The organism is Cupriavidus sp. 05L310 (assembly GCF_056398185.1).
The window spans coordinates 1-52,346 of sequence record NZ_JBFTOX010000071.1 but is presented as its reverse complement, the minus strand read 5'-3'; the positions used below and the strand labels follow the sequence as shown (position 1 = coordinate 52,346).

At 66.1% G+C, this 52,346-nt stretch carries 51 protein-coding genes and 2 pseudogenes; 29 read left to right on the top strand and 24 right to left on the bottom strand.

What is annotated here, in order from left to right:
• Positions 1–557 precede the first annotated feature (557 nt).
• From AC1DS6_RS36560 to AC1DS6_RS36550, 3 genes are read left to right on the top strand one after another with little or no spacing between them, the layout of a single operon-like run.
• Entirely contained in the window at positions 558–2,012 is a 1,455-nt protein-coding gene (locus tag AC1DS6_RS36560; RefSeq protein ID WP_477104329.1) for a cytochrome ubiquinol oxidase subunit I, read from the top strand.
• Between the two features lie 5 nt (positions 2,013–2,017).
• A complete protein-coding gene (cydB, locus tag AC1DS6_RS36555) occupies positions 2,018–3,025 on the top strand; it encodes a cytochrome d ubiquinol oxidase subunit II (RefSeq protein WP_441635789.1) in 1,008 nt (335 codons plus the stop codon).
• On the top strand, positions 3,025–3,183 hold the full coding sequence (locus tag AC1DS6_RS36550; protein WP_276290887.1) for a DUF2474 family protein: 159 nt from the start codon (positions 3,025–3,027) through the stop codon (positions 3,181–3,183). The genes cydB and AC1DS6_RS36550 overlap by 1 nt, the downstream gene beginning before the upstream one ends.
• A gap of 20 nt (positions 3,184–3,203) precedes the next feature.
• Here the strand turns inward: AC1DS6_RS36550 and AC1DS6_RS36545 are convergent, their stop codons facing one another.
• Positions 3,204–3,968: an SDR family NAD(P)-dependent oxidoreductase gene (locus tag AC1DS6_RS36545; protein WP_477104328.1), complete on the bottom strand. Its 765-nt coding sequence runs from the start codon at positions 3,966–3,968 to the stop codon at positions 3,204–3,206.
• Between the two features lie 146 nt (positions 3,969–4,114).
• Between AC1DS6_RS36545 and AC1DS6_RS36540 the strand changes: the two genes are divergently transcribed.
• From AC1DS6_RS36540 to AC1DS6_RS36530, 3 genes and pseudogenes are all read left to right on the top strand, one after another.
• Entirely contained in the window at positions 4,115–4,711 is a 597-nt protein-coding gene (locus AC1DS6_RS36540; RefSeq protein WP_441635793.1) for a TetR/AcrR family transcriptional regulator, read from the top strand.
• 39 nt (positions 4,712–4,750) lie between these two features.
• Positions 4,751–6,070, top strand: coding sequence for an MFS transporter (locus AC1DS6_RS36535; protein ID WP_477104327.1), 1,320 nt, complete (start codon positions 4,751–4,753; stop codon positions 6,068–6,070).
• Positions 6,071–6,447: 377 nt separating this feature from the next.
• Positions 6,448–8,349, top strand: a pseudogene (locus AC1DS6_RS36530) (alkaline phosphatase family protein); the annotation flags it as partial.
• 582 nt (positions 8,350–8,931) lie between these two features.
• Here AC1DS6_RS36530 and AC1DS6_RS36525 read toward each other — a convergent pair.
• Positions 8,932–9,672: a hypothetical protein gene (locus AC1DS6_RS36525; RefSeq protein ID WP_441633611.1), complete on the bottom strand. Its 741-nt coding sequence runs from the start codon at positions 9,670–9,672 to the stop codon at positions 8,932–8,934.
• Positions 9,673–10,081: 409 nt separating this feature from the next.
• The gene (locus AC1DS6_RS36520) at positions 10,082–10,606 is read right to left on the bottom strand and encodes a hypothetical protein (RefSeq protein ID WP_477104326.1); all 525 of its coding nucleotides are present in this window, start codon (positions 10,604–10,606) and stop codon (positions 10,082–10,084) included.
• Positions 10,607–11,214: 608 nt separating this feature from the next.
• Between AC1DS6_RS36520 and AC1DS6_RS36515 the strand changes: the two genes are divergently transcribed.
• The 4 genes from AC1DS6_RS36515 to AC1DS6_RS36500 all read left to right on the top strand — a co-directional run bounded on the left by AC1DS6_RS36515 (position 11,215) and on the right by AC1DS6_RS36500 (position 14,869).
• Positions 11,215–12,981, top strand: coding sequence for an FAD-dependent oxidoreductase (locus AC1DS6_RS36515; RefSeq protein WP_441633607.1), 1,767 nt, complete (start codon positions 11,215–11,217; stop codon positions 12,979–12,981).
• 152 nt (positions 12,982–13,133) lie between these two features.
• Positions 13,134–13,421, top strand: a complete 288-nt coding sequence (locus AC1DS6_RS36510; RefSeq protein ID WP_035860742.1) for a hypothetical protein — start codon at positions 13,134–13,136, stop codon at positions 13,419–13,421.
• A gap of 268 nt (positions 13,422–13,689) precedes the next feature.
• Positions 13,690–14,376, top strand: coding sequence for an alpha/beta hydrolase (locus tag AC1DS6_RS36505; RefSeq protein ID WP_441633605.1), 687 nt, complete (start codon positions 13,690–13,692; stop codon positions 14,374–14,376).
• Between the two features lie 94 nt (positions 14,377–14,470).
• Entirely contained in the window at positions 14,471–14,869 is a 399-nt protein-coding gene (locus tag AC1DS6_RS36500) for a hypothetical protein (protein WP_045240523.1), read from the top strand.
• A 46-nt stretch (positions 14,870–14,915) separates the two neighbouring features.
• Here AC1DS6_RS36500 and mdtD read toward each other — a convergent pair whose 3' ends face one another.
• A complete protein-coding gene (mdtD, locus tag AC1DS6_RS36495) occupies positions 14,916–16,307 on the bottom strand; it encodes a multidrug transporter subunit MdtD (RefSeq protein ID WP_477104325.1) in 1,392 nt (463 codons plus the stop codon).
• 177 nt (positions 16,308–16,484) lie between these two features.
• On the opposite strand from mdtD, the gene AC1DS6_RS36490 reads away from it, so the two are divergent.
• A complete protein-coding gene (locus tag AC1DS6_RS36490; protein ID WP_441633601.1) occupies positions 16,485–17,345 on the top strand; it encodes a LysR family transcriptional regulator in 861 nt (286 codons plus the stop codon).
• A 29-nt stretch (positions 17,346–17,374) separates the two neighbouring features.
• Here AC1DS6_RS36490 and AC1DS6_RS36485 read toward each other — a convergent pair whose 3' ends face one another.
• Positions 17,375–18,034 carry a copper resistance protein CopQ gene (locus tag AC1DS6_RS36485; RefSeq protein WP_441633599.1) on the bottom strand — a complete coding sequence of 220 codons (660 nt, stop codon included), beginning with the start codon at positions 18,032–18,034 and terminating at the stop codon, positions 17,375–17,377.
• A 396-nt stretch (positions 18,035–18,430) separates the two neighbouring features.
• On the opposite strand from AC1DS6_RS36485, the gene AC1DS6_RS36480 reads away from it, so the two are divergent.
• The gene (locus tag AC1DS6_RS36480) at positions 18,431–19,150 is read left to right on the top strand and encodes a Crp/Fnr family transcriptional regulator (RefSeq protein WP_441633597.1); all 720 of its coding nucleotides are present in this window, start codon (positions 18,431–18,433) and stop codon (positions 19,148–19,150) included.
• Here the strand turns inward: AC1DS6_RS36480 and AC1DS6_RS36475 are convergent.
• On the bottom strand, positions 19,147–20,295 hold the full coding sequence (locus AC1DS6_RS36475; RefSeq protein ID WP_441633595.1) for an AGE family epimerase/isomerase: 1,149 nt from the start codon (positions 20,293–20,295) through the stop codon (positions 19,147–19,149). The two genes, AC1DS6_RS36480 and AC1DS6_RS36475, sit on opposite strands and share 4 nt — an antisense overlap.
• 516 nt (positions 20,296–20,811) lie before the next feature.
• Here AC1DS6_RS36475 and AC1DS6_RS36470 point away from each other — a divergent pair.
• The gene (locus AC1DS6_RS36470; protein ID WP_035860708.1) at positions 20,812–21,084 is read left to right on the top strand and encodes a hypothetical protein; all 273 of its coding nucleotides are present in this window, start codon (positions 20,812–20,814) and stop codon (positions 21,082–21,084) included.
• A 60-nt stretch (positions 21,085–21,144) separates the two neighbouring features.
• On the opposite strand, the gene AC1DS6_RS36465 is transcribed toward AC1DS6_RS36470, so the two are convergent.
• The 7 genes from AC1DS6_RS36465 to phnG form a co-directional block, all read right to left on the bottom strand.
• Positions 21,145–22,377 carry an alpha-D-ribose 1-methylphosphonate 5-triphosphate diphosphatase gene (locus AC1DS6_RS36465; protein WP_441633593.1) on the bottom strand — a complete coding sequence of 411 codons (1,233 nt, stop codon included), beginning with the start codon at positions 22,375–22,377 and terminating at the stop codon, positions 21,145–21,147.
• A 50-nt stretch (positions 22,378–22,427) separates the two neighbouring features.
• A complete protein-coding gene (gene phnL, locus AC1DS6_RS36460) occupies positions 22,428–23,222 on the bottom strand; it encodes a phosphonate C-P lyase system protein PhnL (protein ID WP_477104324.1) in 795 nt (264 codons plus the stop codon).
• A 2-nt stretch (positions 23,223–23,224) separates the two neighbouring features.
• Positions 23,225–24,013 carry a phosphonate C-P lyase system protein PhnK gene (gene phnK, locus AC1DS6_RS36455; protein WP_441633589.1) on the bottom strand — a complete coding sequence of 263 codons (789 nt, stop codon included), beginning with the start codon at positions 24,011–24,013 and terminating at the stop codon, positions 23,225–23,227.
• Positions 24,010–24,906: an alpha-D-ribose 1-methylphosphonate 5-phosphate C-P-lyase PhnJ gene (locus AC1DS6_RS36450; protein WP_477104323.1), complete on the bottom strand. Its 897-nt coding sequence runs from the start codon at positions 24,904–24,906 to the stop codon at positions 24,010–24,012. The genes phnK and AC1DS6_RS36450 overlap by 4 nt, the downstream gene beginning before the upstream one ends.
• A complete protein-coding gene (locus AC1DS6_RS36445) occupies positions 24,903–26,057 on the bottom strand; it encodes a carbon-phosphorus lyase complex subunit (RefSeq protein WP_477104322.1) in 1,155 nt (384 codons plus the stop codon). Before AC1DS6_RS36445 ends, AC1DS6_RS36450 begins: the two co-directional genes overlap by 4 nt.
• Before the next feature lies 1 nt (position 26,058).
• On the bottom strand, positions 26,059–26,637 hold the full coding sequence (gene phnH, locus AC1DS6_RS36440; RefSeq protein ID WP_441633622.1) for a phosphonate C-P lyase system protein PhnH: 579 nt from the start codon (positions 26,635–26,637) through the stop codon (positions 26,059–26,061).
• Between the two features lie 70 nt (positions 26,638–26,707).
• Positions 26,708–27,208, bottom strand: coding sequence for a phosphonate C-P lyase system protein PhnG (phnG, locus tag AC1DS6_RS36435; RefSeq protein ID WP_441633584.1), 501 nt, complete (start codon positions 27,206–27,208; stop codon positions 26,708–26,710).
• A 196-nt stretch (positions 27,209–27,404) separates the two neighbouring features.
• Between phnG and phnF the strand changes: the two genes are divergently transcribed.
• The 4 genes from phnF (at position 27,405) to phnN (ending at position 30,993) form a co-directional block, all read left to right on the top strand.
• Entirely contained in the window at positions 27,405–28,139 is a 735-nt protein-coding gene (gene phnF / locus AC1DS6_RS36430; RefSeq protein WP_441633620.1) for a phosphonate metabolism transcriptional regulator PhnF, read from the top strand.
• 233 nt (positions 28,140–28,372) lie between these two features.
• Entirely contained in the window at positions 28,373–29,569 is a 1,197-nt protein-coding gene (locus AC1DS6_RS36425) for an alpha-D-ribose 1-methylphosphonate 5-triphosphate diphosphatase (RefSeq protein WP_477104321.1), read from the top strand.
• A 36-nt stretch (positions 29,570–29,605) separates the two neighbouring features.
• A complete protein-coding gene (locus AC1DS6_RS36420; protein ID WP_477104320.1) occupies positions 29,606–30,340 on the top strand; it encodes a DUF1045 domain-containing protein in 735 nt (244 codons plus the stop codon).
• 35 nt (positions 30,341–30,375) lie between these two features.
• Positions 30,376–30,993: a phosphonate metabolism protein/1,5-bisphosphokinase (PRPP-forming) PhnN gene (phnN, locus tag AC1DS6_RS36415; protein WP_477104330.1), complete on the top strand. Its 618-nt coding sequence runs from the start codon at positions 30,376–30,378 to the stop codon at positions 30,991–30,993.
• A gap of 35 nt (positions 30,994–31,028) precedes the next feature.
• On the opposite strand, the gene AC1DS6_RS36410 is transcribed toward phnN, so the two are convergent.
• The 5 genes from AC1DS6_RS36410 to phnC form a co-directional block, all read right to left on the bottom strand.
• Positions 31,029–31,517 (bottom strand): GNAT family N-acetyltransferase, encoded by a 489-nt coding sequence (locus tag AC1DS6_RS36410; RefSeq protein ID WP_441633578.1) that lies wholly within the window; start codon positions 31,515–31,517, stop codon positions 31,029–31,031.
• 11 nt (positions 31,518–31,528) lie between these two features.
• The gene (locus AC1DS6_RS36405; protein WP_035860733.1) at positions 31,529–32,065 is read right to left on the bottom strand and encodes a phosphonate degradation HD-domain oxygenase; all 537 of its coding nucleotides are present in this window, start codon (positions 32,063–32,065) and stop codon (positions 31,529–31,531) included.
• 61 nt (positions 32,066–32,126) lie between these two features.
• On the bottom strand, positions 32,127–32,918 hold the full coding sequence (phnE, locus tag AC1DS6_RS36400) for a phosphonate ABC transporter, permease protein PhnE (RefSeq protein ID WP_035860758.1): 792 nt from the start codon (positions 32,916–32,918) through the stop codon (positions 32,127–32,129).
• 178 nt (positions 32,919–33,096) lie between these two features.
• Positions 33,097–34,089: a phosphonate ABC transporter substrate-binding protein gene (gene phnD, locus AC1DS6_RS36395; protein ID WP_441633574.1), complete on the bottom strand. Its 993-nt coding sequence runs from the start codon at positions 34,087–34,089 to the stop codon at positions 33,097–33,099.
• A gap of 83 nt (positions 34,090–34,172) precedes the next feature.
• Positions 34,173–35,012: a phosphonate ABC transporter ATP-binding protein gene (gene phnC, locus AC1DS6_RS36390; RefSeq protein WP_441633572.1), complete on the bottom strand. Its 840-nt coding sequence runs from the start codon at positions 35,010–35,012 to the stop codon at positions 34,173–34,175.
• Positions 35,013–35,346: 334 nt separating this feature from the next.
• Between phnC and AC1DS6_RS36385 the strand changes: the two genes are divergently transcribed.
• Positions 35,347–36,318: a hypothetical protein gene (locus tag AC1DS6_RS36385; RefSeq protein WP_441633570.1), complete on the top strand. Its 972-nt coding sequence runs from the start codon at positions 35,347–35,349 to the stop codon at positions 36,316–36,318.
• Between the two features lie 185 nt (positions 36,319–36,503).
• On the opposite strand, the gene AC1DS6_RS36380 is transcribed toward AC1DS6_RS36385, so the two are convergent.
• Complete coding sequence (locus tag AC1DS6_RS36380; protein WP_441633568.1) at positions 36,504–37,154, bottom strand: VTT domain-containing protein; 651 nt, start codon at positions 37,152–37,154, stop codon at positions 36,504–36,506.
• Positions 37,155–37,322: 168 nt separating this feature from the next.
• Here AC1DS6_RS36380 and AC1DS6_RS36375 point away from each other — a divergent pair, with 168 nt between their 5' ends.
• Positions 37,323–37,724, top strand: coding sequence for an OsmC family protein (locus AC1DS6_RS36375; protein WP_441633566.1), 402 nt, complete (start codon positions 37,323–37,325; stop codon positions 37,722–37,724).
• A gap of 40 nt (positions 37,725–37,764) precedes the next feature.
• On the opposite strand, the gene AC1DS6_RS36370 is transcribed toward AC1DS6_RS36375, so the two are convergent.
• Together AC1DS6_RS36370 and AC1DS6_RS36365 are read right to left on the bottom strand one after the other, a co-directional pair.
• The gene (locus AC1DS6_RS36370; RefSeq protein WP_441633564.1) at positions 37,765–38,997 is read right to left on the bottom strand and encodes a bifunctional alpha/beta hydrolase/OsmC family protein; all 1,233 of its coding nucleotides are present in this window, start codon (positions 38,995–38,997) and stop codon (positions 37,765–37,767) included.
• 203 nt (positions 38,998–39,200) lie between these two features.
• The gene (locus tag AC1DS6_RS36365; protein ID WP_035871513.1) at positions 39,201–40,118 is read right to left on the bottom strand and encodes a LysR family transcriptional regulator; all 918 of its coding nucleotides are present in this window, start codon (positions 40,116–40,118) and stop codon (positions 39,201–39,203) included.
• A 95-nt stretch (positions 40,119–40,213) separates the two neighbouring features.
• On the opposite strand from AC1DS6_RS36365, the gene AC1DS6_RS36360 reads away from it, so the two are divergent.
• The 4 genes from AC1DS6_RS36360 (at position 40,214) to AC1DS6_RS36345 (ending at position 46,785) form a co-directional block, all read left to right on the top strand.
• A complete protein-coding gene (locus AC1DS6_RS36360) occupies positions 40,214–43,645 on the top strand; it encodes a molybdopterin-dependent oxidoreductase (protein WP_477104319.1) in 3,432 nt (1,143 codons plus the stop codon).
• 47 nt (positions 43,646–43,692) lie between these two features.
• The gene (gene lhpI / locus AC1DS6_RS36355; protein ID WP_477104318.1) at positions 43,693–44,658 is read left to right on the top strand and encodes a bifunctional Delta(1)-pyrroline-2-carboxylate/Delta(1)-piperideine-2-carboxylate reductase; all 966 of its coding nucleotides are present in this window, start codon (positions 43,693–43,695) and stop codon (positions 44,656–44,658) included.
• A 10-nt stretch (positions 44,659–44,668) separates the two neighbouring features.
• Complete coding sequence (locus AC1DS6_RS36350) at positions 44,669–46,114, top strand: short-chain fatty acid transporter (protein ID WP_441633560.1); 1,446 nt, start codon at positions 44,669–44,671, stop codon at positions 46,112–46,114.
• Positions 46,115–46,380: 266 nt separating this feature from the next.
• Positions 46,381–46,785: an FKBP-type peptidyl-prolyl cis-trans isomerase gene (locus AC1DS6_RS36345; RefSeq protein ID WP_477104317.1), complete on the top strand. Its 405-nt coding sequence runs from the start codon at positions 46,381–46,383 to the stop codon at positions 46,783–46,785.
• Between the two features lie 296 nt (positions 46,786–47,081).
• Here the strand turns inward: AC1DS6_RS36345 and hfq are convergent, their stop codons facing one another.
• Positions 47,082–47,462 carry an RNA chaperone Hfq gene (hfq, locus tag AC1DS6_RS36340; protein WP_477104316.1) on the bottom strand — a complete coding sequence of 127 codons (381 nt, stop codon included), beginning with the start codon at positions 47,460–47,462 and terminating at the stop codon, positions 47,082–47,084.
• A 291-nt stretch (positions 47,463–47,753) separates the two neighbouring features.
• On the opposite strand from hfq, the gene AC1DS6_RS36335 reads away from it, so the two are divergent.
• The 4 genes from AC1DS6_RS36335 to AC1DS6_RS36320 all read left to right on the top strand — a co-directional run bounded on the left by AC1DS6_RS36335 (position 47,754) and on the right by AC1DS6_RS36320 (position 50,097).
• Entirely contained in the window at positions 47,754–48,020 is a 267-nt protein-coding gene (locus AC1DS6_RS36335) for a PepSY domain-containing protein (protein ID WP_276288488.1), read from the top strand.
• A 23-nt stretch (positions 48,021–48,043) separates the two neighbouring features.
• Complete coding sequence (locus AC1DS6_RS36330) at positions 48,044–48,580, top strand: cytochrome b/b6 domain-containing protein (RefSeq protein ID WP_477104315.1); 537 nt, start codon at positions 48,044–48,046, stop codon at positions 48,578–48,580.
• 314 nt (positions 48,581–48,894) lie between these two features.
• Positions 48,895–49,338 (top strand): GNAT family N-acetyltransferase, encoded by a 444-nt coding sequence (locus AC1DS6_RS36325; protein ID WP_477104314.1) that lies wholly within the window; start codon positions 48,895–48,897, stop codon positions 49,336–49,338.
• A 522-nt stretch (positions 49,339–49,860) separates the two neighbouring features.
• Complete coding sequence (locus AC1DS6_RS36320; protein ID WP_441634816.1) at positions 49,861–50,097, top strand: hypothetical protein; 237 nt, start codon at positions 49,861–49,863, stop codon at positions 50,095–50,097.
• 1 nt (position 50,098) lies between these two features.
• Here AC1DS6_RS36320 and AC1DS6_RS36315 read toward each other — a convergent pair whose 3' ends face one another.
• Positions 50,099–50,563 (bottom strand): tripartite tricarboxylate transporter substrate-binding protein, encoded by a 465-nt coding sequence (locus AC1DS6_RS36315; protein ID WP_477104313.1) that lies wholly within the window; start codon positions 50,561–50,563, stop codon positions 50,099–50,101.
• 218 nt (positions 50,564–50,781) lie between these two features.
• On the opposite strand from AC1DS6_RS36315, the pseudogene AC1DS6_RS36310 reads away from it, so the two are divergent.
• Both AC1DS6_RS36310 and AC1DS6_RS36305 read left to right on the top strand, forming a co-directional pair.
• Positions 50,782–50,997, top strand: a pseudogene (locus AC1DS6_RS36310) (DUF6538 domain-containing protein); the annotation flags it as partial.
• 234 nt (positions 50,998–51,231) lie between these two features.
• Entirely contained in the window at positions 51,232–52,269 is a 1,038-nt protein-coding gene (locus tag AC1DS6_RS36305) for a hypothetical protein (RefSeq protein ID WP_477104331.1), read from the top strand.
• Here AC1DS6_RS36305 and AC1DS6_RS36300 read toward each other — a convergent pair.
• On the bottom strand, positions 52,206–52,346 hold a 141-nt coding region (locus AC1DS6_RS36300), incomplete at its 5' end, for an IS4 family transposase (protein ID WP_477102771.1). The two genes, AC1DS6_RS36305 and AC1DS6_RS36300, sit on opposite strands and share 64 nt — an antisense overlap.

Genomic DNA, 52,346 nt, shown 5'->3' with positions numbered 1-52,346 from the left:
CCGACAGGATCGGATTGCTCGGGGCCCTGCAGGTGGTTCCGCTGATCTCGCTGGTCGCAGCCGCCGTGTTCTTCATCGCCAGGCCGCGCTACCTGCGCGACCTGCGGCTTGCCGAAGCGCGCAATGAGGCAGAGCGCGCCGGCGCCTGAGAACGGCACTCTCCCTGCCGCCGTTTTGCCGGCTATTCTGATACGGTCTTTTTGTCGCCGGTTGCTTCTGTTATGTTCCCCGCCCCGCCGGTAACATGATGTCCATGGCATGCGCCCGGCGCGAAACGCACAAAATGCGCAACACGCAGGATCGGGCACCGTGCCCAATCTCCCGGCAATGCTCATGGACATCCCCGCTTCAAACCTGCCCGCCCGGTCAGGCCCCGCCAAGGCCGCGGCACCCCGCCGCCAGCCGATCCATCCACCCAGCACGAAAAATGCGACTTCCAATACGCTCGCCGGGTGGTCTACTCTAGTGACTTGTGCTGCTGCTGCTGCGCGCCGCGGCAAGGCCGCTCCCAGACTGGCAAGCCAGGCCCGCCGGCACAGCTTCATGGAGGTCACGATATGTTCGGCTTGAGCGCGCTCGACCTGGCACGGATCCAGTTCGGCTTCACCATTTCCTTCCATATCATCTTTCCCGCCATCACCATCGGCATGGCGAGTTACCTGGCGGTGCTGGAAGGCTGCTGGCTGCGCACCCAAAATACGGTCTACCGCGACCTCTATCATTTCTGGTCCAAGATATTTGCCGTCAATTTCGGCATGGGCGTGGTGTCCGGGCTGGTCATGGCTTACCAGTTCGGCACCAACTGGAGCTTCTTCTCGGACTTCGCCGGCAGCGTGACCGGCCCCCTGCTCGCCTATGAGGTGCTGACCGCGTTCTTCCTGGAAGCGGGCTTCCTCGGCGTGATGCTGTTCGGCTGGAGCCGGGTCGGCCCCGGCCTGCATTTCTTCGCCACGCTGATGGTGGCGGTCGGCACGCTGATCTCGGCCACGTGGATCCTGGCCTCCAACAGCTGGATGCAAACTCCGCAGGGATTCGAGATCATCGACGGCCGCGTGGTCCCGGTGGACTGGCTGGCGGTGATCTTCAACCCGTCTTTCCCGTACCGGCTGGTGCACATGAGCGTGGCGGCATTCCTCGCGACCGCGCTGTTCGTGGGCGCCTCCGCCGCGTGGCACCTGCTGCGCCGGCGCGACAACCCGGCCATCCGCAAGATGCTTTCGATGGCGATGTGGATGCTGCTGATCGTGGCGCCAATCCAGGCCGTGATCGGCGACATGCACGGCATCAACACGCTCAAGCACCAGCCGGCCAAGATCGCCGCGCTCGAAGGCCACTGGGAAAACCGCGGCGACGAAGCGCTGCCGCTGATCCTGTTCGGCTGGCCCGACATGAAGCGCGAGGAAACCCGTTTCGCGGTGGAAGTCCCGCGCCTTGGCAGCCTGATCCTCACCCATACCTGGGATGGCCAGATCAAGGGACTGAAGGAGTTCGCGCCGGAGGACCGGCCCAACGCCACCATCATCTTCTGGTGCTTCCGCATCATGGTGGGGCTTGGCATGCTGATGATCCTGCTCGGGCTCTGGAGCCTGCTGCTGCGGCGTGGCGAAAAGCTCTTCCACTCCCGCGCCTTCCTGCGCATGGCGCTATGGATGGGCCCGGCGGGGCTGATCGCGCTGCTGGCGGGCTGGTTCACCACCGAAATCGGGCGCCAGCCCTGGGTGGTCTACGGCGTGATGCGCACCGCCGACGCGGTCTCGCCGCACGGCGTGCCGGAACTGGCGTTCTCGCTCGCGCTGTTCGTGGTGGCCTATTTCTTCGTGTTCGGCGTGGGCATCGCCTACATGATGCGGCTGGTGCGCAAGGGCCCGGTCATGCATGAAGGCGACCCGGAACCCGATGGCGGCCACGGCGTGGAAGGCACTCCGGCGCGCCCGCTGTCCGCCGTGGACGATCCGGGCGATGTGCCGGACGCCGTGGCCTCCGCTAACCGTCTGGCCGATCGCAGGAGCTGATCATCATGGGCATCGACCTTTCTCTTATCTGGATCCTCATCATCTTTTTTGGCGTGATGATGTATGTGGTCATGGACGGCTTCGACCTTGGCATCGGCATGCTGTATCCCTTCGTGCCGGACCGCCATGACCGCGACGTGATGATGAACACGGTGGCGCCGGTGTGGGACGGCAACGAGACCTGGCTGGTGCTGGGCGGCGCGGGGCTGCTGGCCGCCTTCCCGCTGGCTTACTCGCTGGTGCTCAGCGCGCTCTACCTGCCGCTGATCTTCATGCTGCTGGGGCTGATATTCCGCGGCGTGGCGTTCGAGTTCCGCTTCAAGGCCAACGACCGCGAGCGCCACGTCTGGGACAAGGCGTTTATCTGCGGCTCGCTGATGGCGGCCTTCTTCCAGGGCGTTTCGCTGGGCGCGTATATCGATGGCATCAAGGTCAGCGGGCGCAGCTTTGCCGGCGGGCCGCTGGACTGGCTGCAGCCCTTCCCGCTGTTCTGCGGGCTAGGCGTGGTGGTGGCTTATACCGTGCTGGGCAGCACCTGGCTGATCGTGAAGACCGAAGGCAAGCTGCACGAGCGCATGCTGGAACTGACCGGCAAGCTGGCCTGGGTGCTGCTGGCGGTGATCGTGGTGATCAGCATCTGGACGCCGATCTCGCAGCCGCGCATTGCCGAGCGCTGGTTCAGTTTCCCCAACCTGATCTGGTTCGCGCCGGTGCCGCTGCTGGTGGCGTTCGCCATGTACCGGCTGATCCGTTCGTTGCAGCAGCATGCCCACCTGGCGCCGTTCATGTACACGCTGGCGCTGGTCTTCCTGGGCTATAGCGGGCTGGCGATCAGCGTGTGGCCCAACATCGTGCCGCCCGACATCTCGATCTATGCCGCTGCCGCGCCAGCGCAAAGCCAGGGCTTTGCGCTGGTGGGCGCGCTGTTCATCATTCCCTTCATCCTGATGTACACGGTGTGGTCGTACTACGTGTTCAGGGGCAAGGTACGGCATGGGGAGGGCTATCACTGATGGCGGCGACGAACCACGGCGGCCGCGCGCAGCCGCCCAAGCCATGGCTCAAGCGGGTTGGCTGGCTGTTGCTGATCTGGGTAGCCAGCGTGGCGGCGCTGGGTGCGGCGGCCTTGCTGTTGCGCCTGCTGATGGGGCTGGCGGGCATGCATAGCTGAGGCGGCCCGCCGTCACGCCGTCACGCGGAGAGACCACCGTCCACGCCGATGCTCTGCCCGTGGATAAAGCGGCCGGCGGGTGACGCCAGCAACACGGCCAGGCCCGCCACATCCTTCGCCTCGCCGATACGGCGCATCGGAATGCCGGCGACGAGCCTCGCTTCCTGCTCCGGATTGCCCCACAGCGCCTCGCGCGAGAACTCGGTGCGCACCGGGCCGGGGTTGATCGCATTCACATTGATGCCCTTCGGCCCCAGCTCCAGCGCCAGGCTGCGCACGGCCCCGTCGGTGGCTGCCTTGGTGATGCTGTACAGGCCGAGCATGGCCGAGCCGCGCTTGGCCGCAATGCTCGACATAAAGATGATGGCGCCGTCGCCGCGTCCGATCATCTGCGGGGCCAGCGCATTGACCAGCACAAGGTTACCTCGCACATTGCCGGCCATGGCTTGCTCAAACTCTTCCGGACCCTGGCTCAGCAGTGACCCGGCCACGCCGCTGCCCGCCGCGTTCAGCACCAGCGCGTCCACGCGGCCGTAGGCGTCCAGCGCTTGCCTGGCAAACGCCTGGATGCTCTCCAGGTTGCCGATATCGCAAGCGATGCCTTTGGCCTTGAACCCCTCGCCTTGCAGCGCCGCGGCTACCGCTTCGGAAGCCGCCTGGTCGCGGCCGGACACCACCAGCGCGGCGCCGGAGGCACCCAACGCACGCGCCATTTCCAGGCCCATGCCCTTGGTGGAGCCGGTGATGACGGCAACGCGGCCGGTGAGATCGAACAAGTTCTGCATGATGATTCTCCTGAGGGAAAGTCAGCGCCGCCCGCATCGGTGATGCTGTCGGCCGCACCAATTTAAATGATGCTCAACATCTATTGAATAAATTATGGGTATCACCTAAACTCCGGTCAAGCAAAGTTTTGGCAGGAGAGACAAACATGGCGCGTGCATCACGAGAGCAGGCAGAGAAGCACCGGGAAGCCATCGAGCAGGCTTCCTCCAGGTTGTTTCGCGAACGCGGACTGAACGGCGTGAGCGTGGCGGAACTGATGGCCGGCGCCGGCCTCACGCACGGCGGCTTCTACGGACACTTCTCGTCGAAGGACGCGCTGGCCGCGCAGGCGAGCAAGCGCGCCTTCGAGGAATCCGCGCGGCGCTGGACACGACGCATCGAGCGCGCCGAAGGTGACAAGGGCGTGATGCGCGCCAACCTGGTCGAGCCCTATCTGACCAAGGCGCATTGCGCCAGCCCCGGCGATGGCTGCGCGGCGGTGGCCCTGGCCAGCGACATTGCCCGCGAACCGGCTGACAAGCCGGTGCGCCAGGTCTATATCGATGGCTTCAGGCAAATGGTCGAAGACTGGATGAAGACGGTCGACCACGAAGACCCGGCCGAGCGGCGCAAGCTGGCGCTGGCGCAACTCGCCACGCTGGTGGGCGCGATGACCCTGGCGCGTGCCACCGAAGGCGATGCCCTGTCCGAAGACATCCTCGCCGCCGCGCGAGAGATGCTGCTGGGCCCGCTGGCGCAATAACGAACACCTCACCAAGACCCCAACGCCCCCGGATATCCAATGTTCGCTCAAGCACTTTCCAGCCGGCTCGACCGGCGTGGCATCCACTACGCGTGGCTGATCGCCGCGATCACCTTCAGCGTGATGCTGACCACCTCGGCCGCGCTCGGCCTGCCCGGCGCTTTCCTGAAACCGCTGACGCGCGAGATGGGCTGGGACACCGACCAGATCTCGTCGATCCTGGCCTTCCGCTTTGCGCTGTTCGGCCTGATGGCGCCGTTCTCGGCCATCCTGATGGAACGCTTCGGCGTGCGCAATGTGGTCTGGGCAGCGCTGGCGCTGATCGCAGGCGGCATGGCGCTGGCCACCGTGGCGACCGAACTATGGCAGTTGTTTATCGCCTGGGGCCTGATGCTCGGCGTCGGCTCCGGCCTGACCGCGCTGGTGCTCGCCGCCGTGGTCGCCAGCCGCTGGTTCAGCGCGCGGCGCGGGCTGGTGATCGGCATCCTGACGGCCAGTTCGGCCACTGGCCAGTTGGCCTTCCTGCCCGTGGCTGCCTGGCTGATCGAGCATATGGGCTGGCGCATCGCCGTGCTGCCGGTGCTGGGGGCATGCGCCTTGCTGGCGGTGCTGGTGTTCTGCTTCATGCGCAACCGACCCGGCGATGTGGGCCTCAGCGCCTACGGCGAAGTGCCCGTGCATGCGCCCGCCGCGCCGGTGCAGGCCAGCGCGCCGCCCGCGCCGCTGACCCTGCGCGGCCCCTTCGTTGTGCTGCGCGATGCTGCCCGCAACCAGACCTTCTGGATCCTGGCCGGCACCTTCTTCATCTGCGGCCTGAGCACCAACGGGCTGATCCAGACCCACTTCATCTCGCTGTGCGCGGACTTCGGCATGGCCGCGGTGCCCGCCGCCGGCGCACTGGCGATGATGGGCGCATTCGACTTCGTTGGCACCATCCTGTCGGGCTGGCTGTCGGACCGCTACGATTGCCGCAAGCTGCTGTTCTGGTACTACGGGCTGCGCGGGCTGTCGCTGTTCTGGCTGCCGCACTCCACGTTCACGCTGTACGGCTTGTCGATCTTCGCCATGTTCTACGGCCTGGACTGGATCGCCACGGTGCCGCCCACGGTGAAGCTGGCCGGCTCCGTCTTCGGCAAGGAGCGCGCGCCGATGGTGTTCGGCTGGATCTTCGCGGCCCACCAGGTCGGCGCCGCCACGGCCGCGTTTGGCGCGGGCCTCACACGCACCCTGCTGCTGACCTATACGCCGGCCCTGTACGCGGCCGGCGCGGCCTGCGTGGTGGCCGCCCTGCTGGCGCTGATGGTCCGGCGCACGGCCACGCAATCCAGCGGCGCGTCCAATCAAACAGCAAAGGCATGAGTTTCGCGGCGCCACCCGCCGCCGCTGCGTCGCCTCCGCCGCCATGACGGGGACAGCGCAGCGCGATTGATGCTCCGCTACGCGCGGCATCCCGGTTTTTCCCCTCCCATCTCCGCACTTCTCCGCTGCCTTCAGAGGCCACCTCCACGGCCGGCTCCGCCTCCAATTCCCGGCTCCCGCCACCCACGCCAGGGTCCGCGCATACGGCGCCGCGCCTGTCGCCTCAAGAATCCAAATAGGCGCATCAGCATTCTTTGCCTCCCTGTCACCCGGGTGACAACCCCTTTTCTTACTCTGCGAACGCGTCGCGGGGAGCGCGATCGGCAGCGCCGGCAATTCGGCGTACCGCTTCAGACAACAGAAAAGAGGGATCGGATATGGCATGGAAACAGCGGGCGCGCATGGCGTGTGGCCTGGCCCTGGCAGGTACGGTAGCGGCATGCGGAGGCGGAGGCGGCGGCAACGACACGCCGGCGACGGCGGCCCCCGAGCAGAACAACGCGGGGCCGGGTGGCGCCGCCAGCAAGAAGGTGCTGCTGGTCGGTGTGGATGGCGCCACCTACAGCCGGCTGCAGAGCGCAATGGCCCAGCGCAGCCTGCCCAACCTGGCCACGCTGGCGATCACGCCCGCCGCCACCGGTGGCAGGCTCGGCACCACCACCGAGCAGGCTCCGCTCAACGGCCCGAGCTGGGCCACCGTGCTCAGCGGCAGCTGGGCGGACCGCCACGGGGTCACCGACGACGTGGCCGCGGCGGCCGGCCTGAAGGCGCCCAGCGTGTTCCAGTATTTGCGCGGCGCCAGCGCCACCGCAGGCACAGCCCGGCTGCGCCTTGGCGGCGCCACCAGCGCGCCCCTGCTGCCGGCGCTGCTCAAGGCCGACGTCACCGCGGGCAACCTCGATTCGCTGCGCGACTGCAATGCCGATGACAACTGCGTGACGCAGGAGACCATCAAGCTGGTGCAGTCGGGCTACGACGTGGTCTTCGCCCAGTACACGGCGCCCGATGCCGCGGCCGCCGCGCAAGGCTTCCAGGGCGGCGGCTACGCCACCGCGCTGTCGGGCTTCGATCAGGCGCTCGGCAAGCTGCTGGCGGCCGTGCAGGCGCGCCGCCAGGCCAATGCGAACGAAGACTGGCTGGTGGCCGTGACCACCAGCCACGGCCTGGACGCAACGGGCGCCACCACCACGCTGCCGACAGTGCAGAACCGCACCGCATTCATCGCGCTCAACAAGCCGTTCAATGCGGCGCTGGCCAGCAACCTCCCCCCGGCGCCCGCCAATGCAACCGCGCTCTCGGCACTGCCGACCGAAGCCGACCTGTTGCCGACCGTGCTCGCGCATACCGGCGTGGCGGTGCCTGCCGCCTCGTACAAGCTCGATGGCTCGGCCCTGACCGGCAACGTGGGCGTGCGCGCCTTGAGTTCCGTGGTGGGCGCCTACAACGCTTCGCTGCTGCTGTCCTGGCAGAACCCCACCACCGCCGGCGGCGACATGACGCTGCTGCGCGACGGTGTGCAGATCGCCACGCTGCCGGCCGGCACCACCGGCTACGAAGACAAGACGCTCAACGCGCCCGCCAGCGGCATCTATCGCTTCAACTACACGCTGGTGCGCAACGGCGTGCCCGCCTCGATGCTGGCGCAGATCAACTACGTCAAGCCGATCGTGCTGGCTGACACGCTGCGCAACAACCTGTCCGCTTACTACAGCTTCGAGACGCTGCCGGCAACCGACAGCAAGGGCACTACCGCCATCGGCCCCTGGGTCCCCGGCACCGACGGCGGCTCGCTGGGCGGCGATAACTTTGGCGGCAAGTCGCTCAAGGTCGACTCGAGAATCGATGCCTACCAGCTCACGCAGAGCGGCGCCGATATCGCGCTCGCCCCGCAGTTCACCATCGGCTTCTGGTTCAAGTCCGACTGCACCCAGGGCAACGGCACCGGCGAGCCCATCCTGTCGAACAAGAACTATGTCTCGGGCAGCAACGCCGGCATCGCCCTCGGCCTGTTCGGCAGCTGCGAGATCCGCTTCAACATCGGCAGCGGCGGCAAGCGCGACGACATCCAGGGCATGAAGTTCAGCGCCAACCAGTGGGCCTACGTGGCTTTGTCGATCAACGCCACGGCCAAGACCTTCAGCGCCTACATCATCGATCCGGTGCTGGGGCTGCAGAAGACCGAAAACAAGGCCATCGCCAACACCGACGTGACCAAGCTCAACGGTCTCGCCACCAAGGTCTGGGGCATCAACGGCAAATGCCGGCGATCCTGCGCACCATGCTGGACTTCCTGGCGGAGTACTTCGCCACGGATCCCGGATGGCAAGGCGGCAGGCCCGCGTCGCTCCGGCCAGGCTAGGTCCCAGTCGTCCAATCTTCGTATTTCGAACAATTCGCCTTTCCAGGCATTAGAATTCCGCCCGTCCCCCGAAGGATCACCTCATGCGGAAAACCGCCCTCTTCGCATTGTTTTTTTGCACATCGCTCCATGCAGTGGCGGCAACGGCCGTGGACGTGTCCAGGATTCACGGCAAGATCCAGTTCGTCAATGCCTTTGGCGACTACAAGGTCCAGGTGGTAAACGCCTTTGCCGACCTGAAAGTGAAAAAGATCGATGCCTTCCCCGACAAGCCTGGCGAATGGCAAATCGTCAGCGGCAATGCCGACTACAAGATCCAGATCGTCGACGCCTTTGGGGATTTCACCATCGAATACGTGAACGCCTTTCCGGGCGTGCGCAAATAGCCGGACACCATCGCACTGAGCGGGCGCCACTGAACGTGTTCGCAAGATGGCGGAGCCGCCGATGGCTTCGTCCCTGCCGAAATCGGGAAGCGAATGGCGCGCGCATTACCCGACGATCAGTCGGCCCGGCACCACTGGCCAGAATCCGGGCACACGCTGGCCCTTGCACCGTTCAGCCAGACTTGCTCTTCATTCAGTTGCAGCGAGGTCGAAGGGGCGATGTCGAAGGCAACCTCAAGTGCGCGCCCAACGTGGGCATCTTCGATGGGAAGCTCCCAGGTCAGGAATAATTGGGTGCAGTCCTGGTCGGGCGGGAAGTCGGCTACATCAAAACCGCTGCTGCGGCGTTGAATTACGCCATGAGGCTGGCAAGTATCGAATATCACCGCCGTGCCCCGGGTCAGCGGGATGCGATGACCCAAAGAGGGAAAATGCAAGTCCTGCCCCCTGTCCTCGCTCAGGAAGAGATTGCAAAAGGCCGCACCGCCATATTGCGCACCGTCATGGTGATACCTTGCGCCGCGGCAGGCCATGAGGGCTACGTCACTGGAGGCAAGCACCCCAGGCAGTCCAAGCGCGCACGCCCAATCGGACACAGCCTGCACGCAGCGCGTGTAGTCCGGCCAGCGCGCTCGCGCTCGTGCCAGAGGCATTGCCTCGACATCCCCGGGCTCCAGGACCAGGCGGGACGATATCTCCCTTGCCCAATCTGCAAGCAAACGTGCAGGGGGGACAGGCACGTCGACCGTGCCTGAGAGCACGATGTCACTCACGCGCCGGCTGCGGATGGCGTCGCCACTCCAGAAATAGGAAGTGAGGAGGTCTTGTACCCGATGCTGTTGAGGGCTGTGGCTCATTTGGAGCAATGTAATGCGGCTGCCTCGGTAATGTAGCGGATCATAGCCCGTCGGCCGCTTAGGTCGCCGATGAACCGGCGCGGTCTTCCCCGGAAATCGGCCAGGAAGCAAAAAAATCGGCGCGCCTCAATGGGCGCGCCGATGTCGCACAGCGCGTCGGCGCTGCGATAGTACAAGTGGTGATGCGGGCCGGGAAGGCTATCAGGCAGGGAGCGTCTGCGCCAACACGGTTGCCATGGAGCCACTGGCGGCGCAAACCAGTGCCCAGCCTGCCAACATCCGGAAACTCTGCCAACGGCTCATGATGTGCTCCTGATATCCGTGCGCCGCCATGACGGCGGCACGACGATGATGCATGGATCGCGGTACGCCGCGGTCATCCTGACCTCACGGCATACCGGTAGTTTGCTCAGGCATTCGCGCCGTCGGTGAACACGTCGCGCTTGCCGCTGCGCGCACCGTCGGTGTACGGGTCGCGCTTGTCGGTACGAGCACCATCGGTGTACGGGTCGAAGCTGCGGCCCGGTTCAGACGACACGCTGCCGCGGTCCAGGCCGGCGACGGTACGGAAACCATCCGTATAGGGGTCGGTCTTGCCGACGCGCGCGCCGTCGGTGTACGGGTCGATGCTGCGGGCGGGCTCGGACGACACGCCGGCGCGGTCCAGGCCGGCAGTCAGGCCGCCTTCGCTGAATACGTCGAACTTGCCGCTGCGGGCACCATCGGTGAACGGATCGGCCTTGCCGGTACGGGCGCCATCGGTGAACGAGTCGAACTTGCCGGTACGGGCGCCATCGCTGTACACGTCGCGGGTGCGGTATTCATAGCTGTACTTGTCGGCGGAAACGGTGGCAGCCTGGGCATGGCCAGCGGCAAAAGCTGCGGCGAGGGTGGCGGCGGTGAGCAGGGACTTGGCAAAAAGCTTGGTGTTCATGATGTTCTCCAATCGAAGCATGGGTCCGGGGGTCTGCTTTGGCCGCGGGGACCGGGATTTAGCTGGATCGTCACTTTCCTGTCGTTTTACCTACCACTAGGTAGACAAGCTGGGCAAAAAAAAGTGACTTTCGTCGTCGTTACATATCTGCTGCATTGGAAGCCGGCTGGCGGGCGGGCGGGCCTTTTCTGCCTGCCCTTGCTGCGGCGTCCATGGAACACATCTTATCTATCTGTAGGTAGATAGTCAAGGGTTTTTACCAGGTTGCGCTTAAGAATATTCGAAAAAAACCTAAGCGGCACAAGCAGCACTATTGGCAGCCACCCAGAAAAAGTGAGCCATTGGGCGCCATTCTTCTGACAGCCGCCAGCACCTGCTATCGGTGTGTACTAGGCTTTTCGAGGCGCGGGTCGCGATCGAGGGCACTCGTGCGTCGCTTTGTGCAATCGGCCTCACACGCACCGCCGAAGGTTGCCATCAGGGATTGCCGCGTTGCGGCATCGCGAGCAAACTCTCCATGGCCGTGCGCGGGCGTTCCCGCGCACGCTCCTGCCGCACTCGAATCCATTGCACCGCCTCCCGCGCGGTGCCACCGGGAGGCCGTACTCATGAGCGCAGACAATGCCATCGGGAGTTCCGAACACGGCGATCCGCAAGCCATAGCGCCGGCGGACCTGTCAGTCGAGCCAGAGGCCACCGCAGCAGCGTTCTCCCCGATGGAGTCGCGCCGGCACCAGATGTTTCCCCTGCTGACTGCCGGCGAGATCGCCCGGCTCCAGCATTTCGGCACGGTGAAGCAATGGCTCCCCAACGAATTCCTGTTCCGCACGGGTGACCCCGCCCACGGCATGGTGGTGCTGCTGCGGGGCCATGTACGGGTGTCCCAGCGCGACGCCCTGGATCGTTCGACGGTGGTGGGCGAACACGGACCGGGGCACTTCCTCGCCGAGGTCGGACAGCTATCCGGCAAGCCCTCCCTGGTCGACGGCATGGCGCTGGAGAACGTCGAGGCCATTGCGATCCCGCCCGACCGGCTGCGCGCGCTGCTGGTCGCGGAGGCCGAACTGGGCGAGCGGATCATGCGCGCGCTGATCCTGCGGCGTGTCGGCCTGATCGAACGCGGCAAAGGCCCGACCCTGCTGGGCCGCGGCAGCGAGCCACGCCTGCTGCTGCTGCAGGCCTTCCTGCGGCGCAACGGTTATCCCCACACCGTGGTCGATGCGGACACCGATCCCGACGCCGGCGCGCTGCTCGAGTTCAGCGCGGCCGCCCCAGGCGATTTTCCGCTGGTCATCTGCCCCGGCGGCGCGGTGCTGCGCGCGCCCGACCCAGGCCAGCTTGCCACTTGCCTGGGCCTGTTGCCCGAGTTCGATCCGAACCATGTCTATGATGTGATCGTGGTGGGTGCCGGCCCTGCCGGGCTGGCAACGGCCGTCTATGCCGCGTCCGAAGGGCTCTCCGTCGCGGTGTTCGACGAGTGCTCGCCCGGTGGCCAGGCAGGCGCCAGTTCGCGCATCGAAAACTATCTCGGCTTTCCCACCGGCATCTCAGGACAAGCACTGGCCGGCCGCGCCTTTGTCCAAGCACAGAAATTCGGTGCTCACGTCGCGATCCCGCTGGAGGTGGCTGCACTGCATTGCGGCGAACACCCGCAACGCATCGAGTTGTGCGACGGCCGCAAGATCCCGACCCGCACCGTGGTCATAGCCAGCGGCGCGGCCTATCGCCATCCCGCCATCGCAGCGCTGGATCGTTATGAGGGGCGCGGCGTCTACTATTGGGCGTCTCCGGTGGAAGCCCGGCTATGCGGCGGCGACGAGGTCATGCTGGTCGGGGGCGGCAACTCAGCCGGACAGGCGGCGGTCTTCCTGGCGGCGCACGCAAAGCACGTGCACATGCTTATCCGTGGGGCGAGCCTGGAGGCCAGCATGTCGCGCTACCTGATCGAGCGCATCGCGGCCCAGCCCAATATCGAACTGCATACCGGCGCGGAAGTCGTGACACTGGCCGGAGAAGAGCGCCTGGCTACCGTCGGCTACCGCACGCGCGATAGCGACCGCATTACAGAAATACCGATCCGGCATCTGTTCCTGTTTATCGGCGCCGATCCCAATACGGCATGGCTGCGTACGTGCAATGTCCGCGTCGACGCAAAGGGATTCGTGCTGACGGGCTCGGACACACCACATGAAGGCGAGGCGCCCGCCTCCGCGCTGGAGACCAGCGTACCCGGTGTTTATGCGATTGGCGACGTGCGCTCGGGCTCCACCAAGCGTGTTGCGGCGGCCGTTGGCGAAGGCGCCGCTGTGGTCGCCCAAATCCACGGCTACCTGGCGAAACTAAAGCTGCCGGAGCCGGGAATGCTCGCCATGTAGGGCACGCCGGGCAATGAATTTACTCCTGCCTCCGTGCGCCGGCAATCGACCGTGTGGACGGCGCGCGACAGAGCGTGAAACGCGCTTTTATTTACTATATTGGTTGCAATGGCAGGTGCTTCAATTCGAAGCCGCTGATCGGGGAGGTTGCCATGCGTTCGCTTGCAGACAGATTTAGTCCGCCCACACCGGAGAAAATAGCAGCAAGGGAATTGCAGCAAATGCGGCTTACCCTATTCCAGGCCGAACGCCGCCTGCTGGAAGCCCAGATGCAGGTCGACTACTATCGCGACCTCGTCGCCTTCCTGGAAGACGTGAGCGCCTCCGGCGTCGAAAGCGTGGTGGACAAGCGGCGCACATCTGCCGCCGCCGAGCACGCACAGGCCCATCGCTCCGCGCCCGGACTCATCACGGTGCCTGCCGTACCTTCAGCAGCCTGACGTTTCACCATTGCCGGCGCAGCCCGCGCCGGCAACGGTGATGACGCGTCCCTCGCCTGCGCGGGACGCGGCTGCCGCGACGCTGTCACACGCAACCGCTGCACGTGGCGCTTGTCATGGCCCGTCGCGCATCGCCGTGGGCTGCGCGAGCGCTGTGCGATACTGGCCGTCTTGCGCGGTTCTCCCGCGTCATCCACACACAGACCCAACGCCGCGCGCGGTGCCTCGCGACGTCCGTGCCCGGCCCGGGACCCAACAGGAAACTGATATGAGCGAACTGCTGCCAGCCATTGAGATCGAAACCGCGCCATCACCGACATGGTCGGTCATATGGATGCACGGCCTCGGCGCCGACGGCAGCGACTTCGTCCCCGTGGTACCCGAACTGGACCTGGCGCCCGTACCCGGCGTGCGTTTCGTGTTTCCCAACGCGCCGGCCATCCCGGTCACCTGCAACGGGGGCTACGTCATGCCGGCGTGGTATGACATCGAGTCCCTGGACGACGCGCGCCGCCAAGTGGACGAGGCTGGGATACGCGTCACCCGCCAGGCCATTCGCGCGCTGATCGCGCGCGAGAACCAGCGCGGCGTGCCCAGCCATCGCATCGTGCTGGCCGGCTTCTCGCAGGGCGGCGCCGTGGCCTATACCACCGGCCTCACGCATCCCGAGCGCCTGGGCGGCATCATCGCCCTTTCCACCTATATCCCCTCGCCCGCGCTGCTTGCCGCCGAGTTGAGCGAGGCCAACCGCGCCACGCCGATCTTCGCCGGGCATGGCGCCGAGGACGACGTGGTACCCGTCAAGCTAGGCATGCTGGCGCGCGATACGCTGCAACAGCAGGGATGCACGGTGGAATGGCACACCTACCGCATGTCGCACTCGGTCTGCATGGAAGAAATCCAGGCAATTGGCGCGTGGCTGACCGCGCGGTTCGCCGCGGACAAACCGTCCTGACCACGGGAAGGCGGAATGGCCCTGCACGGCCATTCCGGCGTGGGACGCGCCCGGCCGTGGTAGGCTCGCGCCCTCCGCATTATTCGCAAGCCCTATGAAAACCTCACATCCCGACGCTTCCGCGGCCGCCCCTGCCGCGCCGCTCAAGCTGGATTTCGATACGCGCAAGGCGCTGCTGTTCGCCCTTGCCGCCGAGCGTTTGTCGGCGTACTACGAACACCGCCAGTGGATGACCGATGCCCAGGGCTCCACCCTGGCAGGCCTCTGGCTGTCGCGCTCCAGGCTGCAACTGGCGCTGGCGGAGCGGCGCCTGCTGTCGCAACTGAGCGATCAGTTCGCACGGCAACTGGCCGGCACGCTGTCGCGCGAGGCCGGCCTGTACACCGCCCATGAAATGATGGAAGCGCTCGACCCCAACTACCAGTCCGCTTTTGCGCACGACCTGCTCGACGAGTGCGAGCGGCTGCTGCGCGAGAACGGCGTGACGGAGTGACAGGCCACGCGCCGTGCCTTCGCAGGCGCGGCGTGACCGGCACGATTCAGCGGCTGGCCACGCTTGGCGCGCGGCCCTTCTCGAACTGTTCCCCGTCGAGCCGGCGGAACACCAGCGCCGACAGCAGCGTAATGATGCCCACGGTAAGGAACGCCAGCCGGTAAGCCGTGCCCGCCACGCCAAGCTGCGCGGTGAACAGGCTCACTAGCCCGCCGCCGATGGTGACCCCAAGGCCGATCGCCAGCATCTGCACCATCGAGAACAGGCTGTTGCCGCTGCCCGCGTCTTCCACGCTCAGGCCCTTCAGCGTCACGCTGTTCATGGCAGCAAACTGCATGGAGTTGGTGGCGCCGAACAACGCGAGCTGCGCGATGGCCAGACCAGTCGGCCAGCCCGGCGAAATCGCCGCGAACGATGCGATCGAGCCACCCACGAGCAAGGTGTTGACCAGCAGGAAGGTGTCATAGCCAAAGCGTTTGACCAACGGCACGATCCAGCGCTTGGCGACCACGCCGGCCAGCGCGGCCGGCAGCAGCATCAGCCCGGAATGCAGCGGCGAGTAATCCATCTGCAACTGCAGCAGCAATGGCATCAGGAATGGCACCGCGCCGGAACCGATGCGGCAAACCAGGTTGCCGGCCAGCCCGATGCTGAAGTTGGGTTCGCGAAACAACGCCAGCCGGAACAGCGGATCGCGCCGCCGCCGGGCATGTGGAATGTATAGCAGCGCGGACAGCAGGCTCAGCGCGAACAGGCCGCCGCTCCATGCCGCATGACTGGCTTCGCGTGGCGTGTCGAGCGCCAGCGAAAATGCCACCATGCAAAGCGACAGCAAGCCGCATCCGATGAAGTCGAACGGGGGCGCGCGTCCGTTGGTGTTATCCGGCAAGTAGCGCAAGACGGCCAGCATCCCGATCGCGCCGACCGGCACATTGATCAGGAAGATCCAGTGCCATGCCACCGACTGCACGATCCAGCCGCCCAGCACCGGCCCGAAGATGGGCCCGACCTGCCCTGCCACCGACACGAAGGCAAGGGCCGCGATGTACTGCTCGCCGGAGACGCTGCGCAGCACCGCCAGCCGGCCGATCGGCAGCAGCATCGAGCCGCCGATGCCCTGGACCACGCGGGCGATCACAAGCTGGTCCAGGCTCTGCGCGCCGGCGCAAAACAGCGAGCCGAGCACAAAGGTCAGGATCGCCGCGAAGTAGACCCGGCGGGTGCCGAAGCGGTCCGCCAGCCAGCCCGAGGCCGGCGTCAGCATGGCCATGGTCAGGGTGTAGGCCACGACCACCGGCTTCATGTCCAGGGGGGTCTCGTTTAGGCTGCGCGCCATCGCGGGCAACGCGGTGTTGACGATGGTGGTGTCGAGCCTTTGCATGAAAAAGCCCGCTGCGACAATCCACAGCATGGCCTTTTGGGAGGATTGGCTGTTCATCTGGTACATCTCGGCAAGGACCGGTGGAGAACCGGCGCGGCCATCGGGTGGGATCGCGGGGAGCAGATCCGGAAGAACCCAGGGCCACGAATGCTATCGATGTTAATGATTGCGCTATCAATCGGGAACCCCTCTGGATATATTGACTGTAATCGGATATTCCGATGACAATGCCGCATGCTCAATCCCGTCTGGATCCGGACCTTCGCCACCGTTGCCGCCGCCCACAGTTTCACCGATGCGGGGCGTCAGCTCGGCCTGTCCCAGTCCAGCGTCAGCGACCATATCCGGCGCCTGGAACAGCACGTGGGACGGCGGCTGTTCGTGCGCGATACCCACACCCTGACCATGACCGCCGACGGCGAGGCGCTGCTGGCGCATGCGCGGCTGATCCTGGAAGCCATCACGCGCGCGGAATCCCAGTTCAACGCGCCCCGCCTGCAGGGACGCGTGCGGCTGGGCACCTCGGACGACCTGGCGCTGGGGCCGCTGCCCAATGTGCTGGCCGCGTTTCGCAACTCGCATCCGGACGTGGAACTGGAAATCACCATCGGCATGACCGGCAAGCTCTACGAGCTGATGGATGCCGGCGCGCTGGACCTGATGATCGGCAAGCGCCGCGAAGGCGACAGGCGCGGCACCCCGCTGTTCCGCGGCAAGCTGGAGTGGCTCGCGCGGCCCGGCACCGTGGCGGACCTCAGGCAGCCTTTGCCGCTGATCCTGGTACCCGAACCCAGCGTCACGCGCGCCATCGTGCTCGATACGCTGGCCAAGGCCGGGATGCGCTGGCAGATCGTCTGCACCAGCAGCAGTCACTCGGGCTGCATCGCCGCCGCGCGTGGCGGGCTGGGCATTACCGTGAGGGCGCAATACCTTTCCGGGCGCGGCCTGTCGCCGCTGGTCAATAGTGAAAGCCTGCCGGCGCTGCCGGAGGTGGAGTTCATCTCGCTGCGCGCGGGCCGCCTGAGCCGGCCCGCCGAAACGCTACTGCAACTGCTGCAAAAGAGCGATCTGCGCGGGTCCTGGCTGGACGAATAGCCAGCACCCGCGTGCGATTCCCGCCGGGCTCACGCATGGGCGCCGTCCTGGTACGGGTCGAAGCTACGGGCCGGGGATGCCGATACGCCGCGCGTGTCCATGCCGGCCAGCTTCTGCGCGCCATCGGAGAACGGGTCGATGTTGCGAGCCGGATCGGACGAAACGCCACTGCGGTCCAGGCCGGCGATGCGGGCGCTATCGGTGAAGGGATCCACCATGCGGGTGCGGGCGCCATCGGTGTACGGGTCGATGCTGCGGGCAGGATCGGACGAGACGCCAACGCGGTCCAGGCCGGCAATGCGGGCGCCGTCGGTGAACGGATCCACCATGCGGGTGCGGGCGCCGTCGGTGTACGGGTCGATGCTGCGGGCAGGATCTGCGGAAGGACCCGTGCGGTCCAGGCCGGCAATGCGCGCGCCGTCGGTAAAGGGATCGGCCGTGCGGGCGTGGGCACCATCGGTGAAGCTATCGAACCTGCCGCCACGGGCGCCATCGGTGAATGCGCTCACGGGTGCCGTGCGTGCGCCGTCGCTGAATACGTCGCGCGCGCCGCTGTGCATCGACTGGGCATAGGGCGCGTTGCCAACGCGATCGGCAGCCGCGCTGGCGGCATGGGCGCTGCCCAGGGCAAACACGGCACCGGCAATGGCGGCGGCGGCAAACAGCGACTTGGCGAGGTTCGGGTACATGGCAATCTCCAACTGGGTGAATGAGCCCATTCGTCGCCGGCAACCGATGGAACTTACAGGTTTTTTTCAGATTGTTTGCCGGAGCCCGTTCGCCTCGATCCGCGTGCGGTGCCCTGCACGTGGACACGCCGCGCAGCCCGACGCGGCGCCCTGCCCCGCCCGCACCTGACTGGCCTAAGCCTTATTCCAGTCATCTTCCAGTCAAAAGGATGAGCCCAGCCAAATGCTTATCCCCCCCAATACCGTGACGATCTCCAACCTCCGGCCAGTGTCGGCAAGCGTACGCATGACGCTAAATACAGTAACGGGTCAGGCGCTGCTGCGTGGCAAACCGAACAGAACAAGACAGAACGGCTGACGCCGTGGCCGGGATTTTTTCGACTAGGGGAGAATGGGATGACCGACACAGAACTGGACCTGTCCGGCAATCATTTGCTGGGCGCACTGCCGCAGCGCGAGCGCCGCCTGCTCATTTCGCGGCTGGATAGCGTCAACCTGCGCACAGGGCAACTGTTGAGCGACTCCGGGCAACGCATCCGGCATCTCTACTTCCCGAGCACCGCGGTGGTCTCGATGATGTCGCTGCAGGAAAGCGGCGCCACCGTCGAACTGGCCTCGGTGGGCCGCGAGGGGATGGTTGGTCTGCCCGCGCTGACCGGCGGCGAGACCATGCCCAACCGCATCGAGGTACGCAGTAGCGGATGCGGCTTCCGCGTGGCCGCCGGCGACCTGCGCGCCATCTACCCCGAGCTGCCCACGCTGCAGCGCATGGCCCTGCTCTATATGCAGGCGCTGCTCACGCAGGTTTCGCAAACGGCGGTCTGCATCCGCCATCATTCGCTGACCACCCAGTTGTGCCGCTGGCTGCTGCTGGCGCTGGACCGTTCGCCCTGCAACGAGCTGGATGTCACCCAGCAGACCATCGCCGACATGCTCGGCGTGCGCCGCGAGGGCGTCACCGAAGCTGTGGGCAAGCTGGCGGAACTGCGCATGATCAGCCACAGCCGTGGCCATATCACCGTCATCGACCGCGCCGGGCTGGAAGGCTTCTCCGGCGAGTCCTACCGCATCGTGCGCAACGAATTCGACCGCCTGCTCAGCCCTGCCGCGAGCTAGCCGGCAGTGGCATGTGCCAGCGCCTGGTAAGCGGTGGCAAGGTGGTAAGGCGTGGTCGAAGGCATCTCGGCCCGCTCCACCTTGCCCTGCGCCGACAGGCATTCGTACCAGCCGCCCGCGTGGAGAAAACGCGCCGGGAACGATTGCAGCCATGCGTGCAGGTGTGCGAGCGCAATGCGATCGCCACGCACCACCAGCGCCCGCGCGAATTCGGTCTGCGCCCAGATCCGCTGGAGCGGGTCGCGCACCGAGCCGTCCAGGTTCAACGCCGCCGCCACGCCCATGGTGCCGGTATCGACACCGTGCGCCAGGGCGAAGTCGAAGGCCCGCGTCAGCGCCTGGCTGAGCGGCGAGCCGTCGAACAGGGACGGCGCCGAAGCGAGCAGCGAAAACCACTCGAACTGGTGTCCGGGCTCGATCCGGTTGCCGGCGTTGTCCGTCGTCAACGGCAACTCGGTGATGCAACCGCTGGCCGGATCGACAAAGCTGGCCAGCATGGCTGCGGCAATGCCCGCCAGCCGGTCCGCGTAAAAAATGTCCCCCGTGACCTCGTGAGCCGCCAGGTAAGCCTCGGTCAGGTGCATGATCGGGTTTTGCAGCGGCGTGGCGCCAACGGGGCTGAAGTCTTGCGCGAGCCCGGCATGGTAGAGGCCGTCCGCCATGCGGAAACGCTGTTCGATCAGCCGCGCCGTGCCGTCCAGCAAGGTGCGCGCCTCGGGGCTGCCCGTCCGCTTGAAATACGCCGCGCAAGCGAAAACCACGAAGGCGTGGGTGTACAAGTCCTTGGTGCTATCGAGCGGCTGGCCGTGCGCATCGATGCTGTAGACGAAGCCGCCGTACCCGCCATCGGCGAAGCGGCCGCGCAGCGACGCGAACAGCCGCGCGGCGTGGGCGGCCGCGTCGGCGCCCTCGCACCGGGAAAACACGTAAATCTGGCGCGCGCATGCCATGGCGCGATAGCGCACCACCGGCAGCGGCTGGCGATCGGTGGCCGACAGCGCCTCATAGGGCAGTTGCATGGCGGCATGCCAGCCCGGACCGTTCCATAGGGGCAGGATGGCGGCATCGTAGTGCGCGAGCAGCGTGGCAACGGACGCGGAAATGGAAGCAGCACCGGTTGCGGCAAGGGTTGGCGTAACGTTCATGCGGGAAGGAATTCGGTAAGGGGCGCGTCATCGCGCGGTCCCGGCTAAATATTCATGACCAAGACCCGGGACGCGGGGAACGGCAACCGAGGCGTCCCGGAGACTGGCATCCGTGCAATATACCTCAGCACGGCAACCGGCCTTCCCGACTAACCGGCGCCGGCGATAGCGCCTAAATACGCCGGACCATGCACAAAGGCAGGCGTGCGCCTTCCGATCCGCATTCCGGCGACCTGCCGCAATCCGGAGTGGCGGCCTCGCCCCACCCGCCGTTTCGTGCCATTGGCAAGCTTGAACCCGCCGGCAGATCGCCTAACCTTACCGCGTGGACCCTTGCTTCGAGAACCGCGACGAGCGGCTATCGCGCCGCATTCCGCGCCCGCCGCGGCGCCAGGACCACATTCCTGGTTTGTGCAGATATCACGGCCGGAGGGATTCCCGCCTTCCGTCCTCCCCGCACTTTCTGGCCATCCGGCGCCCGCCGGAGGTTACGCCCATGCTCCATGGGAGAGCACGATGGAAAAGCCAGTCGTAAGCCCCTTGCGTTTTGTCGAGATGCTGAACGCCAGGCTGCCCGCCCATCCCCTGTATCAGGAGGGGATGCGCGTGTACGCCATTCCCAATCATTCAGAGCATCCTCACAGCCTGGTCTGCGTCGGCCCGCGCGGCGTCAAAGGCGTATGCGCAACGGTGGAACTGATCGTGCGCGGCGAGTGCGAGATCTTCCCCGACATACCGGGCGACTGGCACGCCGCCCCCCGCGCCACCGCTCGCGCCTCCAGCCGCTAGGGCGCTGCCATCCGGCCACGCGCGAACCCCTTCCAGCCTCCGATATGGCCGGGGGCAGCGTCACGCGGCTGCGCGCCCCTCCTCTGCAGAAGCTGGAATCCGGACGACGCCGGCGCTGTCGGAACTCATTACGCCTGCCGGATACCGTGCGGCAAACACCAGGCGGCCCGCTGACCACGTATGCGTCACCAGCGGCTGGCCCGCCACCATTGCCACCGCCACCAGGTCGGCACGCAGCCCGGCCGCGATGCGGCCGCGGTCGGACAGCCCGCAGGCCGCCGCCGGGTTGGCGCCGACCAGCGCGGCAGCCCGCGGCAGGCTCAGGTCCGCCTGCCGCTCGGCGGCGAAGGCCGCCGCGATCAGCGTGGATGGCTGGTAGTCCGAACACAGGCAATCCGCCACGCCGGCGCGGATGGCGTCGATGGCGCGCATCGAACCGCTCTGGCTCTGGCCGCGCAGCACATTGGGCGCGCCGAGGATGGTCGGCAGCCCTTGCGCCTTGGCCGCCTGCGCGGTCTCCAGGTTGATCGGGAACTCGCTCATGCGCACGCCCAGCGCCTGCATGGTGGCAATGCGCTCGACCGAATCGTCGTCGTGGCTGGCGGCGGGAATGCCCATCCGCGCGGCCAGCGCCAGCAGGCGTTCCACGCGCTCCAGCGCGCCATGCTTCTCCACCAGTTTCTTGTCGGCGGCGGCGCGCGCTTCTTCGCGGCTCATGGCGTGGTTGCCCATCATGTAGGCCAGGTACGCTTCGAGCGTCTTGAACTGGCCCTGGCCGGGCGAGTGGTCCATCACGGAGACCAGGTCCACCACGCCGGCCTCCATCAGTTGCTCAAGCACGGGCAGCGCGCTGGCATCGGTGACTTCGTAGCGGCAATGGACACGGTTGTCCACCAGGCTGTGATCACGGAAAGCCGTGACGGCGCGCACCAGGGCGCCTGCGGTCTCGTAGTTGCGCACGCCGAACGTATTGCTGGCGAACGACACCGCATGATAAGGCGTGGTGATGCCGGCAGCGGCGTTGCGGCGGTCGACCTGCGCCACGGCAAAATCGAGCGGGAACATCACGCGCGAGCGCGGTTCGGCTTCTTTCTCGATCGCATCGCAATGCAGGTCGATCAGGCCGGGCATCAGGGTCTGGCCGCGCAGGTCGATCACCTGGGTGGCGCGCGGTACGGCGGCGGCATCCGGCTCGATGGCCGCGATCAGGCCATTCTCGATCAGCAGCGCGCTGTCAGGAAGCACGCCGTCGGGCAGGACGATCCGCGCATGGGTCAGGTAGGCAGGAAGCATGGTCGTTTCCGGGAACGATTGGGAACGGATAAAAGCAACAACGAATCGGCTCAGCCAGCCACGGCGGCAAGCTTGCCGGCGGGCGCGGCCTCGGTGACGGCGGGCGGGTGCAAGGGCAGCAACCGGGTGGCCACGGCATCGCGCACCGCTTCGTCGTGGAAGATGCCGACCAGGCAACGGCCCTCGGCCAGCGCCTCGCGAATCAGCGCCACGACCACGGCGCGGTTGTCGGCATCGAGCGAGGCGGTCGGCTCGTCGAGCAGCAGCACCGGATGACCGCCGATCAACCCGCGCGCGATGTTCACGCGCTGCTGCTCGCCGCCCGAGAAAGTCGCCGGCGGGAGGCTCCAAAGACGGCCCGGCACCTGCAGCCGCGCCAGCAGCGTCGCCGCGCGCTCGCGCGCTTCATCGGCGCCGGCGCCGCGCTGCTGCAGCGGCTCGGCCACCACGTCGAGCGTGCTCACGCGCGGGATCACGTGGAGGAACTGGCTGACATAGCCGATCACCTCGCGGCGCAGTTGCAGGATGCGCTGCTCAGGCGCGCGGGTCAGTTCCACCCAGTCGTTGCCGTCGCGGATGCGGATGCTGCCTTCGGTGGCCAGGTAGTTGCCGTACAGGCAGCGCAGCAGCGTGCTCTTGCCCGCGCCGGAACTGCCGGCCAGCACCAGGCATTCGCCTGCGGCGGCGTCGAAGTCGATGGCCTGCAGCACCGGCAGGCGCGTGCCGCCCTGGTTATGCAGGACGAAGGTCTTGCCGAGGCCGCGCACCTGGATGCGGCTGGCACCGGTGGCATCGACGGTATTCGTGTTGGCATTGCCTTGATGGTTGTTGGAGTCTTGCGTCATGGTCAGCTCTGCAGGATGGAAGACACCAGCAATTGGGTGTACGGATGGTGCGGGTCGTCGAGGATCTGGTCGGTCAGGCCGCTTTCCACCACGCGCCCGCCTTGCATCACCAGCGTGCGGTGCGCCAGCAGGCGTGCCACGGCGAGGTCGTGGGTCACGATGATGGCGGCGAGGCCAAGGTCCGCCACCAGCCGGCGCAGCAGATCGAGCAGGCGGGCCTGCACGGAGACATCGAGCGAGGCAGTGGGCTCGTCCATGAACACCAGGCGCGGATGCGTCACCAGGTTGCGGGCGATCTGCAGGCGCTGCTGCATGCCGCCCGAGAAGCTCGTCGGCGCATCGTCCAGGCGCCCCAGGTCCAGCTCCATCTTTTCCATCCAGGTGCCGGCGACCTCGCGCAGTTCACCGTAGTGGCGTCCGCCCACCGCCATCAGGCGCTCGGCGATATTGGCGCCGGCGCTCACGCGCATGCGCAGGCCATCGCGCGCGTTCTGGCGCACGAAGCCCCAGTCGGTGCGCGCCAGCAGGCGCAGACGGGCATCGGACAGCGTGGCGAGGTCAACCAGCCCTTGCTCGCGGGTGTCGTAACGCACGCTGCCGGACTCCGGCGCGGCCTGCCAGGAAACCGCTTGCAGCAAGGTGCTCTTGCCGGAGCCGGATTCGCCCACCACGCACAGCACTTCGCCGGGAAAGAGATCGAAGCTGACATCGTGGCAGCCGTGCACGCCGTCCCAGGTGCGGGTCAGGCCGCGCACGGACAACAGCGGCTGGTGCGGATCGGTGCGGCTCATGCGGCCTCCTTGCTGGCGTTGGCGCCGGTTTCACCTTGTTCCTGGCGCGTGGCGCAGTACTCGGTATCGGAGCAGACGAACATGCGGCCGCCCGCGTCGTCGGTGATGATTTCATCGAGATAGCTGTCGGTGGCGCCGCACAGTTCGCAGCAGCCCGACCACGTTTCGACGGCGAAGGGATGGTCGTCGAAATCCAGGCTCTTGACGCTGGTGTAGGGCGGCACCGCATAGACCCGCTTCTCGCGCCCCGCGCCGAACAGCATCAGCGCCGGGCTGCGGTCCAGCTTAGGGTTGTCGAACTTGGGGATGGGCGACGGCCGCATCATGTAGCGCTGGTTGACCATCACGGGGTAGTCGTAGGTGGTGGCGATGCGTCCATGGCGCGCGATGTCCTCGTACAGCTTGACATGCATGGCGCCGTATTCCGCCAGCGCATGCATGGTGCGGGTCTCGGTCTCGCTCGGCTCCAGCCACCGCAGCGGCTCCGGGATCGGTACCTGAAACACCATGATCTGGCCCTGGGCCAGCGGCGTCTCAGGAATCCGGTGGCGGGTCTGCACGATGGAGGCTTGCGCGGTGCGTTCGGTGGTCTGCACGCCGGTGACGCGGCCGAAGAAGCGGCGGATATTGATGGCGTTGGTGGTGTCGTCCGAGCCCTGGTCGATCACCTTGAGCACGTCGTCGCTGCCGATGATGGAGGCCGTGACCTGGATGCCGCCGGTGCCCCACCCGTATGGCAGCGGCATCTCGCGGCTGCCGAACGGCACCTGGTAGCCGGGGATCGCCACCGCCTTGAGCAGCGCGCGGCGCAGCATGCGCTTGGTGGACTCGTCGAGATAGCCGAAGTTGTAGTGTTCGTCGCGCACGACGGCGCTGGCATTGGTGTCGTTCATGATGCGATGGCCTCCTGCGACGGGGCTTGAGCGATGGCGGTGGGGTCGCTTTCCGGCGGCACCGGCGCCGGCGCCGGGACGCCCTGCCCTCGCTCGGCGCGCAGCCGGCGCAGCAGTTCGAGATTGGTCTGGAAATCCACGTAGTGCGGCAGCTTCAGATGCTGCACGAAGCCGGAGGCTTCCACGTTGTCGCTGTGGTAGAGCATGAACTCCACGTCATTGGCGGGCGCGTCGGCCGCTTCGCCCAGTTCGGCGGCGCGCATCGCGCGGTCGGCCAGCGCCATCGACATCGCCTTGCGCTCACCGTAGCCGAACACCAGGCCATAGCCGCGCGTAAAGCTCGGCCCCTCCTGCGCGTTGCCGGCAAACTGGCTCACCATCTGGCATTCGGTGACCTCGATCTCGCCGATGGTCACGGCAAATCCCAGCTCTTCCACGAACAGTTCGACCTCCACCGCGCCATAGCGGATCTCCGCCGCGAACGGATGCGAGTTGCCGTAGCCGCGCTGGGTCGAGTAGCCCATCGACAACAAGAAGCCTTCATCGGCGCGTGCCAGGTTCTGCAAGCGCGCTGGACGGGCAGCGGGCAGCTCCAGCGGTTCGCGCGTCAGGTCGGGCGGCGCGGGATCGTGCGGGGGCACCGTCTCCGGCTCGATCAGCGATTCCTGGCGCAACAGGTCGGTCACGCGGTGCATGCGCGCGTCCAGCGTGGACGCCGCCGGCGGCAGCGGTGCATTCTCGCGCTCGGCCTCCAGCGTGAAATCCAGCAAGCGCTGGGTGTAATCGTAGGTCGGGCCCAGCACCTGCCCGCCCGGTACATCCTTGAAGGTGGACGAGATCCGGCGCTGCAAGCGCATGGCGCCGGTATCGAGCGCCACCGAATAGCCGAAGCGCGGCAAGGTGGTGCGATAGGCGCGCAGCAGGAACACGGCTTCGATCAGGTCGCCCGCGGCCTGCTTGATGGCCAGCGCTGCCAGGTGCGGATCGTACAGCGAGCCCTCGGCCATCACGCGCGACACGGCCAGCGGCATCTGCTCGCGCACCTGCGCCAGCGTCAGCTCCGGCACCGCGCGGTCGCCGCGGCGGTAGTCGTCCAGCATGCGATAGGAGTTGAGGATGGCGCGTTCGCCCCCTTTGACGGCAACGTACATATCAAGCCTCCGCTTGGGTGGTGCGCGGCAGCGCGCACAAGCGGCTGGCACTGGTCAGGAGCACATCCACGCCGAGCGGGAAGCGCGCATGGTTGGCTTGCCACTGGGTCCAGAAACCGGCCGGCAAGCCTTGCACGGCCAGCGCCGCCTGGTGCTCGATGCCCGGGCCGCGCAGCGTGACGGCAGGGCCATCGCACAGCGACTCCACTTCGAGCAACAGCGTGGCGGAGCGGTCGGGATAAGCCGGATCGCCCTGGGCGCACGCCGCGAGATCCGGCACGGCATGGCCGGCCGGCACCGCCACGAAGGTGGCCTGCCCCACTTCGGCCACCAGCGGGCAGCCGCAATGGAAACGCAGGAAGGCGCGCACGCCCTCGGGCGTTTGCGGCGGCAGCCACACGGGCGTATCGCAATCGGCCAGCGCCAGCAGCAGCGCGCTCAGCGCAGGCGACAGGCCCGGCGGCACGCCGCACGGCTCGGCCAGCTCGCCGATGGTGCCGGGGTGTGACATGGCGTCCAGCGCGGCGCGGAAGGTCCGCTGCGCCGACTTCACCGCATCGTCGAAGCCGGGCAACAGCATCGGCGCCTGGCGGCTCGCAGGCGCGTTGTCGTATCCAGCCGCCTGGGCGGCAATCGGTTGGCCTGGCATCTCAATCCTCTCCACGCACCATGGTAAAAAATTCAACTTTTGTCTGTGCTGCCACCGCGGCCTCGTGTTCGCCACGCGCCGCGCGTTCCCTGGCCAGCGCCGAGACCACTTCGGCCTGCACGCGCGCATGCCAGCCTGGCAGTTGCAACAGCGCATCCAGCACGGCGATCTGCTCCGCCTGGCGGTGTGTACGGCCCTGCACGTAGCCCACGCCCACCACGCCAGGCTCCAGCGTTACCGCGCAGCGCGTTACGCTGACTTCGCCCAGGTTGAACTGCGCACCGGTGCCGCCGGCGCGCCCTCGCACCATCGCCATGCCGCTTTCCGGCTTGCGCAGCAGGCGATAGGCCGGCAGCGCGCCGAGGCGGCCAACGGCCTGCTCCAGGGCTTCCGGGTCCGCCAGCGCCAGCACGCGCAGCCATGCGGCGCGCGCCGCCTGGCCGGCCTGTTCCCGGGCCGCCGCCGCTGGCTGCGTGCCGGATCCGGTATCGGTTCGATCCATTTCACATCCCCTATACGTCTATACGTTTAGATGTAGAATACCATCCATGGCCGAACTACAACATAGCCAGATGAAGCTTTGATGACGCCTGGCGACGTTGTTTGGTTCTACGCACCGCACTGCGCGGTTGAGGCACAATCGCATTCCATTGAAGCACGCCAATGATTAACGCAGGATGACGAAAAGGCAGGACAGGATGGTGGAACAGGAAGTCGAACGCGGTTCGGGAGTTGCGGTATGGCGCCAGATCGGCGAAGCCCTGGCGCTCGACATCCGCAACAAGCTCTACATGCCGGGCGAGCGGCTGCCGCCCGAGCCGGAGCTGGCCAGCCGGTTCGCCGTCAATCGCCACACCATCCGCCGCGCCATGGGCGAACTGGAGCAGAACGGCCTGGTACGCATCGAGCAAGGCAGGGGCACGTTCGTGCAGGAGCACGCGATCGACTACGCCATCGGGCGCCGTACCCGTTTCTCGCAGAACCTGGCCAGCCAGGGCATGCGCGGGCACATCGAAGTGCTCGAATCGCAAACGCTGCGCGCGCACGAGATCGCCAAGCACCTGGGGCTGGGACGCAGCGCCCCCATCCTGCGCGTGCAAATGCTGGGCAAGGCCGAAGCCCGCACCATCGACGTCGCCGATCATTACTTCGATGCCGCCCGCTTTCCCGACATGGATGAACAGTTGCGCGCGCGCCAGTCCATCTCCAAAGCGCTCGCCCATTACGGCATCACCGACTACACGCGCAAATGGTCGCGCATCACCGCCGCCATGCCGACCGCGCCGGTGGCCCGCCAGCTCAACCAGCCCAAGACCCGGCCGATCCTGCAGGTGGAAGCGCTCAATGTCGACCCGGAAGGCGCGCCGCTGCAATACAGCGTGGTGCGTTTCGCCGGCGACTGGGTGCAACTGACCGTGGCCGACCAGGACTAGGCGGCACCGGCCATGATCTTCGCGCCACAGGGATGGACCGAACATCGGCCGGCCCGCAATTTGCTTACTTCCGGTATGGCGTGCAGCACGGGTTGCAATCGCATACCGGGACACGATAGCTTCGCCGCGGGTTGCGCAGGCGGCGATGCACCGAGACAATCCGCCAATGCACGAATCGCACCGCAATTGGTCTAGACATCCGCTTGTCATCTGCCCGCGCTAAGGTCGCCAGCATGGATACCAATCACGCATATCACCCCACCCTCGCCGGCCTGCGCGGCCGGCGCGTCCTGGCCGCCAACGGCATCGCCCCGGCCGCCTTCGCCTTCCGCGATGGTTGCCTGGCGGCGCCCGCCAGTACGCCGGGAGGCGCCCTCGATGCGGGCGACCTGCTGGTGCTGCCCGGCATCGTGGATATCCACGGCGACGCCTTCGAGCGCGCGGTGATGCCGCGGCCCGGCGTCAGCTTCCCGTACACCAGCGCGCTGTTCGACGTGGATCGCCAGTTGCTCGCGCATGGCATCACCACCGAACTGCATGGCGTGACGCTGTCGTGGGAAGGCGGCTTGCGCGGCGAGGCGTACGCGCAACGCATGTTCGACGGCCTGGAACGCATGCGCGGCACGCTGGGCGCGCAGCACCACGTGCACCTGCGCTTCGAGGCGCACCACCTGGCCGGGCTGGAGACGGCCCTGGAGTGGATCGATTCAGGCAAGGTGCGCTTCGTCGCCATCAACGACCACCTGCCGCTGATGGCGACCCGCATGCACGACGCCCGCAAGCTGGCGCAATACGCGGACCGCGCGGAATGCGACCCGGCCACCTTCCGCCAACGGCTGGAACAGGCCGCCGCGCAGGCGGGCGCCGTGCCCGCCGGCGTGGCCCGGCTGATTGCCGCCGCCCGCGCCGCCGGCCTGCAGGTGGCATCGCACGACGACGGCGATGCCGCCACGCGCCAGGGATATCACCAGCAAGGCTGCACGGTGGCGGAATTCCCGCTCACCGTCGACGTGGCCCGCGCCGCCCGTGCCCTGCGCAACCACACCGTATTCGGCGCGCCCAACGTGATCCGCGGCGGTAGCCACACCGGCGCCCCGGACGCCACCGAGATGATCGCCGCCGGGCTGTGCGACGTACTGGCCTCCGACTACTACTACCCGGCGCCGCTGCAAGCGGCGTTCCGGCTGACGCAGCTCGGCGTGCTGCCGCTGCCGGCCGCCTGGGACCTGGTCTCGCGCAACCCCGCGCGCGCCGCCGGCATGAACGACCGCGGCACGCTGGGCCCCGGCCTGCGCGCCGACGCCATCATCGTAGACGACCACGATCCCGCCCTGCCGCAAGTCTGCGCCGCCATCGTCGGCGGCGTATTGCGGCACGCCACCCGCGCCTTCCCGCTGGTGTTGTCCGGCGACGAACGGCGCGCCGCCTGACCGTTTCCCATGATGCCAAGCACCGCACCAAACCCAATGTCCCGGGCCTATCGCTACGCCATCTACCTCCATCCCGCCGCGCCGTTCCGGCAGGTGGGCGCGCAGTGGCTGGGCCGCTGCGCCGACACGGGCGCAGCCATCGCACGCCCCGCGCGGGAAGATGCCCGCATTGCCTGCTGGACCGAAGCACCCGCCTACTATGGCCTGCATGCCACGCTCAAGGCACCGTTCCGCCTTGCGGACAGCCAGACGCCAGCCGGGCTCGACGCCGCCATGCGCGCCTTCGCCCTGGACCGCCAGCCCTTCGCCGTTCCGCTCGCCCTGCAGAACCTGCGCGGCTTCCTGGCCTGGTGCCTGGGCGGCGACGCAAGCGCCAATGCGCGCATGCACGCCCTGGCGGACGCCGCTGTACGGGAACTGGACGACTTCCGCGCGCCGCCCACCAGCGCCGAACTTGCCCGCCGCAATCCCGCGCAACTCAGCGCGGCGTCCCGGCGCATGCTCGACGCCTGGGGCTACCCCTACGCATTCGAAACCTTCATATTCCACATCACGCTGACCGGCATGCTGGACGAAGCCGAACAAGCCGAAGCCATCGCCATGCTGCAAGCCGCCAGCGGCACGCTCCTGCAAGCGCCGATGCCCGTACGCGATGTCAGCCTGTTCCTGCAGCCGGCACCGGATGCGCCCTTCATGGCGGCCCGCCACTACGGCTTCGACGGCAGCATCACCGACGCCGCCGGCGCGGCCCTGCTGGAAACCGCGGCATGAACATCCACGCAACAGGCACCGCCGCCCGGGCCGACATGCCCGGGGCACCGGCTCAAGCCGCCGGCGGAAGCCGGCTGATCTACCTGATGGGCCCTTCCGGCAGCGGCAAAGACTCCTTGCTGCGCGTCTTGCGCGACAAGCTGCAGGACGATGGGCGCGTACGGATAGCACAGCGCTACATCACCCGCGCCAGCAGCGCCGACGAAGCCAGCATCGCGATCACCCAGGCCGAGTTCGAGCGGTGCGCCGCGCAACGCGGCTTCGCGCTGCACTGGCGCAGCCACGGCCTGTGCTATGGCATTGGTATCGAACTCGACGCCTGGCTGGCGCAAGGCCTGTGCGTGGTCGTCAACGGATCACGCGAACACCTCGCCGCCGCTCACGCCCGCTACCCCGCCCTGCACGCGGTACAGATCAGCGTGCGCCTGCAGGTACTGGGAGAGCGCCTGCGCCTGCGCGGCCGCGAGGATGAACAAGCCATCGTCCGGCGCCTGCAGCGTGCCAGCGAACCCTTCGCCGTGCCGGCTGGCTGCCGGCTGACGGTGATCGACAACAGCGGCGCGCTGGAGACGGCGGCGCAGGCCTTGCTGCGGCTGACACGCGAGGGGGGACACGGGGGGAAGACCGGGCTGACCGTGGCCGGGCGATCCTGATCCCGGACGTCGCCGCCGCGCGGCAAGCCGCCCGGCTATGCCGACGCCGGCAGCCCGATGCTAAAACTGATGCCGTGCTCGGTGAATCCAAGCTGCCGATAGAACTGATGGGCCTGCAGGCGCCTGGCGCTGGACGAAAGCGCCAGCTTGGCGGCGCCCGCCTCCTCCGCCAGCCGCATGGCCGCGCGCATCATGGCCGAACCCACGCCGGTGCCGCGCGCGGCGCGGGCCACCACCACGCTTTCCACGATAGCCTCGCTGCGCCCGTCATGCGCCAGCACCGGGAAGATCAGCAGGCAGAACGTGCCAAGCGGTTCGCCGGAAGCCGCCAGCATCAGGTAGCAGCGATAGTCAGGCATTGCCTTCAGTTGCGCAAACAACGCGCGCATGCGGGGCAGTGGCAGCGGTGCCTCGCCATCCATCTCGGACAGCAAGGCGGCCACCTGCACGAGTTCGGTGTCGGTGCCGGTGACTTCGCGCAGGGCCAGGCCGCCGGCTTCCCGGCTTTCTTCTTGGGCGTTCATGGGTCGGCAGTTCAGGAAATGCGCCGGATGCAGCGCGACACCATCGGCAGGTAGTACTCCAGCGGCGGCGTCGCAAGGCCCACGACCTTGGCAAGATCGTCGTAGCGGCGCAGGCGCACCGCGTCCGGGCCATGCGGATGCGCGACGAAGGCTTCGGCTTGCGCCGCATCGTAGGGTCCGCCCTGCAAGGCGAGGCTGTGCAGCGAGGCTGGCGACAACGTTGCCTGGTAGCCCGGATCGATGGCGCACAGGTAGCGCTTGGCCGCCACGTGCAGGCGCACCGGCTCGGTCACGGCGGGCCCGAAGCCGACCCCCAGCAGATCGGCACCCACCTCCTGGTGCCGCATGTCGGTGGTGCCGTCCTCGGACATCACGAGATGGCCAAGATCGTGCAGCAGGCTGGCCACGATCAGCGATTCGGGATCGCCGGCCTGCTCGGCAAGTTGCGCGCATTGCAGCGCGTGCTCGGTCTGCGTGATGGCCTCACCGCCGTAGAAGGCGGTGCCGTGGCCCGAGAAGAGTATTTCGATGCGGCGCAGGATCGTCATGAAGATTCAGGGATGGTGGCGTGCTTGAGTGGCTGGCATACGAGGCAGGCTGATGCCCGCGTCACACAAGCGCCTTGCGGATGCGCGCCGACAGCAAATCGATGACCGTGACAAAGCCGACGATGATGATGATCACCGCGCAGGTCTCGGCATACTGGAAACTGCGGATGATCTCCCACAGCACGGTACCGATGCCGCCCGCGCCGACGATGCCCAGCACCGTGGCCGAACGCACGTTGGATTCAAAGCGGTACAGCGCGTACGAGATCCACAGCGGCAACACCTGGGGAATCACGCCATAGACAATCTCCTCGATCGCGCTGGCGCCGGTGGCGCGCACGCCTTCGACCGGGCGCGGATCGATCGCCTCCACCGCTTCCGAAAAGAGCTTGGCGAGCACCCCGGTGGTGTGCACCCAGAGAGCCAGCACGCCGGCGAACGGCCCCAGCCCCACCGCCACGATAAACAGCATGGCGAACACCATCTCGTTGATGGCGCGGCAGGCATCCATCACGCGCCGCATCGGCTGGTAGACCCAGGCGGGCACGATGTTCGAAGAACACGCCAGGCCCAGCGGCACGGCAAACACAATGGACAGGAAGGTGCCCCAGATCGCGATCTGGACGGTCACCAGCATCTCGTCCAGGTAAATGCGCCAGTCGCGGAAGCTGGGCGGAAAGAAGTCGGCGGCGAATTTCGCCATATTGCCGGAATCCTTCCACAGGTCGAACGGGCGCATGTCGGCGCCCTGCCACGACATGGCCAGCAAGGCGAGCACCACCGCCCAGACGAACAGGACTGGCAGGCTGGCCCGCGGCGGGCGGCCGGCGCGAGACGGAGTGGCTGGAGGCATGGTGGTGTTGACGGAAGGCAGCATGGGGGAAACAAAGACAACGGTGGGTACAGCGGCAAATACGATGAAGCGGCAGTAGCAAGCAGCAAGGGCAGCACGCAGCAGCAGCGGATACGTGGCGGCCCACCCCAAGCATCGGGACGGGCCGCGCGATCGCGCCCGGCGGACTGCTTTGCGCTTACTGCGCGCTGGCGGCGATCTTGTCGAGTTCAGCCAGCTTGCTGCTCAGGTCGGCAAGGCGTTTTTCCTTGTCGGCGGCGGCCAGCGTGGTATCGGTCTCGATCTTGGTCTTTTCGCGGGCGAGCTCGATCTGGCGGATCGGCACCAGTTGCGCGTCGTTGGAAGCGCGGAAGCCCTGATACGTCAGCTTGGCCAGGTTTTCCTTCTCGCGCGCGGCGTCCGTGCCCTTGCCGTAGTTGACGAAGAAGGTCTTGACCTTGGCCTTGACGTCGGCCGGCAGGTCCTTGCGGTAGACCAGCGGGTCCGCCGGGATCAGCGGCGACTTCCACAGCACGCGCACCTGGTCATAGGCGTTCTTGCCCGTATTGATGCGGTAGCGCTCCATGTTCTCGGTGTTGTTCACCGCCACGTCGACCTGCTTGTTCAGCACCGACAGCAGGTTGGTCTCGTGATTGCTCACGCGCACCGTCTTGAAGAACGTCTTCGGCTCGATCTTGTGGGCAGCCCACAGGTAGTGGCCGGGCACGGCGGTGCCGGAGGTGGAGTTCGGATCGCCCGCGCCATAGCTCAGCGACTTGCCTTGCTTGAGCACATCGTCAAGCGTCTTCAGGTCGCTATCCTTGTTGACGATCAGCAGCGACCAGTAGCCGGGGTTGCCATCCTTGTCGATCACCGAAGCGAAGACCTCGCCGTTGGCGCGGTCCACCGCCTCGATGGCGGACTTGTTGCCGAACCAGGCGATCTGCACTTTGTTGAAACGCATGGCTTCGATGATGCCGGCGTAGTCGGAAGCGAAGAACGGCTTCACCTGTACGCCCAGTTGCTTGCTCAGGTCATCGACCACGGGCTGCCAGGCGGATTTCAGGTTGGACGAAGTCTCCGTCGAGATAAAACCCATGTTGAGGACTTTGCCCTCCTGGGCGAAAGCGGGAAACGAGAGCGCGCCCGCGGCGCTCGTGACGATCAGGGCAAAAAGGGTTCTGCGCAGCATAAGGGAACTCCGGGGTAAAGCCTTGTTGAGGGCCTTGTTGGGGGGTGCTTGCGGAAAAAAACTTGACAGAGAATCCGGGAAAATCAGGCTGCCGCGAGGCCGCCGGGCATCATGGCGGGAGGCGCCGCATCCAGCCCTGCGCCCTCGGGCAGCAGTTCGGCGGCTTCGGTGCCGTAGAGGTCTCGCAGCATGCCCGGCGTCAGCGCCGCCGAGGGGCCGTCGTAGACCACCTTGCCATGCCGCAGCGCTACCACGCGCGGGCAATAGCGCATTGCCACGTCCACCTGGTGCAGCGACACCACCACCGCCACCTTGCGCGTGCGGTTGATCTGCGCCAGCAACGCCATGACGCGCCGCGCCGATTCGGGATCCAGCGAAGCGATCGGCTCGTCGGCCAGGATCACCCGCGCGTTCTGCACCAGCGTGCGGGCGATCGCCGCGCGCTGCTGCTGGCCGCCGGACAAGGTCGAGGCCCGCTGAAACGCATAGTCGTCTATACCAACCTGGGCAAGCGCATCGAGCCCGGCGTCGATCTCTTCGTTACGGAAAAAGCGAATCAGGCTGCGCCACAGCGGAACGCGCGGCAGCATGCCGGTCAGCACGTTCGTGATCACCGGCAGGCGTCCCACCAGGTTGAACTGCTGGAACACAAACCCGATCTCGGCGCGCGCGCCGCGCACATCGGGGGCCAGCCGGCCGCCTTGCTGGATGGTGCGGCCGTTGACCAGCACCTCGCCAGCGCCAGCCGCATCGGCTGCGACAAAGCCCGCTACATGGCGCAGCAACGTGGACTTGCCCGAGCCCGAGGCGCCCAGCAGGGCAACCATCTCACCGGGCGCAACGGCAAGGCCAACGTTATCCAGCGCCTTGCGTCCCGCCTGGAACGACTTGGACAGGCCGCGCACTTCAATCGCATGCGTCATCCCACTCTCCTTGCATCAACAGTGAGCGCATTCTGGGTGGTGCCGATGACAAAACGATGAAGGTTGTGAGGCAATTGCGAATCGGACCGGATAAGCATCGCGCCTTGCCGGCGCACGGCCTGCCACGCGGGCGGGCTCAGGCCCGGTTTGACTCCGCCGAAATGTTACACAAACCAGACATTACCCCTGCCAATACCCCACGAAACGGGTATCGCCGCGAAGACGAAGTTAATCGTAAGGCATTTATAATCTGGCCCGCTTTTCCAAAAATGCACCAAACGGAAGAGACCAGAAACAAAACCAATAACAAGGAAAGGGAAGAAGAATGAAAGGGATGCAAAAACTGATCGCAGGCATGGCGATTTCCGCCTTGCTGGCGGCTTGCGGCGGCGGTGGGGACGGCGGCACCGCCAGTCCCCTCTCCGTAGGCGCGACATCGGACGGCGCCAAGTCGACCTTGGTTGCCGCGGGGCAGTCGGCCAGCCTTACCGTGGAGTCCGGCAAGGAGGTGAAGCTGGACGCCAACCAGGCAGTCACCTGGACCGCCACGCCGAGCAAGACCACGATCTCGTCACCGGCAATCACCGAGCAGTCGTGGAAAGCCGCGCTGACGAGCCCCGAAGGCGGTACCGTCACGCTCAAGGCCGTTTCCGTAAGCAACCCGGCCAATTCCGCCACCATCACGATCACGGTCCCGCCGCATCGCTATGCCGCCATTGCACCCAGGGTCGGTGAAGCCATCACGTTCAACGAATCCAACCTGCTGTTGAACGGCACCACGGTGACGAAACCCCTTACCTATACCACCACCGTCATCGCCAACGGCATCGCAACGCTCGTGGCCACCGATGCAACAAACACTGTCGTCGAGACCTACACGCAGGATGGCGACCGCAACCGCCTGACCCGGTCGCGCCCCCCCGGCACCAACCAGTGCACCTACGCGCCGAAGCGTGACCTGTACAACTTCCCGTTGTACGTGGGCAAGACCTGGAGCCCTGCCTGGACGCTGAACTGCGCGCTTGGCTACCACGAAACGGCCGCCGTGAATGCCGTGGTGGAAGGGTTCGAACAACTCAGCACGCCGGCGGGCACCCTCGACACCCTGCGTATCCGCTATGTCGTCGCCTATACGAACTCGAATGATGTCAATTTCGCCACCTATAGCGAGAACGACGTCTGCTGGTGGTCGACCAAGTTCGGACGTGCGGTGAAGTGCCAGTTCGACTACACCTACCCGGCCGGCATGGCGGACCTCACCTACAAGAAGACCTACACCCAAGTCGCCGCAAGCGTATCGCCTTGATCCTCGCCCCCGGCCGGCGTCAGCGGATACGCTGGCCGGTCGCTACGGGCGCCACCCGGCGCCCCTTGCCTCCCGGTGTCCCCTCCTTGCAGGATGTAGGACGGCTCCCGCCTTCCTGCCGGCACGCACACCCTGGACTCGATGCATCGTTGTTCCAGGCGAAGTGCAGCCGACCGCCAGCAGTATCACCCCCGCGCCCCCTGCCGCCCCCGCACCGCCCGCCACGCACTCGCCACCACCAGTGAACCCAGGCCGAGCGCGAGACCTAGCAGCACGATGGCGCTCATATGGTCGCGCACCAGCGGCACATTGCCAAAGAGATAGCCGCCGGCCAGCAGCGAGATCACCCACACCGCCGCACCGGCGCCAGCCGCCAGCACAAAGTGCGCTACCGGCATGTCGGACACGCCCGCGACAAAGGGCGCGAAGGTACGCACCACAGCGACGAAGGGCGACAGCAGCAGGGCCAGGCCGCCATGCCGCCGACAGAAGGCCTGCGTCTTGCGCAGCGCGTCCTGGTTGATCCAGCGGTAGCCGCCGGCAAACACGCGCGTCCCGATGGTTTTGCCGATGGCATAGTTCAGCAGGCTGCCAGTGACCGCGGCGATCAGCAGCAACGGCAGGAGCACCCACAGACTCAACGCCCCCGAAGCGCAGAACGCGCCGCAGATGAACAGCAGCGGATCGCCCGGCAGGAAGAACAGCGGCAACAGGCCTATCTCGCAGAACACGATGGCGAACAGGATGCCGTAGACCAGGAGGCCGTACTGCGCGATGGCGGGACCGAGATACTGATCGAAATGCAGCAGCAACGGCAATATTTGCGTTGAATTCATGCTCGCCCCGACTCTCAAAGCTGTGCTTACAGTGTAGGCGTGGGCTAGCCGGCGGGTAGCCGGTCCGGGCGGCGCTACATCTGCAAGCGAATTCGCCTGCGCAGGCCCGGTCCTTTCCCTCGCGCCCGCATCTGCGTAATATCCGCTCAAGCAACCCTTGGAAATGCCATGTCAAGCTCCCAAGCCACCGCCAGGATCGGCCCGGCCGACGCCAACTACCTCGTTCACCTCCAGGCTGGCAGCCACGCACTCGTCGGCGACGAATCCGCCGGGCTGGGCGGCACCGACCAGGGTCCGCCGCCCTTCGCCTTCGTGCTGTCCGGGCTGGTATCGTGCACGGCCATCACGCTGAAGATGTATATGCAGCGCAAACAATGGCCCGTGGCGGACGTGGAAGTCACCGCCGTCTTCCAGGGCAAGGACGAGGCGCGCTTCATCCGGCGTGAAGTCCGGGTGATCGGCGCCGAACTGGGCGAGGCCGAACGCAAGCGGCTCGCCGAGATCTGCGAGCGTACGCCGGTGACGCTGTTCCTGAAGGCGGCATCGCGAATCGAGACCACCCTCCTCTGAGGGCCGAAAGGAGCGGCCGCACGGGCCGCCCCCGCGCTGCCTAACCGGCCGCCGTCTCCGCCTCGTGCGTCCGCACCATCACCTCCGAATGCAGCGTCCGGTGCACCGGGCATTTATCCGCAATTTCCAGCAATGCGGCGCGCTGGGCCTCGTCCAGCGGACCGCGCATGGTGATCTCCCGTTCGATCCAGTCGATCTTGCCTTCGGTGGTCGAGCACTCCGCGCAATCGGCCGCGTGGATCTTCTCGTGGCGCAGGGACACGGCCACATGTTCGAGCGGGAAGCCCTTGCGCTCCGCATACATGCGCATCGTCATGGCCGTGCACGCACCAAGCGCGGCCAGCAGCAGGTCGTAAGGCGCCGGCCCGCCATTGAGCCCGCCGAAAGAAACCGGCTCGTCGGCAAGCAGGTGATGCGGCCCGGCGGTGATACGCTGCTGGTACTTGCCGGCGTGGTTTTCCTCCACGCGCACCAGCCCCTCTTCCGCCACGGCGGCCGGCACCTCTTCCACATTGATATCGAGGTAGCGCTGGCTCCATGCGGCAATCGTGTTGGCCACGTAGACGGCATCTTCCTTGCGCGTCAGCAGGTGATCGGCGCGATCCAGGGAGACAAAGCTCTTGGGATGCTTCGCGGCGATGAAGATCTGTGTGGCGTTGTCGATGCCAACCGTATCGTCCTGCGGCGCGTGCATGACCAGCAAGGCCTTGCGCAGCCTGGCCACGCCGTCGAGCAGTCTCTGCTCCGCCACATCCTCGATGAACTGCCGCTTGATCCTGAACGGGCGCCCGGCAAGACTGACCTCGGCCTCGCCGTCGGCTTCGATGCGCGCAGCCTGGTCCTTGAACAGGCCGACGACATGGCTGGGATCGCTTGGCGCGGCAATGGTGACAACCGCCTTGGCCTCGGGGATGCCGAGCGCGGCGCTGAGAATGGCCGCGCCGCCCAGGCTATGGCCGATCAGCAGGGCTGGCGCGCGGTGATGTTGCCGGAGATAGTCCGCCGCCGCCAGCAAGTCGGCCACATTGGACGAGAAATTGGTATTGGCGAAGTCGCCGCCGCTGCCGCCAAGACCGGTGAAATCGAAGCGTAGGACAGCGATGCCGTGTGCGGTCAGCGCCTGCGCGATGCGCGTTGCCGCCAGCACGTCCTTGCCGCATGTGAAGCAATGGGCGAACAAGGCAAAGGTCCGGACCGGGCCAACGGGCAAGTCCAGCCGCGCGGAGAGTTGCTGGCCGTCACTTCCCGGGAACTGCAGGCGCTGTGCTTCCATTGATGTCCTCATGCATGATGCAAGCTGTACGAGGTTCCCACTCTAGCCAAGTTTGCCGCCGGGTGCCACTGGCGCCGCATGACCGTCGGCGCACAACGCACAACAGCCTTGTGGAGGCTTGCCAGCGTCCGGCTTTCCGATGTACAAAATGCAATGCGCCCCGCGCGGGTGGGCAGATCAATCGGATCTCTTGCCCGTCTCCCTCAGGCACGCGCCTTGTCCCTGCCCTTCAACGCACTGCGCAGGTAGTCGGCCAGCGCCACCACATTACCTGGCGTGGCGGGCTCGCGTTTCCATACCAGGCCAACATCCATCGACGGTACCTTGTCGGCAATCGCGCGCCGCACGATCCGCTGCCCTTCGAGCGACCAAGGCCGGTAAACCAGATCGGACAGGATAGCGATGCCGCGCCCGGCCGCGACCAGGCTGCGCACCGCCTCGATCGAGCAGCTCTGGTAGCGCACCTGCGGCGCCAGGCCATATTGCCCCCAGTACTTGCCGACGGTGGCGATATGCTCGTCCATGTCGAGCAGGATGTAGTCGTGCCGTGCCACGTCCGCCAGGCCGATGCGGTCCGCCATCATCAGCGGATGCTCGGGATGGCCCCATAGCTGCCGCGGCGAGCGCAGCAGCGTTTCGCAAGCGACGTGGTCGAGACCGGGCAGGTTCGAGACCAGCAGCAAGGCAATATCGATCTCGCCGGCCAGGACGCCGCGTTCGATGTCATGCCGCTCCCGCTCGAGCACTTCCAGCCGGAGCCCGGGGAACTTTCGCTCGATCGACGCCAGCAAGCCGGGCAGCACATAGGCCGTGATGGTCTCTGTCACACCCACGCGCACCGTGCCGGCGATCTCCACCGGGGCCACGCTCACGGCTTCCACCGCGTCCAGCACCGCATCCTCGATCTGCTGGGCATGCCGGAGAAAGCGCGTGCCGGCGTCGGTCAGGCGGACGCCGCCAGCATGGCGCGTGAACAACTGTGCGCCCACCGCTTCCTCCAGCGCCTTCAGGGATGCCGTCATCGACGACTGCGACACATGGCAGCGAAGTGCGGCACGCGACACCTGCCCGGTCTCCGCGATGGCCACGAAATGCTGCATTTGCTTCAAAGTCGGGATCATCGATTTTTACGATATTACTGTGTCGAAATTATGAATTAGAAATACCTCCACATGCTAGCTAGCATCCGGTCAGGAGACAAGATGCGGTGACACTCATGACAAAGGAAGACAAACGCGGCTACTGCACGTTGTGCCGCTCACGATGCGGCACGGTGAACGTGGTGGCGAATGATGCGCTGATCGAAGTCCGCCCCGACACCTCGCACCCCACGGGCAAGGCGATGTGCATGAAGGGCAAATCGGCGCCGGAACTGGTCCACAGCGCGGACCGCCTCCTTTATCCGATGCGGCGGACCAACCCCAAGACCGATGCGGATCCCGGCTGGCAACGCATTTCGTGGGAAGAGGCCCTGTCCGAAGTGGCGCGGCGGATGCTCCAGGCCCGGCGCGACGGCGGCGCCGAGTCGGTTGCGTTTGCCGTCACCACGCCGAGCGGCACGCCGCTGTCCGACAGCATCGACTGGATCGAGCGGTTTATCCGGCTATTCGGCAGCCCCAACACCTGTTACGCCACGGAAATCTGCAACTGGCACAAGGACTACGCGCACGCTTTCACCTTCGGCTGCGGCATGCCGACCGCGGACTACCGCAATGCCAACCTCATCGTGCTGTGGGGCCATAACCCGACCAACACCTGGCTGGCGCAGGCCGAGGCGATTGGCGCCGGCAGGGCCGCCGGCGCCAAGCTGCTGGTGGTGGACCCCAGGGAAACGGCGCTGGCCGGCCAGGCGGAGCAATGGCTGCGCGTGCGGCCGGGGACGGATGCCGTGCTCGCCATGGCAATCGCCAACCTGCTGATCGAGGCGAATGCGTTCGATCTCGCCTTCGTGCGTCAATGGACCAACGGCCCCTTGCTGGTCCGCAACGACAACGGGCGCTTGCTGCGGGGCCGCGACGTGGGGCTCGCCGATGGCGAGGCCTGCCTGGTATGGGATACCTGCGCCGGACAAGTCCGGCCGTCATCGGCGCTGGCCGGGCGGGATTTCGAGCAGGTCGCGCTGCGGGGGACGTTCGAAGTGGGCAATGCCAACCGGCCGGGTCCCCCCAACCTCGCCTGCCGGCCCGCCTTCGACCTGTATGCAAGCGAATGCGCCCGCTATCCGGCGGACGTTGCCGCGGCACTCACCTGGGTGGCGGAGGCGGAGATCCGCCATGCAGCCAGTCTGTTCGGCGCGGCTGAGCGCGTGGCCTATCACGCGTGGTCCGGCGTCGGCCAGCATGACAATGCGACCCAGACGGACCGGGCGATTGCCTGCCTCTACGCCTTGACAGGCAGCTTCGACAAGCAGGGCGGCAATCGCATTTATCAAAAGCCGCCGTACAACCCCGTCAGCAGCTTCGGCCTCTTGCCGCCGGAGCAAAAATGCAAGGCGCTGGGCTATGAGGCGAGGCCGCTCGGCCCGCCCGCGCAAGGATGGGTCACGGCGCGCGACTTGTATCGGGCCATCCTGCACGCGCAACCTTACGCCGTGCGCACCCTGGTTGCCTTTGGCACCAATCCCCTGCTGTCGCAGGCCGACGTGGAAGACGGCGCGCGCGCCCTGCGCAGCCTGGACTTCTACGTACATTGCGACCTGTTCGAGACACCCAGCGCCCGCTACGCCGATGTCTTGCTGCCGGTCAACACACCATGGGAGCGAGAAGGCCTGCGCATCGGCTTCGAGATCTCCGCCGAGGCCGAACAACTGGTGCAGTTGCGCCAGCGCATGGTGTCGCCGCGCGGCGAATCGCGCGCGGACAACGACATCGTGTTCGACCTGGCTGTGCGGCTGGGCATGTCGGAGGCCTTCTTCGGTGGCAGCCTGGAAGCGGGGTGGAATCATATGCTGGCCCCTTGCGGCCTGACGGTGGGCAAGTTGCGCGAGCAGCCGGAAGGCATCCGCGTGCCGGTCGCCGACGTGGAGCGCAAGTATGCGCGCAGGCCACGCGATCGTGCCTTCAATACGCCGACCGGGCTGGTGGAGCTATATGCCGAGCAGCTCCTGCGCCACGGCTATCCGCCCTTGCCACGCCCGGACCAGTCTCCTATGGATGCCGAGGACGCTTCGGGCGACGCCTTCCCGTTCGTGCTGACCTCGGCCAAGAGCGGCTACTACTGCCACAGCCAGCATCGCGGCCTGCCCTCGCTCAGGCGCCGTGCGCTCCAGCCCGAAGCGGAGATCCCTGCCGCGCTGGCGGCCGCGCGCGGCATAGTCAGCGGCGATGCGATCCGGGTGAGCACAGCCGTCGGCAGCGCAAGGTTTATCGCCAAGGTCAGGGAAGGCCTGCATCCGCGCGTGGTGGTCGGCGAGTTTGGCTGGTGGCAGCGCTGCGACGCGCTTGCGCAACCCGCGCTGGCTGTCTCGGGACAGGGCAACAGCAACTACAACGGCCTGATCGCCGCTGACAGCATCGACCCCGTCAGCGGCTCCGTGCCGCTGCGCGGCTACCGCTGCAACGTGGAGCGCGATCCCGGCGTCGATGTGGGGCGGCGCAGGTGGGACGGATATCGCGCCTTCCGCGTCGCCAGCCTGGTGAAGGAAGCCCGCGAGGTCACGTCGGTATTTCTGGAACCCGCCGATGGCGGCGGCCTGCCGGACTTCCAGCCCGGCCAGCATGTGACGATCAGGCTGACGATGCCGCCCGCCGGCGAGGAGATCGTGCGCTCGTATTCGCTCACCGGCCCGGCCCTCGTGCCGGACCGGCGCGGCTACTCCATCTCCGTGCGCCGCGCGGTGGGCGTGTCGGAAACCGGCGAGACTGTATTCGGGCGCGCCTCCTCGCATATCAACCTGTGCCTTGCGGCCGGCGATACGGTCTGGCTGCGGGCGCCGTCCGGCACCTTTGTCATGCCGCTGCATACCCGGCGGCCGCTGGTGCTGCTGGCCGGCGGGATCGGCATCACGCCGTTCGTCTGCCTGCTCGAATCGCTGGCCAGCCTCGCCGATCCGCCGAAGATCCTGCTCCTTTACGCGAACCAGAATGGCCTTGCCCATGCATTCCGGTCACGCATCCGGGCACTACGGCAAACCCTCCGGGGGCTGGAAGTCGTCGACTTCTACGACCGTCCGGCGGAATGCGACGTGCCCGGGGTCGACTACGACATAGCCGGACGCGTCAGCGCCGACCATGTCCCGGCACGCCTGCTTGCCCAGCGTCCCCTGGTCTATATGTGCGGCCCCGCGCCGATGATGAGCGCTTTCGCCGATGCGCTGGCTGCCCGCGGCGTGCCCCGCTCCGACATCCTCCGGGAAGTGTTCCGCTCCCCCGAACGGACGGTGGCCGGGACCGGCCAGCAGTTCAACGTGGTGTTCGCCAGGTCCGGCATGTCCAGCACCTGGCGCTCGGCGGACGGGCCTTTGCTGGGCTTCGCCGAAAGACTCGGCCTGGCATTGCCCAGCGGGTGCCGGGTCGGCCAGTGCGAAAGCTGCGCGGTACCCATCGTGTCGGGCCGCATCCGGCACCTGCACGGCGAGGATCCCGACGATGCCGGCGTGTGCCTGGCGTGCCAGGCCGTTCCGGCCAGCGACATCGTGCTGAATGCGTGATCGCGATTGCCGGCGCCTGCCTTATTCCAACCCCCACCCAAGCCACTATGTTGATACTGGACTCCGACACCACCCGTGCCCTGCTGCCGTTCGAGAATCTCGTGCCCGCGCTGCGCGCGGCGTTTATCCGGGGCTGCGAAGTCCCGCAGCGCCACAGCCATGCCATTGATGCGGACGGAACCATGCTGCTGATGCCCTCCTGGCGGGGCGGCGCCTACCTTGGCGTGAAGACCGTGACGATCTACCCCGGCAACACGGCGAAAGGCCTGCCGGGCTTGTACTCGACCTACCTGCTGCACGACGCGCGCACCGGCAAGCCGCTGGCCATGATCGACGGCAACGAGATCACGTCCAGGCGCACCGCCGCCGCGTCGGCGATGGCGGCCTCGTACCTGAGCCGCAAGGATGCGTCGTCGATGCTGGTGCTCGGCTCGGGCCGGGTCGCCAGCCTGCTGCCCCATGCCTATCGCGCCGTCAGGCCAATCGGGCGCGTTGCCGTCTGGGACATTCATGCGCCGCAAGGCGAAGCGCTGGTGGCACGGCTGCAGGCCGACGGCTTCGACGCGCGCTTTGTCCCGACGATCGCCGCCGCCTGCGAAGACGCAGACATCGTGACCGCCGCCACGCTCTCCACCGCGCCCCTCGTGCATCGCGCGTTCCTCAGGCCCGGCACCCACCTGGACCTGATCGGCGGCTTCACGCCAGCCATGCGCGAGGCCGACGACGGTTGCTTCGATGCGGCTTCCGTCTTCGTCGACACGGGCGAGGCCGTGCTCAAGGCCGGCGACCTGCTGCACCCGATCGAGGCCGGCGTGCTCGACACGGCCGACATCCGGGCCACGCTCGCGGACTTGTGCCAGCGGCGCCATCCCGGCCGCGTGGACGACGCGGAAATCACCGTCTTCAAGGCTGTCGGCACCGCGCTGGAAGATCTCGCGGCGGCCGTCATGGCCTATGAAGGATTCAAGGGCTCGCAAGGCGCCACGCCGAGCGCAGAAGCCATGTCAATGTAAGGAGACAGCAATGAAAAGCACCCCCCTATCGCTGGACGCGGCGGACCATCCAGGCCGCGGCGGACTCGAACGGCTGGCCGTCAAGGTCACCGACTGGTCCGAGCGCTGGTTCCCCGATTCCTATATCTTTGCCGCCATCGCGGTGATCGTCGTGGCAATCGGCGCAATGGCGGCCGGCGCGCCGGCGCAAAGCGTGGCGCAAGCATTTGGCGACGGCTTCTGGAGCCTGATCCCGTTCACCATGCAGATGGCGGTGGTGGCCATCTCCGGGTATGTGGTGGCGGCTTCGCCGCCTGCTTCGCTGCTGATCCGGCGGCTCGCCGCCCTGCCCAGGACGGCGCGGGGCGCCATCGCCTTCGTCGCGCTGGTGAGCCTGCTGACTTCCCTGCTCAACTGGGCCATCAGCCTGATCCTAAGCGGACTGCTGGTGCGGGCCATCGCAAGGCGCAGCGGACTGCGCGTGGACTACCGCGCGGCCAGCGCGGCGGCCTACCTGGGGATGGGGGCCACCTGGGCGCTGGGCCTGAGTTCTTCCGCCGCGCAGTTGCAGGCCAATCCCGCCAGCCTGCCCAAATCCCTGCTCGATATCACCGGCGTGATCCCTTTCTCCCAGACCATCTTCCTGTGGCAGTCGATGGCGATGACGGCGGTGCTGATCGTTGCGTCATTGCTGGTGGCATATTTCTCCGCACCGGCGGGAGACCGCGCGCGCACCGCGCAGGACATGGGCGTAGATCTCGATGACGCCGGCGATGGCATCGGCCGTCCCACGCGTCCCGGCGAATGGCTGGAGTACAGCCCCTTGCTGACCTTGCTGATCGTGGCGCTGGGCGCGGGATGGCTGGTCCGCGAGTTCACCACCAAGGATCCTGTCCTCGCCATCTCCAATCTCAACACCTACAACTTCCTGTTCCTCATGCTGGGAATGCTGTTGAACTGGCGGCCCAAGCGCTTCCTGCGCGCCGTGGCCAAATCGGTGCCCTCCACCGCCGGCGTGCTGATCCAGTTTCCGCTGTATGGCGGCATCGCATTCATCCTTACCAAGGCTGCCGGCATAGACGGCACTACCCTTTCGCACCACCTGGCGTCGGCCTTTGTCTCGGTCGCCACCAGGGAATCGTTTTCCGCCGTCATGGGCGCGTACTCCGCCGTGCTCGGCTTCTTCGTGCCGTCGGGCGGTGGCAAATGGGTTATCGAAGCGCCCTACGTAATGCAGGCGGCAAACGCGCTGCAGGTCCACCTGGGCTGGGCGGTGCAGGTGTATAACGCCGCGGAGGCGCTGCCCAACCTGATCAACCCGTTCTGGATGCTGCCGCTGCTCGGCGTGCTGGGGATCCGGGCCAAGGACGTGGTGGGCTTTACCTTCACCCAGCTGCTGGTTCACACGCCGCTTGTGCTGTTCATGCTCTGGGCATTTGCTTCGACGCTGCCTTACCGCCCGCCCGTGATGCCTTGATGCGTACAGGCTCCGCCAAGCCGCGGAGGCCGGAGGCGGCCCCTGTTCAACCGGATATGCCGGTGCCTCCGGCGCATTGCCCGGTTGAGTCTGGCCATCGGGGAGTCCATGCTTCGCAACGGCGTCTGGCGGCGCTTGCGCTATCGCGCCCGGCCCCCTGGGTTCAGCCCGGTTGCGGCTTGCGATGGTCATCCCGGTTTAAGATGGTGGTTTCCGGCCGGCCTTGCCGGCCCGGACTTCACCCCCACCACTCTGCAAACTGACACATGAAGAAAATTGCCCTGCTACTTGCCGCCCTGGGAATGGCCTCCGTCGCCCACGCAGCCGCTCCGGCCGTGGAAACCCTGCCGTCCGGCATATCCATCGAGCAAATCGTCAAGGGCACCGGCGCCACGCCGAAGGCGTCGGACACGGTAAAGGTGCACTACCGCGGCACGCTGACCGACGGCACCGAGTTCGATAGCTCGTACAAGCGCGGCCAGCCGATCTCGTTCCCGCTGAACCGCGTCATCCCCTGCTGGACCGAAGGCGTGCAGAAGATGCAGGTCGGCGGCAAGGCCAAGCTGGTCTGCCCGGGCCCGACCGCCTATGGCGCGCGCGGCGTGCCGGGGACGATCCCGCCGAATGCCACGCTGAACTTTGAAGTGGAGTTGCTCGGCATCGGCAACTGACGGAGGGCGGTTCCACAGTTTGACCAGGCCCCGGCAATCCCGCCGGGGCGCTGACGAACTGACGATTGCGAGCGAGTCGCCCGGGAAGATCGTGAAGAGCGTGAAGAGGCCGGGATGTGACCATCGCCAGCACGTGCTGCCGGATGAGCCAGGCGAATCATCGCTGTCGGATCGGGTTCGAGCCACTCGATCCGATCATGGCGAGGACGAACTCGACCCGCAGCTATCTGGCGCAGCAATTCGCGGCGATCAACAACGCATCCGGCAAAAACGGACTTCGCGGCAGCGTGGCAACCCTATTCGTTTGTGCCGCCGGGCGCCATGGAGCGACGCTTCCGCGTCACCACAAGGGGCGCCTGGGTATTGCCGTCGGACGTCACGCGTGGCGTGCGCGGACCAACGCCCGGCATGCGCGGCCCGCTGCCTGGCGCACGCGCGCCGCCACCGCCACCGCCGCCTGGCGGCCGCGTGCCGGTGTCCAGCTGGATGGTCGATATGGCTCGCTTGTAGATGGTCTGCATGCCGCCAGGTGTGCTCAGCATCACCACGAAGGCGTCGAATGACTCGATCGAGCCGACGAGCCGGATGCCGCTGACCAGGTACACCTGCACACGCTTGCGCTCTTTGCGCGTTGTGTTCAGGAAGGAGTTTTGCGGGTTGGTATCGTCGAGCTGCATGTGAATTCAAAAATGGGGCAGGCGAAGCGCTGCGGGAAACTTGGGCTACTGCGGCGTTGCCTGGCCGGCGCCGGCGCACCACATCGGTGCTTGCACGCACATGCGCCATGTGCCGCGCACGCCGGAATGGCGCCGCGCCATCCTGGCCTGCATTAGCCATTCTAGCGCAAGCGGATCAGTCCCCCTGAAACCGATACGCTGCCCGCGCGGCGGCAGGGGCAAATCCGTATTGCGAATCGTTACCTGTTTGTCTATGCTTCGCAGTCACATATGACTGAGCGGAGGTCTTCCATGCAGCGTATTTGCCTGTTCCTGCTCGCTGGCGTGTTCTCAACGGGAGCAATCGCTGGTGCCAAGTGCGTCGCCCATCCCAAGGCCGAATGGATGAAAGAAGCCGACGCCAGGGCCAGGATCGAAGCCCAGGGCTACACCATCAAGAAGTTCAAGGTGGACGGAAACTGCTACGAGATCTACGGCACGACGAAGGAAGGCAAGAAGGCCGAGATCTACTATGACACCAAGACCCTCGATGTCGTGAAATCTGAAATCGAGAAGTAACGGCAGTCTCAGACGGGCACACCATGATGACCGGCGCTGCGTCGATTCGCGTTTGGGATATTGCCGTGCGCCTGACGCACTGGAGCGTCGCCGCGCTTGTGCTGCGGGACCTGGTCGAGGACTCCGGCGGCCCGTCGCACCGCGCCGTGGGCTATGTTGCCGCCGGACTGGTCCTGCTCCGGATCCTGTGGGGTTTCATCGGCAGCGAGCCTGCCAGGTTTTCCGCGTGGCTGCCCACGCCCTCCCGCCTCCTGGCCTACCTCAAGGCACTGATTGCACACCGCCCGCCCCGGTATCTGAGCCACACCCCGCTCGGCGCGATGATGATGATCACCATGTGGGCCATCATCATCGCGCTCGCCGTGACGGGCTGGATGTCGAGGCTGGACGCCTTCTGGGGCGAGGATGGACCGAAGGACGTGCACGAGTTGCTGGCGGACGCCCTGATGGTGCTGATCGTCATACACCTCATTGCCGCCGTCGCGATGAGCATGGCTCACAAGGAGAATCTCATCGCCGCCATGCTGACCGGCAACAAGCGGCGCGATGGCGGCACTTGAAGGTGCCGCGGCAGCATGCCAGCATTGTCCCGATACGGGTCTCCCGCCAGCCATTGCGATTCGGCTTGGCCCGTGCCGATGCGCGGCTTCCAGGAGAGCGGCAATTCTGCCAGACTCCTGCCTGCGCGCGGCGACAACATATATATCACGCAGTGATACAAATTGGAGTTACCTCGGGCTTGTCACGAGAACGTTCAAGCTGGTAGCATCCCGCAACTAGTTGCATCGTATCAGCAGTGGGTGCTGACGCGCGGCATCAACAAAGTGCCAGAGCTGCCTGGCAGCCTCATCGAGCACTGACCGGAGACTGTTTCATGCTTACCCACGTCTATCTCCGTTCGGCGTCCCAAGCCGACATCGAGCCGATGACTTCGTTGCTGGCAAAATGCGGCCTAGCCACGGAGGACGTAACGGAGATTCTCGACAGCTTTCAGATTGCGCTTTGTGACGGTCGTATCGTTGGCTGTGCTGCAGCGGAGCGCCGTGGACACTCAATTGTCATCCGGTCCGTGGCAGTGGAGTCCGGCTATCGAGATAGAGGCGTCGCGAGCCGCCTCGTAGAAAAACTTCTCGTGCGCGCCCGCGGCACCGAAGTCCGACATGTTTTTCTCTTGTCCGCATCGGCCCCCTCCTATTTCGCGCGCTGGGGTTTCTGCCACATCCCGTTCGATAAAGCGCCGTCTGAAGTCCAAGCCTCACGGGAATTCAGTAGTGCTGCGCAAAGCTCAGCGCTATGCATGTACTGCGAGCTCAGGTAGGCATGGCCTGACGCGTGAAGGCCCTTGCCTCCTTACTGCCCCTGTAGGCGCTTGTTGCCAGAAGAAAATCCAGTGCACGTTCGCCACAAAAATACCCGCGTCGCCGGAAACTGGTGGCACGGGTGGCAGCAGGACTATATCGCCAGCCCATGCAGAATTAAGAATTTCTAATCTCCGAATTAAACGGATTTTTCCGGCTCATCTCTTGACCATTGTGACCCTCACCACCCATGGCATGGCAGGTGGCGGGCAATTTGTCATGACACAGCGCTAAGGTTAACCCGCGCCCCACTGATATCCGTCTTTTTCGGCACTCGCCTGACTCCAAATTGTCATCAAGGTCCCGTTAAATACGCGAGCGGTTACCGCAGTAGCATCGGCGAATTCATCGCCGCTACTGGCGAGCCAGACTCCGGCATGTTTGCCAAAACTAAAAAGAACGCCCGTTCGCTAGATACCGCCAAGCAGAACGAGGCATAGCAATATTTGAAGGTCAATATGCATCAAGCTCTCGCTTCTCCCATGGCCACGAACGACGCGTCGCTACCCGGCGCTGGCAGTGGGAGAAGGACTCGCTGGACCGTCTCGGCCGGCATCAAGGCCCTGCGCCAGGAAGCGGCAAGCCTGCGCGCAACTGCTCAGGCAAGGATGACCCTGGCCGGCACTTGTGTTGCGCTCTGTGAACCTGGCGACTTGCTGCAGCGGGCCGCGATTCTCGACAGGGGCGCCGACGTTCTGGCGCTGACCGACTGGACCTGAGTCAGTTCGCTTTCTTTATCGTCGCCCGGGCAGTAAGCGATGGTGCCGCGAGGCCATACCACGCGCTCATCTGCATACCCTTGATGCCGTGTTCGGTGAAGGTCGGGACCTCGGGGAACAACCGAAGACGCCTCTCCGCAGCGACCGCGATAGCGCGGACTTTTCCACGTCGGATATATGGGACGGCCCCGGTGTCGAACAGATATGAGAGCTGTCCGGCCATGACATCAGAGATGGCTGGGCCACTACCTTTGTAGGGCATGTGGATGACGTCGATGCCGGCAATGGACTTGAACAGTTCACCTGCCAAGTGAGTCGATGCGCCAATACCGCCCGAACCATAGGAGAGCTTTCCTGGTTTTGCTTTGGCAGCATCGACGATGTCTTTCGGTGACTTGAATGGCGATGCCGCAGGCACAACCAAATCGGCGACTCCAGAAGGCAATGCTACAAAACGCTGCCACATCGGTGGGGCAGGCCCGACGCCCACTATCTATGCTGCCTTTGCAGTCTCCCCGCCACGTGTGCTATGGCGCGGCTTCCAGGAGAACGAGGCGCCCCCCGCCATAGCAGGTTGGGCGCTTCTACCGAAGGCGTACCCCTGAAACGCTTACGGGTCGGCTAAATCGCCTACTCGCCTGGCAAACCCGCGCCAGCGCTGGCTTTCCCGGCTGCGGCTGCTACATGAGACTGCTACATTTTCGTCTCGGAGGCAGCATGGCACACCCCTACCTCACCACCCGCAAGACGACGCGCCAGCTCTACTTCCGGCGAGCGGTACCCAGCGATTTGCACGCCATCCTGCCCCGCGAAATCTGGATAAGTCTGGCGACACCTTGCCGGCGCACTGCGCTGACACGGCTGCCGAGGGCAGCCATGTGGTTTGAAGAAACGCTGGAACAGGCGCGACGCCGGCTCGGGGGCGGGCTCACGGGTAGCTGGACACCCGGCCCGGAAAGCGGCCTACGTCAGCCCCGCAGCGCGGCGCCCCCGCCTCAGCCATGGCCCGACGCAGAGCGATGGCTTGACCCTAATCTGGCCGCATGGGAGACACGCCTCGACGCGATAGCGACCCAGGCAGCGCCGGCGCCACCGAGACTCCCCCCAGCCGGGCCCGAGGATACCTGGCCCACCGTGTTGGCATCCTGGCATCAGCTGCGCGCCCCCGCCGACAGAACCTTCGCGGCGGCCGCCAGCGAAGTGGCCCGCTTCATCACCCTCACGGGCGACAAGCCAGTAACGCATATCACCTTCGCCGACGTCGAGCACTACAAGCGGCACTGCCAGGAGGAACTTGAGCTCTCCCTGGCCACTATCAACAAGAATCTGTCCACGCTGTCGGGCATCCTGGGCAGCGCCATCCGCGCGCATCTGGGTAGCCTGACCACCAATCCCTTTGCGGGCGGCAAATACGCAAAAAAGGCAGTCACCAAGGGCCGGGCACACCGCCGCGACGCATATTCACCGGAAGAGCTAACCCTGTTGTTGCACTCCCCGGTGTTCACCACCGGCCTGCGCCCCCAGGCGGGCGCGGCGGAAGCGGCATACTGGCTGCCGCTACTCGGATTGATGACGGGGGCGAGACTCGAAGACCTGTGCTCGCTGCGACCTTGCGACATCGTGCAACGAGAGGGCGTCTGGTGCGCGCATCTGCACGACGCAAAACGCGAAAAACGCCTGGGCCTGCCCGACATCAAACGCCATGTGCCGCTGCACGCGGCCCTGCTGTCCCTGGGGTTCCTGTCGTACGTGCAGCAGCTACGCGCGCTCGGGCCCTCGGGTCGCCTGTTTCCCGCCTTGCGTGCGGATAAATGGGGGCTCCACGGCAAGATTTTCGGCGGCTGGTACAACCGGTACCTCGACGCACTCGGCCTGGACGACCCCCGCCTGACATTTCACAGCTTCCGTCACACCTTCCGCGCGGCCTGTGAAGAATCAGGGATTAGCGGCGACATCGCAGAGGCCCTGATGGGCCGAGCCCCCGATGCGGACTACGGTCGTAACGAAAACGGTGAAAAACGGCTGTCCATCCCAGTGCTCGCCGCCGCCATCGCCAAGCTGCGCTTTGATGGCGTGGAGATGGCACACCTCTACGTGAACCCATGTGGTTATACACAATTGTCCCCATCATCGACGGCTCGTAAGCCTCGCAGTGTCTTCGCCGCGACATGAACTTCTTTCAGCCCCAGCCAAATCGTCTTCACGCCAGGCTCGCCATCACTCTTGCGGCCGAGGAATCCGCCAAGGCG

Coding starts and splice junctions, on each gene's coding strand:
- AC1DS6_RS36560 (WP_477104329.1), top strand. CDS start 558: ATGTTCGGCTTGAGCGCGCTCGACCTGGCACGGATCCAGTTCGGCTTC.
- cydB (WP_441635789.1), top strand. CDS start 2,018: ATGGGCATCGACCTTTCTCTTATCTGGATCCTCATCATCTTTTTTGGC.
- AC1DS6_RS36550 (WP_276290887.1), top strand. CDS start 3,025: ATGGCGGCGACGAACCACGGCGGCCGCGCGCAGCCGCCCAAGCCATGG.
- AC1DS6_RS36545 (WP_477104328.1), bottom strand. CDS start 3,968: ATGCAGAACTTGTTCGATCTCACCGGCCGCGTTGCCGTCATCACCGGC.
- AC1DS6_RS36540 (WP_441635793.1), top strand. CDS start 4,115: ATGGCGCGTGCATCACGAGAGCAGGCAGAGAAGCACCGGGAAGCCATC.
- AC1DS6_RS36535 (WP_477104327.1), top strand. CDS start 4,751: ATGTTCGCTCAAGCACTTTCCAGCCGGCTCGACCGGCGTGGCATCCAC.
- AC1DS6_RS36525 (WP_441633611.1), bottom strand. CDS start 9,672: ATGAGCCACAGCCCTCAACAGCATCGGGTACAAGACCTCCTCACTTCC.
- AC1DS6_RS36520 (WP_477104326.1), bottom strand. CDS start 10,606: ATGAACACCAAGCTTTTTGCCAAGTCCCTGCTCACCGCCGCCACCCTC.
- AC1DS6_RS36515 (WP_441633607.1), top strand. CDS start 11,215: ATGAGCGCAGACAATGCCATCGGGAGTTCCGAACACGGCGATCCGCAA.
- AC1DS6_RS36510 (WP_035860742.1), top strand. CDS start 13,134: ATGCGTTCGCTTGCAGACAGATTTAGTCCGCCCACACCGGAGAAAATA.
- AC1DS6_RS36505 (WP_441633605.1), top strand. CDS start 13,690: ATGAGCGAACTGCTGCCAGCCATTGAGATCGAAACCGCGCCATCACCG.
- AC1DS6_RS36500 (WP_045240523.1), top strand. CDS start 14,471: ATGAAAACCTCACATCCCGACGCTTCCGCGGCCGCCCCTGCCGCGCCG.
- mdtD (WP_477104325.1), bottom strand. CDS start 16,307: ATGAACAGCCAATCCTCCCAAAAGGCCATGCTGTGGATTGTCGCAGCG.
- AC1DS6_RS36490 (WP_441633601.1), top strand. CDS start 16,485: ATGCTCAATCCCGTCTGGATCCGGACCTTCGCCACCGTTGCCGCCGCC.
- AC1DS6_RS36485 (WP_441633599.1), bottom strand. CDS start 18,034: ATGTACCCGAACCTCGCCAAGTCGCTGTTTGCCGCCGCCGCCATTGCC.
- AC1DS6_RS36480 (WP_441633597.1), top strand. CDS start 18,431: ATGACCGACACAGAACTGGACCTGTCCGGCAATCATTTGCTGGGCGCA.
- AC1DS6_RS36475 (WP_441633595.1), bottom strand. CDS start 20,295: ATGAACGTTACGCCAACCCTTGCCGCAACCGGTGCTGCTTCCATTTCC.
- AC1DS6_RS36470 (WP_035860708.1), top strand. CDS start 20,812: ATGGAAAAGCCAGTCGTAAGCCCCTTGCGTTTTGTCGAGATGCTGAAC.
- AC1DS6_RS36465 (WP_441633593.1), bottom strand. CDS start 22,377: ATGCTTCCTGCCTACCTGACCCATGCGCGGATCGTCCTGCCCGACGGC.
- phnL (WP_477104324.1), bottom strand. CDS start 23,222: ATGACGCAAGACTCCAACAACCATCAAGGCAATGCCAACACGAATACC.
- phnK (WP_441633589.1), bottom strand. CDS start 24,013: ATGAGCCGCACCGATCCGCACCAGCCGCTGTTGTCCGTGCGCGGCCTG.
- AC1DS6_RS36450 (WP_477104323.1), bottom strand. CDS start 24,906: ATGAACGACACCAATGCCAGCGCCGTCGTGCGCGACGAACACTACAAC.
- AC1DS6_RS36445 (WP_477104322.1), bottom strand. CDS start 26,057: ATGTACGTTGCCGTCAAAGGGGGCGAACGCGCCATCCTCAACTCCTAT.
- phnH (WP_441633622.1), bottom strand. CDS start 26,637: ATGCTGTTGCCCGGCTTCGACGATGCGGTGAAGTCGGCGCAGCGGACC.
- phnG (WP_441633584.1), bottom strand. CDS start 27,208: ATGGATCGAACCGATACCGGATCCGGCACGCAGCCAGCGGCGGCGGCC.
- phnF (WP_441633620.1), top strand. CDS start 27,405: ATGGTGGAACAGGAAGTCGAACGCGGTTCGGGAGTTGCGGTATGGCGC.
- AC1DS6_RS36425 (WP_477104321.1), top strand. CDS start 28,373: ATGGATACCAATCACGCATATCACCCCACCCTCGCCGGCCTGCGCGGC.
- AC1DS6_RS36420 (WP_477104320.1), top strand. CDS start 29,606: ATGTCCCGGGCCTATCGCTACGCCATCTACCTCCATCCCGCCGCGCCG.
- phnN (WP_477104330.1), top strand. CDS start 30,376: ATGCCCGGGGCACCGGCTCAAGCCGCCGGCGGAAGCCGGCTGATCTAC.
- AC1DS6_RS36410 (WP_441633578.1), bottom strand. CDS start 31,517: ATGAACGCCCAAGAAGAAAGCCGGGAAGCCGGCGGCCTGGCCCTGCGC.
- AC1DS6_RS36405 (WP_035860733.1), bottom strand. CDS start 32,065: ATGACGATCCTGCGCCGCATCGAAATACTCTTCTCGGGCCACGGCACC.
- phnE (WP_035860758.1), bottom strand. CDS start 32,918: ATGCCTCCAGCCACTCCGTCTCGCGCCGGCCGCCCGCCGCGGGCCAGC.
- phnD (WP_441633574.1), bottom strand. CDS start 34,089: ATGCTGCGCAGAACCCTTTTTGCCCTGATCGTCACGAGCGCCGCGGGC.
- phnC (WP_441633572.1), bottom strand. CDS start 35,012: ATGACGCATGCGATTGAAGTGCGCGGCCTGTCCAAGTCGTTCCAGGCG.
- AC1DS6_RS36385 (WP_441633570.1), top strand. CDS start 35,347: ATGCAAAAACTGATCGCAGGCATGGCGATTTCCGCCTTGCTGGCGGCT.
- AC1DS6_RS36380 (WP_441633568.1), bottom strand. CDS start 37,154: ATGAATTCAACGCAAATATTGCCGTTGCTGCTGCATTTCGATCAGTAT.
- AC1DS6_RS36375 (WP_441633566.1), top strand. CDS start 37,323: ATGTCAAGCTCCCAAGCCACCGCCAGGATCGGCCCGGCCGACGCCAAC.
- AC1DS6_RS36370 (WP_441633564.1), bottom strand. CDS start 38,997: ATGGAAGCACAGCGCCTGCAGTTCCCGGGAAGTGACGGCCAGCAACTC.
- AC1DS6_RS36365 (WP_035871513.1), bottom strand. CDS start 40,118: ATGATCCCGACTTTGAAGCAAATGCAGCATTTCGTGGCCATCGCGGAG.
- AC1DS6_RS36360 (WP_477104319.1), top strand. CDS start 40,214: ATGACAAAGGAAGACAAACGCGGCTACTGCACGTTGTGCCGCTCACGA.
- lhpI (WP_477104318.1), top strand. CDS start 43,693: ATGTTGATACTGGACTCCGACACCACCCGTGCCCTGCTGCCGTTCGAG.
- AC1DS6_RS36350 (WP_441633560.1), top strand. CDS start 44,669: ATGAAAAGCACCCCCCTATCGCTGGACGCGGCGGACCATCCAGGCCGC.
- AC1DS6_RS36345 (WP_477104317.1), top strand. CDS start 46,381: ATGAAGAAAATTGCCCTGCTACTTGCCGCCCTGGGAATGGCCTCCGTC.
- hfq (WP_477104316.1), bottom strand. CDS start 47,462: ATGCAGCTCGACGATACCAACCCGCAAAACTCCTTCCTGAACACAACG.
- AC1DS6_RS36335 (WP_276288488.1), top strand. CDS start 47,754: ATGCAGCGTATTTGCCTGTTCCTGCTCGCTGGCGTGTTCTCAACGGGA.
- AC1DS6_RS36330 (WP_477104315.1), top strand. CDS start 48,044: ATGATGACCGGCGCTGCGTCGATTCGCGTTTGGGATATTGCCGTGCGC.
- AC1DS6_RS36325 (WP_477104314.1), top strand. CDS start 48,895: ATGCTTACCCACGTCTATCTCCGTTCGGCGTCCCAAGCCGACATCGAG.
- AC1DS6_RS36320 (WP_441634816.1), top strand. CDS start 49,861: ATGGCCACGAACGACGCGTCGCTACCCGGCGCTGGCAGTGGGAGAAGG.
- AC1DS6_RS36315 (WP_477104313.1), bottom strand. CDS start 50,563: ATGTGGCAGCGTTTTGTAGCATTGCCTTCTGGAGTCGCCGATTTGGTT.